This is a genomic window from Kitasatospora sp. NPDC023120, from assembly GCF_055560835.1.
In genome coordinates this window covers 1-55,922 of the sequence record NZ_JBVHHY010000015.1, presented here as the reverse complement: position 1 = coordinate 55,922, position 55,922 = coordinate 1, and the positions used below count along the sequence as shown (strand labels likewise).

51 protein-coding genes and 3 pseudogenes (1 of these 54 running past the window's edge) are annotated in these 55,922 nt (G+C 72.6%); 31 read left to right on the top strand and 23 right to left on the bottom strand.

Annotated elements, in window-relative coordinates; genetic code table 11:
- From ACZ3TI_RS22605 to ACZ3TI_RS22585, 5 genes are all read left to right on the top strand, one after another.
- On the top strand, positions 1–408 hold the final stretch of the coding sequence (locus ACZ3TI_RS22605) for an oxidoreductase (RefSeq protein ID WP_465728870.1). It extends 1,635 nt beyond the left edge of the window; the window shows 408 of its 2,043 coding nt (coding positions 1,636–2,043); its start codon lies off the left edge, out of view; the stop codon is at positions 406–408.
- 180 nt (positions 409–588) lie between these two features.
- The gene (locus ACZ3TI_RS22600) at positions 589–1,146 is read left to right on the top strand and encodes a PadR family transcriptional regulator (RefSeq protein WP_465728868.1); all 558 of its coding nucleotides are present in this window, start codon (positions 589–591) and stop codon (positions 1,144–1,146) included.
- A gap of 251 nt (positions 1,147–1,397) precedes the next feature.
- Entirely contained in the window at positions 1,398–2,126 is a 729-nt protein-coding gene (locus ACZ3TI_RS22595) for a hypothetical protein (protein WP_465728866.1), read from the top strand.
- Between the two features lie 104 nt (positions 2,127–2,230).
- The gene (locus ACZ3TI_RS22590) at positions 2,231–2,713 is read left to right on the top strand and encodes a hypothetical protein (protein WP_465728864.1); all 483 of its coding nucleotides are present in this window, start codon (positions 2,231–2,233) and stop codon (positions 2,711–2,713) included.
- Between the two features lie 104 nt (positions 2,714–2,817).
- Entirely contained in the window at positions 2,818–3,057 is a 240-nt protein-coding gene (locus ACZ3TI_RS22585; RefSeq protein ID WP_465728862.1) for a hypothetical protein, read from the top strand.
- Positions 3,058–3,079: 22 nt separating this feature from the next.
- On the opposite strand, the gene ACZ3TI_RS22580 is transcribed toward ACZ3TI_RS22585, so the two are convergent.
- The gene (locus ACZ3TI_RS22580) at positions 3,080–3,490 is read right to left on the bottom strand and encodes a YybH family protein (RefSeq protein ID WP_465728860.1); all 411 of its coding nucleotides are present in this window, start codon (positions 3,488–3,490) and stop codon (positions 3,080–3,082) included.
- A gap of 84 nt (positions 3,491–3,574) precedes the next feature.
- Between ACZ3TI_RS22580 and ACZ3TI_RS22575 the strand changes: the two genes are divergently transcribed.
- Positions 3,575–3,913, top strand: coding sequence for a winged helix-turn-helix transcriptional regulator (locus tag ACZ3TI_RS22575; RefSeq protein WP_465728858.1), 339 nt, complete (start codon positions 3,575–3,577; stop codon positions 3,911–3,913).
- A gap of 9 nt (positions 3,914–3,922) precedes the next feature.
- On the opposite strand, the gene ACZ3TI_RS22570 is transcribed toward ACZ3TI_RS22575, so the two are convergent.
- Positions 3,923–4,351, bottom strand: a complete 429-nt coding sequence (locus ACZ3TI_RS22570) for an HGxxPAAW family protein (protein ID WP_465728856.1) — start codon at positions 4,349–4,351, stop codon at positions 3,923–3,925.
- A gap of 119 nt (positions 4,352–4,470) precedes the next feature.
- Here ACZ3TI_RS22570 and ACZ3TI_RS22565 point away from each other — a divergent pair, with 119 nt between their 5' ends.
- Positions 4,471–4,956, top strand: a complete 486-nt coding sequence (locus ACZ3TI_RS22565) for a MarR family transcriptional regulator (protein WP_465728854.1) — start codon at positions 4,471–4,473, stop codon at positions 4,954–4,956.
- Positions 4,957–5,046: 90 nt separating this feature from the next.
- On the opposite strand, the gene ACZ3TI_RS22560 is transcribed toward ACZ3TI_RS22565, so the two are convergent.
- Entirely contained in the window at positions 5,047–6,306 is a 1,260-nt protein-coding gene (locus ACZ3TI_RS22560; protein WP_465728852.1) for an alpha/beta hydrolase family protein, read from the bottom strand.
- 246 nt (positions 6,307–6,552) lie between these two features.
- Between ACZ3TI_RS22560 and ACZ3TI_RS22555 the strand changes: the two genes are divergently transcribed.
- The 5 genes from ACZ3TI_RS22555 (at position 6,553) to ACZ3TI_RS22535 (ending at position 12,604) form a co-directional block, all read left to right on the top strand.
- Positions 6,553–7,263, top strand: a complete 711-nt coding sequence (locus tag ACZ3TI_RS22555; protein ID WP_465728850.1) for a hypothetical protein — start codon at positions 6,553–6,555, stop codon at positions 7,261–7,263.
- 152 nt (positions 7,264–7,415) lie between these two features.
- Positions 7,416–9,227 (top strand): CocE/NonD family hydrolase C-terminal non-catalytic domain-containing protein, encoded by a 1,812-nt coding sequence (locus ACZ3TI_RS22550; protein ID WP_465728848.1) that lies wholly within the window; start codon positions 7,416–7,418, stop codon positions 9,225–9,227.
- A gap of 312 nt (positions 9,228–9,539) precedes the next feature.
- Complete coding sequence (locus ACZ3TI_RS22545; protein ID WP_465728846.1) at positions 9,540–10,556, top strand: ScbA/BarX family gamma-butyrolactone biosynthesis protein; 1,017 nt, start codon at positions 9,540–9,542, stop codon at positions 10,554–10,556.
- 63 nt (positions 10,557–10,619) lie between these two features.
- Entirely contained in the window at positions 10,620–11,276 is a 657-nt protein-coding gene (locus ACZ3TI_RS22540; protein WP_465728844.1) for an HAD family hydrolase, read from the top strand.
- 119 nt (positions 11,277–11,395) lie between these two features.
- Positions 11,396–12,604, top strand: coding sequence for a cytochrome P450 (locus tag ACZ3TI_RS22535; protein WP_465728842.1), 1,209 nt, complete (start codon positions 11,396–11,398; stop codon positions 12,602–12,604).
- Positions 12,605–12,730: 126 nt separating this feature from the next.
- Here ACZ3TI_RS22535 and ACZ3TI_RS22530 read toward each other — a convergent pair whose 3' ends face one another.
- A complete protein-coding gene (locus ACZ3TI_RS22530) occupies positions 12,731–14,251 on the bottom strand; it encodes an FAD-dependent monooxygenase (RefSeq protein WP_465728840.1) in 1,521 nt (506 codons plus the stop codon).
- Between the two features lie 213 nt (positions 14,252–14,464).
- A complete protein-coding gene (locus tag ACZ3TI_RS22525; RefSeq protein WP_465728838.1) occupies positions 14,465–16,033 on the bottom strand; it encodes an MFS transporter in 1,569 nt (522 codons plus the stop codon).
- A gap of 130 nt (positions 16,034–16,163) precedes the next feature.
- Here ACZ3TI_RS22525 and ACZ3TI_RS22520 point away from each other — a divergent pair, with 130 nt between their 5' ends.
- The gene (locus ACZ3TI_RS22520) at positions 16,164–16,475 is read left to right on the top strand and encodes an ArsR/SmtB family transcription factor (protein ID WP_465728836.1); all 312 of its coding nucleotides are present in this window, start codon (positions 16,164–16,166) and stop codon (positions 16,473–16,475) included.
- 43 nt (positions 16,476–16,518) lie between these two features.
- On the opposite strand, the gene ACZ3TI_RS22515 is transcribed toward ACZ3TI_RS22520, so the two are convergent.
- Complete coding sequence (locus ACZ3TI_RS22515) at positions 16,519–19,701, bottom strand: putative bifunctional diguanylate cyclase/phosphodiesterase (RefSeq protein WP_465728834.1); 3,183 nt, start codon at positions 19,699–19,701, stop codon at positions 16,519–16,521.
- 186 nt (positions 19,702–19,887) lie between these two features.
- On the opposite strand from ACZ3TI_RS22515, the pseudogene ACZ3TI_RS22510 reads away from it, so the two are divergent.
- From ACZ3TI_RS22510 to ACZ3TI_RS22490, 5 genes and pseudogenes are all read left to right on the top strand, one after another.
- Positions 19,888–20,118, top strand: a pseudogene (locus ACZ3TI_RS22510) (MbtH family NRPS accessory protein); the annotation flags it as partial.
- 150 nt (positions 20,119–20,268) lie between these two features.
- Positions 20,269–23,634: a non-ribosomal peptide synthetase gene (locus tag ACZ3TI_RS22505; RefSeq protein ID WP_465729134.1), complete on the top strand. Its 3,366-nt coding sequence runs from the start codon at positions 20,269–20,271 to the stop codon at positions 23,632–23,634.
- Positions 23,635–23,738: 104 nt separating this feature from the next.
- Entirely contained in the window at positions 23,739–24,569 is an 831-nt protein-coding gene (locus ACZ3TI_RS22500) for a leucyl/phenylalanyl-tRNA--protein transferase (RefSeq protein WP_465728832.1), read from the top strand.
- An 89-nt stretch (positions 24,570–24,658) separates the two neighbouring features.
- Positions 24,659–26,212 (top strand): hypothetical protein, encoded by a 1,554-nt coding sequence (locus ACZ3TI_RS22495; RefSeq protein ID WP_465728830.1) that lies wholly within the window; start codon positions 24,659–24,661, stop codon positions 26,210–26,212.
- A gap of 177 nt (positions 26,213–26,389) precedes the next feature.
- On the top strand, positions 26,390–27,163 hold the full coding sequence (locus ACZ3TI_RS22490; protein ID WP_465728828.1) for an HAD hydrolase family protein: 774 nt from the start codon (positions 26,390–26,392) through the stop codon (positions 27,161–27,163).
- A 271-nt stretch (positions 27,164–27,434) separates the two neighbouring features.
- On the opposite strand, the gene ACZ3TI_RS22485 is transcribed toward ACZ3TI_RS22490, so the two are convergent.
- Positions 27,435–27,935 (bottom strand): SMI1/KNR4 family protein, encoded by a 501-nt coding sequence (locus ACZ3TI_RS22485; RefSeq protein WP_465728826.1) that lies wholly within the window; start codon positions 27,933–27,935, stop codon positions 27,435–27,437.
- 54 nt (positions 27,936–27,989) lie between these two features.
- On the opposite strand from ACZ3TI_RS22485, the gene ACZ3TI_RS22480 reads away from it, so the two are divergent.
- Positions 27,990–28,718, top strand: a complete 729-nt coding sequence (locus tag ACZ3TI_RS22480) for a hypothetical protein (RefSeq protein WP_465728824.1) — start codon at positions 27,990–27,992, stop codon at positions 28,716–28,718.
- 73 nt (positions 28,719–28,791) lie between these two features.
- On the opposite strand, the gene ACZ3TI_RS22475 is transcribed toward ACZ3TI_RS22480, so the two are convergent.
- The gene (locus tag ACZ3TI_RS22475) at positions 28,792–29,277 is read right to left on the bottom strand and encodes a CAP domain-containing protein (protein WP_465728822.1); all 486 of its coding nucleotides are present in this window, start codon (positions 29,275–29,277) and stop codon (positions 28,792–28,794) included.
- A 451-nt stretch (positions 29,278–29,728) separates the two neighbouring features.
- Between ACZ3TI_RS22475 and ACZ3TI_RS22470 the strand changes: the two genes are divergently transcribed.
- Entirely contained in the window at positions 29,729–30,466 is a 738-nt protein-coding gene (locus tag ACZ3TI_RS22470; protein WP_465728820.1) for a VOC family protein, read from the top strand.
- 43 nt (positions 30,467–30,509) lie between these two features.
- Here ACZ3TI_RS22470 and ACZ3TI_RS22465 read toward each other — a convergent pair whose 3' ends face one another.
- From ACZ3TI_RS22465 to ACZ3TI_RS22455, 3 genes are all read right to left on the bottom strand, one after another.
- Complete coding sequence (locus ACZ3TI_RS22465) at positions 30,510–31,358, bottom strand: DUF3626 domain-containing protein (RefSeq protein ID WP_465728818.1); 849 nt, start codon at positions 31,356–31,358, stop codon at positions 30,510–30,512.
- A 63-nt stretch (positions 31,359–31,421) separates the two neighbouring features.
- Complete coding sequence (locus ACZ3TI_RS22460) at positions 31,422–31,931, bottom strand: GNAT family N-acetyltransferase (protein ID WP_465728816.1); 510 nt, start codon at positions 31,929–31,931, stop codon at positions 31,422–31,424.
- A gap of 188 nt (positions 31,932–32,119) precedes the next feature.
- The gene (locus ACZ3TI_RS22455) at positions 32,120–32,581 is read right to left on the bottom strand and encodes an ATP-binding protein (protein WP_465728814.1); all 462 of its coding nucleotides are present in this window, start codon (positions 32,579–32,581) and stop codon (positions 32,120–32,122) included.
- A gap of 69 nt (positions 32,582–32,650) precedes the next feature.
- On the opposite strand from ACZ3TI_RS22455, the gene ACZ3TI_RS22450 reads away from it, so the two are divergent.
- From ACZ3TI_RS22450 to ACZ3TI_RS22440, 3 genes are read left to right on the top strand one after another with little or no spacing between them, the layout of a single operon-like run.
- Positions 32,651–33,259, top strand: a complete 609-nt coding sequence (locus ACZ3TI_RS22450) for a Scr1 family TA system antitoxin-like transcriptional regulator (protein WP_465728812.1) — start codon at positions 32,651–32,653, stop codon at positions 33,257–33,259.
- A complete protein-coding gene (locus tag ACZ3TI_RS22445; RefSeq protein WP_465728810.1) occupies positions 33,201–33,383 on the top strand; it encodes a DUF397 domain-containing protein in 183 nt (60 codons plus the stop codon). The genes ACZ3TI_RS22450 and ACZ3TI_RS22445 overlap by 59 nt, the downstream gene beginning before the upstream one ends.
- A gap of 25 nt (positions 33,384–33,408) precedes the next feature.
- Positions 33,409–34,218: a serine hydrolase gene (locus ACZ3TI_RS22440; RefSeq protein ID WP_465728808.1), complete on the top strand. Its 810-nt coding sequence runs from the start codon at positions 33,409–33,411 to the stop codon at positions 34,216–34,218.
- A 112-nt stretch (positions 34,219–34,330) separates the two neighbouring features.
- Here ACZ3TI_RS22440 and ACZ3TI_RS22435 read toward each other — a convergent pair whose 3' ends face one another.
- The gene (locus tag ACZ3TI_RS22435; protein WP_465728806.1) at positions 34,331–34,843 is read right to left on the bottom strand and encodes an NUDIX hydrolase; all 513 of its coding nucleotides are present in this window, start codon (positions 34,841–34,843) and stop codon (positions 34,331–34,333) included.
- 343 nt (positions 34,844–35,186) lie between these two features.
- On the opposite strand from ACZ3TI_RS22435, the gene ACZ3TI_RS22430 reads away from it, so the two are divergent.
- Together ACZ3TI_RS22430 and ACZ3TI_RS22425 are read left to right on the top strand one after the other, a co-directional pair.
- Positions 35,187–36,374 carry a transferase gene (locus tag ACZ3TI_RS22430; RefSeq protein WP_465728804.1) on the top strand — a complete coding sequence of 396 codons (1,188 nt, stop codon included), beginning with the start codon at positions 35,187–35,189 and terminating at the stop codon, positions 36,372–36,374.
- 172 nt (positions 36,375–36,546) lie between these two features.
- Positions 36,547–37,239, top strand: coding sequence for a DUF4328 domain-containing protein (locus ACZ3TI_RS22425; protein ID WP_465728802.1), 693 nt, complete (start codon positions 36,547–36,549; stop codon positions 37,237–37,239).
- A 28-nt stretch (positions 37,240–37,267) separates the two neighbouring features.
- On the opposite strand, the gene ACZ3TI_RS22420 is transcribed toward ACZ3TI_RS22425, so the two are convergent.
- The 6 genes from ACZ3TI_RS22420 to ACZ3TI_RS22395 all read right to left on the bottom strand — a co-directional run bounded on the left by ACZ3TI_RS22420 (position 37,268) and on the right by ACZ3TI_RS22395 (position 44,117).
- Positions 37,268–38,404, bottom strand: a complete 1,137-nt coding sequence (locus tag ACZ3TI_RS22420; protein ID WP_465729132.1) for an FAD-dependent monooxygenase — start codon at positions 38,402–38,404, stop codon at positions 37,268–37,270.
- A 115-nt stretch (positions 38,405–38,519) separates the two neighbouring features.
- Complete coding sequence (locus ACZ3TI_RS22415) at positions 38,520–39,128, bottom strand: GTP-binding protein (protein ID WP_465728800.1); 609 nt, start codon at positions 39,126–39,128, stop codon at positions 38,520–38,522.
- 2 nt (positions 39,129–39,130) lie between these two features.
- Positions 39,131–39,625, bottom strand: a complete 495-nt coding sequence (locus tag ACZ3TI_RS22410; protein ID WP_465728798.1) for a DUF742 domain-containing protein — start codon at positions 39,623–39,625, stop codon at positions 39,131–39,133.
- A 6-nt stretch (positions 39,626–39,631) separates the two neighbouring features.
- The gene (locus tag ACZ3TI_RS22405) at positions 39,632–40,093 is read right to left on the bottom strand and encodes a roadblock/LC7 domain-containing protein (RefSeq protein ID WP_465728796.1); all 462 of its coding nucleotides are present in this window, start codon (positions 40,091–40,093) and stop codon (positions 39,632–39,634) included.
- The gene (locus ACZ3TI_RS22400; RefSeq protein ID WP_465728794.1) at positions 40,093–42,864 is read right to left on the bottom strand and encodes a sensor histidine kinase; all 2,772 of its coding nucleotides are present in this window, start codon (positions 42,862–42,864) and stop codon (positions 40,093–40,095) included. The genes ACZ3TI_RS22405 and ACZ3TI_RS22400 overlap by 1 nt, the downstream gene beginning before the upstream one ends.
- Before the next feature lie 569 nt (positions 42,865–43,433).
- The gene (locus ACZ3TI_RS22395) at positions 43,434–44,117 is read right to left on the bottom strand and encodes a FadR/GntR family transcriptional regulator (protein WP_465728793.1); all 684 of its coding nucleotides are present in this window, start codon (positions 44,115–44,117) and stop codon (positions 43,434–43,436) included.
- A 180-nt stretch (positions 44,118–44,297) separates the two neighbouring features.
- On the opposite strand from ACZ3TI_RS22395, the gene ACZ3TI_RS22390 reads away from it, so the two are divergent.
- From ACZ3TI_RS22390 to ACZ3TI_RS22380, 3 genes are all read left to right on the top strand, one after another.
- Positions 44,298–46,061 carry a 2-isopropylmalate synthase gene (locus ACZ3TI_RS22390; RefSeq protein WP_465728791.1) on the top strand — a complete coding sequence of 588 codons (1,764 nt, stop codon included), beginning with the start codon at positions 44,298–44,300 and terminating at the stop codon, positions 46,059–46,061.
- A 246-nt stretch (positions 46,062–46,307) separates the two neighbouring features.
- Positions 46,308–46,826: a YbaK/EbsC family protein gene (locus ACZ3TI_RS22385; protein ID WP_465728789.1), complete on the top strand. Its 519-nt coding sequence runs from the start codon at positions 46,308–46,310 to the stop codon at positions 46,824–46,826.
- 129 nt (positions 46,827–46,955) lie between these two features.
- Positions 46,956–48,935 carry a serine/threonine-protein kinase gene (locus tag ACZ3TI_RS22380; RefSeq protein WP_465728787.1) on the top strand — a complete coding sequence of 660 codons (1,980 nt, stop codon included), beginning with the start codon at positions 46,956–46,958 and terminating at the stop codon, positions 48,933–48,935.
- Positions 48,936–48,965: 30 nt separating this feature from the next.
- On the opposite strand, the gene ACZ3TI_RS22375 is transcribed toward ACZ3TI_RS22380, so the two are convergent.
- Positions 48,966–49,940: a hypothetical protein gene (locus ACZ3TI_RS22375; protein ID WP_465728785.1), complete on the bottom strand. Its 975-nt coding sequence runs from the start codon at positions 49,938–49,940 to the stop codon at positions 48,966–48,968.
- Positions 49,941–50,208: 268 nt separating this feature from the next.
- Between ACZ3TI_RS22375 and ACZ3TI_RS22370 the strand changes: the two genes are divergently transcribed.
- Complete coding sequence (locus ACZ3TI_RS22370; RefSeq protein WP_465728783.1) at positions 50,209–50,676, top strand: hypothetical protein; 468 nt, start codon at positions 50,209–50,211, stop codon at positions 50,674–50,676.
- A gap of 14 nt (positions 50,677–50,690) precedes the next feature.
- Here ACZ3TI_RS22370 and ACZ3TI_RS22365 read toward each other — a convergent pair whose 3' ends face one another.
- Positions 50,691–51,527: a hypothetical protein gene (locus tag ACZ3TI_RS22365; RefSeq protein ID WP_465728781.1), complete on the bottom strand. Its 837-nt coding sequence runs from the start codon at positions 51,525–51,527 to the stop codon at positions 50,691–50,693.
- Between the two features lie 321 nt (positions 51,528–51,848).
- On the opposite strand from ACZ3TI_RS22365, the gene ACZ3TI_RS22360 reads away from it, so the two are divergent.
- Positions 51,849–52,307: a MarR family winged helix-turn-helix transcriptional regulator gene (locus tag ACZ3TI_RS22360; RefSeq protein ID WP_465728779.1), complete on the top strand. Its 459-nt coding sequence runs from the start codon at positions 51,849–51,851 to the stop codon at positions 52,305–52,307.
- 19 nt (positions 52,308–52,326) lie between these two features.
- Here the strand turns inward: ACZ3TI_RS22360 and ACZ3TI_RS22355 are convergent.
- The 3 genes and pseudogenes from ACZ3TI_RS22355 to ACZ3TI_RS22345 all read right to left on the bottom strand — a co-directional run bounded on the left by ACZ3TI_RS22355 (position 52,327) and on the right by ACZ3TI_RS22345 (position 54,943).
- A pseudogene (locus ACZ3TI_RS22355) lies at positions 52,327–52,971 on the bottom strand (response regulator).
- A complete protein-coding gene (locus ACZ3TI_RS22350; RefSeq protein WP_465728777.1) occupies positions 52,860–54,125 on the bottom strand; it encodes a sensor histidine kinase in 1,266 nt (421 codons plus the stop codon). The pseudogene ACZ3TI_RS22355 and the gene ACZ3TI_RS22350 overlap by 112 nt, the downstream one beginning before the upstream one ends.
- Positions 54,126–54,229: 104 nt before the next feature.
- Positions 54,230–54,943, bottom strand: coding sequence for a DedA family protein (locus ACZ3TI_RS22345; protein WP_465728775.1), 714 nt, complete (start codon positions 54,941–54,943; stop codon positions 54,230–54,232).
- Between the two features lie 313 nt (positions 54,944–55,256).
- Here ACZ3TI_RS22345 and ACZ3TI_RS22340 point away from each other — a divergent pair.
- Positions 55,257–55,724, top strand: a pseudogene (locus ACZ3TI_RS22340) (acyl-CoA dehydrogenase family protein); the annotation flags it as partial.
- Between the last annotated feature and the right edge of the window lie 198 nt (positions 55,725–55,922).

Here is a 55,922-nt window from a genome sequence, read left to right as displayed (position 1 = left end):
CCGGAATACCGCGAGCGCGGCGGCCTGCGCGCCCCGGAGCGCCCCAAGCCCCCGCGCAGCGTCCACCTGCTGCAGCGCAAGACCGGCAAGGTCGGTGCCGGGCTCGGCAAGACCACCGGCTGGATCCACCGCACCGAGCTCAAGCACCGCGGCGTGGTGATGGTCCCCGGCGTGACGTACGACCTGATCGACGACGCCGGCCTGCACATCACCGTGGACGGCGAGCGCCGGCTGCTGCCCGTCGACACCGTGGTGCTCTGCACCGGCCAGGAGCCGCGCCGCGACCTGTACGAGGCGCTGCGCGAGCGCGGTCTGGCGGTGCACCTGATCGGCGGCGCCGACGTGGCCGCCGAACTGGACGCCAAGCGGGCCATCAAGCAGGGCACCGAGCTGGCCGCGTCCATGTGACCCGCTCATGGGCGCGGGCATGAGACCTTCTCATGAGCGCGCCCATGAGAGTTGCTCATACGTGGGGACATGAGACCTGTTCATGGTCGGGGGCATGAGACCGGCTCATGAGCTTGTCGCATGCGACCTGCTCATGGCCGTGTCCATGAGACCCGTGCGTGCGCCCGTAGGATCGTCGGCATGTCGCTGCCGCACGCCATCCTCACCGCCCTGCTGGAGAAGCCGTCCTCCGGGCTGGAGCTGACCAGGCGGTTCGACAAGTCGATCGGCTTCTTCTGGCCCGCCACCCACCAGCAGATCTACCGCGAGCTGAGCCGGCTGGAGGCCTCCGGACACATCCGGGCCCTCCAGCCGGACGGGCCGGTGCGCGGGCAGAAGAAGCAGTACGAGGTCCTGCCGGACGGCCGTGCCGAACTGGCCCGCTGGACGGCCGAGGGCGCGGCACCGCGCGCCGTCCGGGAACCGCTGCTGCTGCGGCTGCGAGCTGCGGCGGTGGTCGGTGCGGAGGGCCTGGCGGACGAGCTGGAGCGCCACCTGGCGACGCACCGCGCGCAGCTGGCCGACTACCTGGAGATCGAACGGCGGGACTTCCCGGCCGAGAAGGCGGACGGCGAGAACCGGCTCCAGCACGCGGTACTGCGGGCCGGGATCGGGCTGGAGACCTTCTGGGTGGAGTGGCTCGCCGAGACCCTCGAGACGCTGCAGCCCGATGAGCCCCGCTCATCGGGCTCCGTATGAGACCTGCTCATGACGTTGCCCATGAGACCTGCTCATGGCGTCCCGCTTCATGAGCCCCGCTCATGGCGTCCCCCTTCATGAGCCCCGCTCATCGGGCTCCGCATGAGACCTGCTCATACGGTCCCCATGAGTCCCGCTCATGTGCGTCACCCAGGCTGTGACCTGCGGAGATACCTGCCCCCGCGCCTCGTCCGGCCGCCGGTGGGAGACTGGTCTTCTGTCCCTGCCCGAACTCTCGACCGGGGGCCGGCATGTCTCTTTCAAGGCCTCTCCACGCCGTCACCGCCGCAGCCGTCGTCGTGGCCGTCGCCCTGGGCCCGGCACACCTGGCGTCGGCCGCGCCCGCCCAGGAGCTACCCTCCGCCGACCAGCTGAGATCGGCCTTGCTCACTGCGGCCGACCTCGGTCCAGGCTTCACCGAGGTGCCCGCCGGTCAGAGCCCCGGCCCTGAGGAGAACCCGAGCCCGGTGAGCGGCTGTGACGCGCTCAGCGCCCTGATCAACATGCGCGCCACCCAGCCCAGCCCCACGAACCCGCGCGCCGAGGTCGAGTTCGACGGCCCGGACGACAACCCGATGGTGACCGAGGCCCTCGCCGCCGAGCCGCTCGACCGGCTCGCCGCCGACTTCAACACCGTCACCGACGCCTTCCGGACCTGTCACACCATCACCTTCAACGCCGGCACCGTGGACACCGTGACCTTCACCGTCACCCCGGTCACCCTCGGCGACCGCCCGGACGCGCCCGCCGTCCGCCTGGACGGTTCGGTGGCCGGCGTCCAACTCAACGCTTTCATCGGCATCGAGCGCTTCGGCACCGTCGCCATGGCCTTCGGCTACTTCCAGCGCGAGAGCGCCTCCTCGCAGACCGCCTCGATGCAGTACCGCACCGCCGTCGCCAAGGTCGAGCACACCCTGGGCACCACGGCCGGCAGCACCACCCCGCCCACCGCGGTCGCCACCCAGGGCATGCAGGTCTGAGCCGAGCCCGCCGCCGAACGACCGGGGAAGGCGGCGGTTCCGGCCGCCTGCCTGACTGCCGTCCCGCAGCCGGTGGGATGATCGGCTTCATGGATCGCCTCCGGTTGAAGAAGCGCCCAAACCCCCGTCCCTCGTGGCCTGTTCCGGCGCTCGCCGTGGTCGCCGTCCTGTCGGCCCTGACCTCCTGCACGGTGGGGAAGGCCGAGGCGCCCGTGGTCGGGGTGTGGCGGGCGGAGCAGGCCGGCTCGATCGAGTTCCTGGAGGGCGGCAAGCTCGGCGAGGTGACCCTGGTGCCTGCCGCGTGCCGGGGGGACGACAAGTCGACGGCGGGCGTGACGTTCACCGGTACCTGGCGCCGCGGCGAGGCCTCCGACGCCGGGTACGGCGCGTTCGTCCGACTCACCTCCACGGACGGATCGCTGACGTGCGAAGACTGCTTCCAGTACGGCCAGGCCGACGGTGTGGAGACGCTGTCGCTGAACGATCTGGGGACCAACGGCACCCGCTTCCTCAGGGCCGGGGAAGGCAGCCCGACGGCGCTCGCGGCGCCGAGCCGGGAGGTCCGTACGGATGTCGATCCGCTGTAGCGCCGTTTCCCGGAACTGGGCACGTTGTCGTCGGCGCGGTGGGTCCGCGCCATCCTGGGGAGCCCGGACCCCGTCCGGCGGTTCCGGGGCCGACCGATGTGACGGTGGACGGCTTCGCCGGGATCGATCCGGCGAGGCTGGCGGCGATCACGTCGACCGGTGCCTGGAAGAAGGACCGCATCTCCTGCCCCGTCCCGGCGGAGCCCGGGGACTGGCTCCACAGCGAGTCGTTCGACCGGTCGATCACCCGGGGTCGGTACACGGGCAGTTTCTACTTCTACTTCGACCGGCAGACCAGCCAGGTCTACTTCTGCACAGTCGACCCGAAGGAGCGGACCGGGTGATCTCCGGACGCCCTCCGGCCGCTCAGGGGTGGGCGGTGCCGAAGGGATTGTCGATCACGTAGTGCCAGTGGCCGGTCGGGTCGCGGCGGGCGACGTCGGTGGCGGTGCCGGTGAGGTGGACGGGGGTGCCGTCCGGGGCGTCGCCGGTGATCTCCCAGTCCACGATGAGCAAGGCGATGTCGTCGGCGACGTAGGTGTGCCGGGGGTGGACGGTGATGGGCAGGCCGAGGGAGAGGAACTCGGCGTTGGCGCGGTGGAGTTCGGGTCCGGTGGCGGTGCTGCCGGGTGAGGGGACGAAGACGGCGCCGGGTTCGTAGACCCGGGCGAGACGGTGGGGGTCGCCGGAGTTGAACGCGGCGGCGAAGACGGCGGCGACCGCGTCCGGGTGTTGTGCCGGGTCGGTGTCCGCGGGGAGGCTGGTGGGGTGAGTCATGCGAGCAGTGAAGACGGGCGCGCCGTAGGTCACCAAACGGAAAGCGACGCGCACGCCGAAGGCCGCTGCTGGGACGCGGAGTTGGTGCCCGACGACCGCGGCCGTACGGCGCGACCGGAGGCGGACTGCCCGGTGGAGGTGGCGCTGGCGGCGGTGGCGGGTCGGTGGACGACGCTGGTGCTGCGCGAGCTGATGCATGGCCCCGCCTCGTACGGGGAGTTGCGTGAGCGCCTGCCGGAGATCAGCTCCAAGGTGCTCGCCGAGCGTCTGCAGGCGCTGGGGGAGCGGGAGTTGGTGGTGCGCGAGCGGCTGACCGGCTTCCCGGTGCGGACGCGCTACTGGCTGACGCCGACTGGGGAGGCGCTCCGCCCGCTGCTGGTGGAGCTCTACCGGACGGGTGTGGAGCTGTCCTCGATGTCGTGATCCCAGGCGTCAGGCGTCGCCGCCGACGCGCCGCCCGGCAGGTACCCACGCTGCTGCCGCCGCCCCCGCTCCTACCGCTACCTCCGCCCCTACCGCCGCCCCCGCCGCCCCCGCTGCCTCCGCCGCCGCCCCTGCCGCCGCGCCCGCCCCAAGGACCACCGGTCGGCGCCCGGCCAGGCGGCAGCCGAGGCAGTCGGGGTGGCCCCGGCGTCCGGCAGGGTCGGGGGTGCGCCAGTGGCGGAGGTGGGGCGGGCGCGGGCCGGTGGGTTTGCCCAGGCCGGCGAGGTGGAGCAGCCAGGCGGCCACGGCGCCGAGGGCGGTGAGGGCCGCGCCGGCCCAGAGCCCGGCGGTCGAGCCGAGGACGAGGGCGGCGCCCGCGAGGGTGAAGCCGAGGATGGCGATGGTGGAGCCGGTCCAGCCGGCGATGGTGTGTCCCATGTCGTGATCACCGTGTGCGCGCATGTCTCCTCCGGTGGTGTGAGATGGGTGGGTGCCGGTGGGCGACCCAGGTCGTTTATCTCACGAGCTAAGTAACTTAGATGCTAAGGAGAATGTGCGTGAAGGGCAAGCCGCGCCCCCAGGCGACGCCCGAGCAGGCGCAGTACTCGATGGACCGGATGATCGCGCTGGCCCAGTTCGGCCAGCAGGACATCGCCGCCCGGCTCGGGCTCAACGTCACCGACCTCACCTGCCTCGGCTTCGTCATCGAGGCCGCGATGGCCGGCGAGTCGCTGGCCGCCGGCGACCTCGCCGAGCGGGCGCAGCTGACCACCGGGGCGGTGACCGGGGTGCTCAACCGGCTGGAGAAGGCCGGGTACGCCCGCCGCGAGGCCGATCCGGGCGACCGTCGGCGGGTGCGCGTGGTCATGGCGGAGAGCGCCCAGGAGCGCATCCTCCAGGTCTACGGGCCCTTCTACCAGCGGATCGGCGCGCTGTTCGCCGACTACACGCCGGACGAGATCGCGGTGATCGCCGACTGGTTCACCCGGGCCAGGGAGGTGCTGGCGGAGTCGCTGGAGGAGGTCCGGGCCGAGACACCGTAGGGCCACGAGGCGGCAAAGGTCCGGTAAGAAACACGTCGGCGCCCGGCGACCCCCCCCGCGAGGGTCCGCCGGGCGCCGGCGCGCGTGCGCCTACGGGTGGAACACGACCTCCGGGAAGGCGCGCGACGGCCCGTCGAGCAGACGCTCGCCGCGGTGGCGCAGGTGGAGGTCGAAGAAGGCGAGCGGGTAGGCCTGCTGGACGCGGATCCCGCGGTCGGGGTCGAGCGTGCCGACCTGGGAGCGGATCTGCTGCTCGGTCATGCCGAGCAGCTTCCCCGCCTGCGGGATCAGGGTCATGGTGTCGCCGTACGAGGCGTGGACGGCGCCGGTGGCCTGGACGTCGAGCCGCCAGCCGCGCAGGTGGGACCAGAAGGTCTCGGCGGCGGGGTTGACGGCCCGAGCCCAGTCGGCGGTCATCATCATGAACGGCCGGTCGAGGTCGGTGGTGGGGGCGGGGTTGGCCATCATCGGGCCGTCGACGGCGAGCCCGGCGCGGATGCGCTTGTCGGCGGCCATGGCGAGGGCGGTGGCGGTGCCGCCCTTGGACCAGCCGAAGGCGCCGACGGTGTCCGGGTCGAGGCCGCCGAGCAGACCGACCGGGAGGGTGCGACCGTCGACGTCGGGGTTGCGGCCGGCGGCCAGGTCGTCGACGCGGTCGAGCAGGAAGCGCAGGTCGGCGGCGTAGTCCCTCGGGTACATCGCGACGCGGTCGTCCGGGGTGAGGACGGTGCCGTCGGGGAACTCGGTGAAGGCGTCGTGGGTGTGGTCGACGGTGACGACGGCATACCCGTGGCCGGCGAGCTCCTGGCAGATGACGGTGTGGTCGCCGCGGTGGCTGCCCGAGCCGTGCGAGAAGACGACGACGGGAAGCCGGTGACCGGTCCGGTGGACCGGCGCGCCCCGGTGGCCGGAGGTGAGCGGGGCGAGGGAGACGTCCAGCGCGAAGCCGGTGTCGGCGAGGAAGGCGCGCAGGGCGCCGTCGGTCATCCAGGGGGCGAGCGGGTAGGTGTCGGCGTCGGCGCTGCGGGCCGGGTACCAGACGGTGGCCATCAGCTCCCGGTAGCGGCCGGGCCCGGCGACCGGGTCCGGACGGGAGGTGTCGCGCAGGTGGAGGGGCACCATGCCCACGGGGTGCGGACCGGTGGGCGCGGGGAGGGTGAGCCGGGCGGGTGCAGCGGAGGAGCCCGCGGAAGGAGCCGGACCGGTCGGGGCGCCCCAGGCGGTGTCGGCGAGTCCGAGCGGCACGGCGGCTCCCATCGCCAGTGCGGCGCCCAGGATGCGGCGGCGGCTCGGATCCGGACGGGCTCCCGAGCGGCTTCCGGTACGGCTTGCGATCGGCGTGGTGTCCATGCGCGGAACGCTGTCACGCGGGGCGAACAGGGGTCATCGGCCCGCCGATTGATCCTCCGTCACCGGGCATTGGCCCAGGGGCGTACATCCCCGGGCCAATGCGGTGCCGAGGGTTGCAGCCCGACTGCGGCGGGAGGGAAGTGGCCCTCGTGGCCGACCCTCGGAGCCGGGGTCGATCGTCCACAGCACCGGGCACTGGGCCGGCGACTTGTCGGTTTGTCGCTGGAGGCGTGCAGAATGCGGCCCATGAGTCACGACTTCCGACCCGGTGATGTGCTGAGGCTGGAGTGCCCGTTCGCCGAGACCACCGTCACCGAGGTGTCGCGCTCCTACGTCACCGTGCCGTGGCCGTGGCTGGCGGCGGACCCGGAGGCGGTGGCGATGAACATCCGGTGGAACGGTGAGCATGCGCTGCCGCTGCCCGCCGCGCGCGAGTGGGAGGTCTTCCGCACGGAGCCGCCGGAGACGGAGCTCAAGCCGGGTGACGCCTGCCGGGTGGGGATCCCCCCGACCGTGGTGCACGTCCACTCGGTCGAGCACTACGATCCGCCGCTGGTCACCGGCCTGCTGCCGCGGCCCGCGTGCTACGTCGAGGTCCTGCCGCAGGGGGAGACGTACGATCCCGCGCTGGAGGAGCAGGGCTACGCGCTCGATCCGGCCGGCGGTGAGCCGATCGGTGTCGAACTGCTCTTCCGTCCGTACGCCTTCCTCGAACCGGGCGACGAGGTGGCCGACCGGGACGGGCGCGCCTGGCGGTTCGACGCGGCCTGGGACTGGCACCCCTTCGACGGCGAGCGGGCTGGTGCGCCGGTCTGGCCGCTGGCGCTGCTGGCCCGCGAGGGCGAGCCGACACCGGAGGATGCCGCAGCGGTCGCCGCGGCGACGGCGCTCGGCAGTCACGCGGAGGAGCTGGAGCGCTGGACCGGGCTCACCCGCGCGCAGCCCGCCCCCCGGTAGCGGCGAAGGGCGAGAGGCGCGGGGAATCCGCGCCCTTCACTCGTTCGGGTGGCATATGACACGGTGCCAGTTTATTCGTGCGCACCCAGAACATGATGCGCCTGGACGCGCCCTCCCGGGCGCCGTCGGCTGTCAGGGAAAGGGTGGTTCGAATGACTACTGCTGGTGGAGAGCCGATCCCCTCGATCACAGACGCGACACTGGACGACATCGCGACCAACGGCATCTGGGCCGGTGGCGGCCTCGCGCCCAGCCCGGCGGTGCTCGCTGTCGCCAGGGCGCTGCTCGCCGCCCTGCAGGGCACGGAGACCGTCGCGCTGCCCGCCGAACTGGCCGAGCTGGTGGCCGACATCCGCGGGCGGGCCTCGTTCGACCTGCCGAGCATCCGCGCGGAGGACGGCACCCGGCTCTCGGCGCTCTCGATCAAGCTCGAAAGCTCCGAGCCGCGCCCGGTCGTGATCGTGCCCGCCGGGTGGAACCCGTACGGCTGGCTGCCGTTCATGTACTGCTACCTGTCCCTCGCCCGGCGCGGCTACCACGTGCTGGCGTACACCCCGCGCGGTATCGGCATCGACGGGTGGGTGTCCACGTCCGAGGGCTTCATCAACGTCGCCGGCCCCGACGACTGGTCCGACGGCTCCCGGATGATCGACCACGCGTACGAGACGTTCGCCCCGAGCGCGGTCGGCTTCCTCGGCGAGTCCTACGGCTCCGGGATCAGCCAGCTGGTCGCCGCGCACGACCCGTTGAAGCGGGTCTCCGCCGTCGTCGCGCTGAGCACCTGGGGCAATCTGGCCACCAGCCTGTACGACAACGGCACCCGGCACACGGAGGCCGTGCAGAAGCTGATCGAGTTCACCGGCGGTGAGCTGGAGGACAAGTTCGACCCGGAGACGCAGCAGCTCCTCAAGGACTTCCTGGGCGGCGTGAACCTGGACGCCGTGGTGGAGTGGGGTGAGGAGCGCTCGCCGGAGACCTACGTGCGCCTCACCAACGAGCGCGGCGTCCCGACCTTCGTCTCCAACACCTGGCACGAGACGCTCTTCCCGATCACCTCGGTGCTCGACACCTTCACCGCGCTCACCGTGCCGAAGCACCTGAACACCTGGATCGGGGACCACGGTGCCCCCGAGGGCCCCGGTCTGGCCGGGCTGGTCGGCGGGGTGCCGTTCCCCGGGCTGCGGGAGCCGATGCAGGAGGCGTACGCCTGGCTGGACCACCACCTGCTCGGTGCGTCGAACGACGTGCCGAACTGGCCCGAGGTGAACAACCAGATCATGTTCACCTACCAGACGGCCCCGGTCGTCGGCGGTGGCAGGCGGATCACCGTCCCGGCCCGCCGCGAGTCGTTCCCGAACTGGTCCGGCGAGCCCACCGACACGGAGACCTGGTACCCCACCGGCACGGGCGGCACCGGTGACGGCGCGCTGGCCGACAAGCCGACAAGCGGCTGGGACCGGGACTTCACCGCCGGCGGCCTGACCGCCGCCACCGCGGTGGACGCGGTGATGGCGACCGGTCAGAAGGAGTGGTTCGGCAACCCCAAGGCCTATGACGCGACCGGGTTCGAGCGGCCGGAGCTGCTGGTCTGGTCCACCGACCCGCTGTCCGGCCAGGAGGGCGTGGCCCGTCGCATCCGCGGCGCCGCGACGGTGCGGCTGACCGTTCGCAACACGGCCGACGCCGCGACCCTGGTGGCGTACCTGTTCGACGTCGCCCGGGACGGCACGGCGCAGATCATCACGCACGAGCCGTACACGGTTCCCGACCTGCCCGCCGGGACGGACCGCACCGTCAGCTGGAAGCTCCAGCCCGCGGCCTACGACCTGCCGGACGGGCACCGCCTCGCGCTGGTGGTCAACAGCCGTGACCAGCTGTACGCCTTCACCGGCACGGAGGACAGCACCACCACCGTCAGTTCCCCGATCGGGAGCGAGGCCCGCCTGGAGCTGCCGCTCGGCTGATCCCGCGTTCCACCGACGGCCCGTCGCGGCGATACGGCGGGCCGCCGGCATGCCCGCCGCCCCGGGGCGCCGTCCCGGGGCGCTGCGCCGGGGCGCTGCGCCGGAGTGTCGCGTCGCACACGGCCTCGAGGCACATCCCTGGGGCGCTGACCTGGGGCTCCGCAACAAAGTCCACACGGGCTTTTAACACACATGTTCGCTTCCACGTGGCCTACGCCACAGTAACCTCACTCCAAACATAGGTACGATCCATCTCGCACCTCCGATCGGAGGGGTACCTACATGCAGGAGCCCAGAGGGGGAAGCTCAGTCATGTCCGCAATCGTCGACAGTACTCTGACCTACTCGAACACCGTCCCGCGTGCCGCCGTCCACCGGGCCGCCATCTGTGAGGTCTTCCTCACCGACTCCGCCCGGGTCTCCGAGGACGAGTACCTCATCGCGGCGCAGCTGCCGCGGGTGCACAGCTACTACAGCGACAACGTCACCGCGCCCGCCGCCTACGACCCGCTGCTGCTGGTCGAGGTCTTCCGCCAGGCGTCCATCTACGCCGCGCACACCTTCCTCGACGCGCCGCTGGACAACAAGTTCATCTTCGTCAGCGGGGAACTGAACATCACCGACCCGGAGGCGCTGCGGATCGGGGCCCGCCCCGGCCAGGCCGAGATCCGGGCCCACCAGGTCGCCCTCAAGCACCGGGACGGCGTCGTCACCGGCAGCACGCTCGACCTGGTCCTCTCGGTGGACGGCGACGAGGCCGCCACCATGCGCACCGTCTGCCAGTGGATGCCGGGCGCCGCCTGGGACCGGATGCGCGACAAGGGCCGCGCCGCGCTCACCCTGGCCCCGGCCCGGCCGCACCACACCGGCCGCCGGGTGCCCGCGATCTCCGTCGGCCGCGCCTCGGGGCAGAACGTCGTGCTGGCCGGGGTCGAGACGGGGGGCCACGAGCTGCGCACCCAGGTCGTCGTGGACCAGGGCAACCCGGCGCTGTTCGACCACCCGCTGGACCACATCCCGGGCGCGCTGATCTTCGAGGGCTTCCGGCAGTCCGCGATGTACGCGGCGCAGGAGCTGTTCGGGCTCTCGCCGCGCAGCCTGCTGCTCGCGCGGGTGGAGACCGACTTCACCCGCTTCGGCGAGTTCGAGCTGCCGACCGACTGCGTCGTGCAGGTCGTGGATTCGCCGGCGGCGGACACCGTCGCGTTCGAGATCACCATGGTGCAGGAGGACGAGCGGATCGCCCGCGCCCGGGTGCACCTGACCCGCACCAGCCCGATCACGGGTGCGCTCGAGAACCGTTTCTCCTACGCGGCGGCCAGTGCCTGAGCAGCCCGAAGCGTACGAACCGGCCGAACAGCCCGAACTGCGGCACCGCAAGGAGACACCGCCATGTCCAAGCCCATGATCTGGTTCGACTTCGGCGGTGTGCTCTCGCCGCCGCTGGACGACCTCTTCGACTCGTACCACGCCCGCACCGGCATCACCCCCCGCCAGCTGAAGACCGCCCTCGGGACGGTCGGCGGCGAGCTCGGCGTCGAGCCGCTCGCGCCCATCGAGCTCGCCATGCTCACCGAGGCGGAGTGGGGCCAGGCGATGGTCCGCGCCCTGCGGGACGAGAACCCCGGCATCGACCTGTCCCGCGCCCGCTTCGAGCGCTTCGGCGAGCAGTGGTTCGAGGGCGTGCGCGTCAACCCGGTGATGGCCGCGACCGTGCGGCACGCCAAGGAGCACGGCTTCCGGGTCGGCATCCTCAGCAACAACGTCGTGGAGTGGGAGCCGTACTGGCAGACCATCGTGGCGCCGGCCGGCGAGGTCGACCACGTCGTCGACTCCTGCAAGGTCGGGTTCCGCAAGCCGGACCCGGAGATCTTCCGGCTCGCCGAGCAGCAGGCGGGGGTGACGGCCGAGGAGTGCGTGCTGATCGACGACCTCCCCGAGAACTGCGTCGCCGCCCGGCGCTGCGGCTGGCGCGCGGTGCACTTCCGCAACAGCGCGCAGGCGGTACGGGAGCTGACCGGCCTGATCGGGCTGCCCGCGCTCACCTGACCGCACCCGGCGGCTTCCTGACCGCTCCCGGCCGCACCTGATCGCTCCCGGCGGTTCCCGACCGCTCCCGGCCGTTCCGGCCGTGCTCGCCCGCCCCCACGCGTCCAACCGGAGAACGCATGACCACCGTTGTCCCGTCCGCGACCGCCAGCGTCACGGACATCCCGCACCTGGACCCCGTCCCGGCCTTCACCCCGCTGGCCGAGCCCGGCCCCAACGGCGTGCCGCTGATCGGGCTGCCCAGCGGGCACAGTGCCGTCCACCTCACCCGCTACGCCGACGTCCACAAGCTGCTCACCGACCCGGCCTCCGGCCGCACCGAGACCAACGTCGAGGGCGGACCGAGCTTCCTGCCCACGGTGATGCCGAAGGAGCTGCTGCTCAACCTGGACGGCCCGCACCACGCCCGGGTGCGCGGCTTCGTCGCCGCCGACTACAGCGCGAACGGCGTGGAGCGGCTGCGCCCGGTGCTCGACCGGGTGGTCGAGGAGGGGATCGCCCGGCTGCGCGCCGCCGAATCCCCGGACCTGTTCGGCGACCTGATCGACCGGGTGCCGATCACCGTCAACTGCCACTTCCTCGGTGTGCCGCTGGAGGACGTCGACTACTTCCGGCCGTCCTCGCGCATCGTGCAGATCGCCTCGCACGAGAACGTGCCCGACCTGGTGCAGCACTTCTACCGGGTCTACGGCTACGTCCAGGAGCTGGTCACCGGTGTCCGTCCGGTCGTGCCCGGCGGGCTGATCGAGCAGTTCCGGGCCGACCGCGCCAAGGCCGAACCCGCTCTGGACGACGCCGAGTTGACCGGCATCTTCTTCGGCTCGCTGCTGGGCGCGGACCAGAACATCGTGTCCGTGCTGACCAAGTCGCTCTACGCCCTGCTGGCCGCCCCCGCGCTGTGGCGCCGGCTCGCCGAGGAGCCGGAGATCGCGCCGCAGCTGGCCGAGGAGCTGATCCGGCTCATCCCGCTCGGCACCATCTCCGCCTTCCCGCGGATCGCCGGACGGGACCTGGAGACCAGCGTCGGCCTGGTGCCCGAGGGCAGCGTCGTCTACCCGGACGCCTTCGCCGCCAACCGCGACCCGGAGGTCTTCCCGGACCCGCTGGTGATCGACCCCGACCGCAAGCCCGCCAAGCGGCACCTGCAGTTCGGGTACGGCATGCACCACTGCATGGGCGCGGCGCTGGCGCGGATGGAGATCGTGACCGTGCTGACCCGCCTGGCGCAGGAGTTCCCGACGCTGGAGCTGGCCGTCGAGCCGGCACAGGTGCCGTGGGACATCGGCACGGTGCTGCGGCGGCCGACCTCGCTGCCGGTGCGGTGGTAGCGACCGGGTAGGACGGAACGCGAAGGGCGGGTACGGGAAGCCGTACCCGCCCTTCGCGTTGCGGGACTCCGTCGACGGGGTCTGCGCCGACGGGGTCTGTGTCGGAGAGGTCTGCGCCGACGAGGTCTACGGCTCGCCGAACCACTCGCGCAGCGTGCCGGCCAGCGGACCGCCGTCGGAGGCCCAGGCGACATAGCCGTCCGGGCGGATCAGGACGGCCTCCCACGGGAGCTTGCGGTCGCCCTCGGCCCGGACCACGCGCACCAGGTGCGACCAGCCCTCGGCCTGCTTGCGGTGCGCCTCCTCGTCGGCGCCCAGCAGGAGCAGCACCGGGCGGCCGTCCAGCAGCAGGCGGATGACGTCGGTTGGGCCGTCCTCGGTGGTGAGGGGGAGGTTGGGCAGGAAGTGCCCCTCCCACGGGGAGCCGTCCGAGGTGCGCGCGGGGTAGACGGTGTCCTGGGCGCTGATCATGTTGCCGAGGTGGGTGTTGGCGCCCTCGACGCCGAGCAGTTCGGAGACCAGGTCGCGCAGCGGGTCCAGGCCTGGATCGGGACGCATCAGGGCGAGTTGGGCGCGGGTGTTGTCGACCACCCGGCGGGCGACCGGGCGGCGCTCGGCGCTGTAGGTGTCCAGCAGGTCCTTGCCCGCGGTGCCGGCCAGGGTGTGGGCGAGCTTCCAGGAGAGGTTGAGCGCGTCCTGCAGGCCGAGGTTGAGGCCCTGGCCGCCGACCGGGAAGTGCACGTGGGCGGCGTCGCCGGCCAGGAAGACCCGGCCCTTGCGGTAGTCGCACACCACGCGGGAGAAGTCGTTGAACTTGGAGAAGAAGACCGGGTCGGTCATCGGCACCGGGTGGCCGAGGATGCGCTCGGCCTCGGCGCGCAACTCGCCCAGGGTGAGCGGGGCGTGGCGGTCGCGGTGCGGGCCACGGAAGTCGATGGTGAAGAAGCGGCTGTGCCCGTACGGGTTCACGCCCGCGATGGTCCAGCCGTGCGGGGTGCGGTTCCAGCCGGAGGGCACCCGGTAGGGGTCGGTGAGGCGGACCAGGCCGAGCAGGGCGGAGACGGTCGCCGGGTGGGTCTCGGAGGCGAAGCCGAGCAGCTCGCGCACGGTGCTGCGGGCGCCGTCCGCCCCGACGACGTACTCGGCGGTGAACTGCCGTACGCCGTCCGGGCCTTCGGCGGTGACCTCGACGGCGTCCGGGCCCTGGACGAGGTCGGTGACGGTGTGGCCGCGCAGGACCGTGACGCCGCGGGCGCGGGCCCGTGCCTCGAAGTCCCGTTCCAGGTCGGCCTGGGAGCGTCCGTAGATGGGCGCGGGCTCGGTACCGGGGGCGGTGATCACCAGGCCGGGCAGGCCCGCGAAATGGAAGGCGTCGGCGTTCGGCCGGGCGAGGCCGTTGCCGGTGGCCTGGTGGGCGCGCAGGTGGCCGCGGCGGGCCAGGCCCTGGACGGTACGGGCGTGCAGGGTGCCGGCCTTGGGCTGGTCGACGGTCTGCGGGTTGCTCTCCAGGACGACGGTGGCGATGCCGTGGTGGCCCAGCTCGGCGGCGAGGAGCATGCCCACGGGGCCGCCCCCGACGACGACGACTCGGGCGCGGGCGGTGGTGGCGCGGTCCTTCGGTGCGGGGTCCATTGGTGCGGGGTCCATTGGTGCGGGGTCCTTTCCGGGTGGGAAGCGCTGGGCATGGGTGAGGGCCCGGCGCCGTTCGGGGGTTGCGGCGTCGGGCCCGGTCTCTGGGAGGGTGTGGTGCGTGCGGAGGGAGGTGATGCGGGAGGGCGGCCCGGGGGAAGCCGCCCTCCCGCGTCTCGGAACGGCCTCGCGGCCGTGGTCACGGGGGGCCGGTCAGGCCCTCGGGCTCCCTCAGGCCTCGGCCTTCTGCCCGCCGCCGAGCAGCAGCGCCGCGATCACGACGAACAGCACCACGCCGACGGCCGCGAGGCCCCACAGGACGGAGTGGAAGGCGGAGTCGTAGGCGTCGGCCAGGAAGTCCACGAAGCCCTTGTGGTCGGTGGCACCCGACAGGTCGGCCGCGCCGGAGAGGTCTCCGCCGGCCGCCTGGTCGGCGACCTTGTCGGCCTGCGAGGCGCCCTCGTGCGCGCCGATGCCGTCGTTGATCCGGGTGCCGAGCACGGTGGCGAGCGCGGAGCCGTACACCGCGACGGCGACGGCCTCGCTGCCCAGGCGCAGCGTGTTGAGGAAGCCGGCCGCCATGCCCGCCTTGGCCGGGTCGACCAGTTCCAGCGCCTGGCCGTCGACCAGGCCGGCCGACAGGCCCATGCCGGCGCCGGTGATCAGCATCGGTGCGGCGAGCAGCAGGACGGTGACGGAGGGCGAGAGCAGGGTGAGCGCGATGTCGCCGGCGACCAGGCAGACCAGGCTGATGTAGATCAGGGTGAGCGCCGGGACGCCGCGGGTGACCAGCTTGGCGGCGAGCATCGGGAAGACCAGCACCGGGGCGGTGAGCAGCAGCATCAGCAGGCCTGCGGCGCCGGTGTCGCGGCCGGTGACGGCGGTCAGGTAGCTCGGCAGGTAGGTGAGCATGGTGACGAAGCCGAAGGAGGCGGCGACCGGGACGAGGCACAGGCCGACGAAGCGGCGGTTGCGCAGCACGCTGAGGTCCAGCATGGGGTGGGCGCTGCGGTTCTCGACGGCGGCGAACACGGCCAGCACGACGACCGCGCCGACGAACAGGCCGATCACCCCGATGCTGCCCCAACCCCACTGCGAGCCCTGCACGATGGCGGTGGTGAGCAGCACCATGGCGACCACGAACAGCGCGCTGCCGGGGACGTCGATCCGCCCGCCGCTGCCGGAGTCGGAGGGCATGGCGCGGGAGATCGCGGGCACCGCGAGCAGCACGACCGCGAGGGCGACGGCGTGCACCGCGAACACCCAGCGCCAGCCGAGGCCCTGCACCAGCACGCCGGCCAGCGACGGGCCGATGGCGACGCCGATGCCGGCGATGGTGCCGAACATCGCGAAGGCCTTGGCGCGGGCCGGGCCGTCGAAGACGGTGGAGACGATCGCCGCGCCGCAGGAGAAGATCGCGGCGCCGCCGATGCCGGTGAGGGCGCGGGCGGCGTCGAGCCAGACCACGTCGGTCGCGACGGCGCTGGCGAGCGAGGCGACGGCGTAGACGGCGACACCGGCCGCGAAGGCCTTGACCCGGCCGATGACGTCGGCGATCGAGCCCCAGACCAGAGTGAAGCAGGCGAACGCGACGTTGAAGGCGTTCACCACCCACTGGAGCGGGGCCAGGTCGGCGTGGGTGCTGGTGCCGATGTCGGGGAGGGCGACCGCCGTGCCGGAGATGGACATGGGCACGACGAACACCGCGAGGAGAACCGCGGCCAGCGTCAGGTTGCGACCGGGCTGCTGCCCGTCCGTCGCCACCGGCGGCGTGGCAGACGACGTGGTCTGCGTACTCATGGGGCACAACTCCAGGCAGGCTCGGCCCGACCGCGGAACGGCCAGGTAAGGAATTTTTCGAACCTTACGGTGCCATGCGGTCGAGGTACGATGCAACCCATACCTGAGGATGCCGAGGATGGAGGATCCGATGCCCGACCCGGAAGGCCACCCGTCGACCGAGGAGATGGACCTTCGGACGGTCCTGAACGCACTCGCCGACCCGCTGCGCTACGGAGTGGTCTCCGCGCTGCTGCGGGAAGCCGAGGGGGCGGCGCGCACCTGCGCCTCCTTCAACCTCCCGGTCTCCAAATCCACGATCACGCACCACTTCCGGGTCCTGCGCGAGGCCGGACTGGTCCGCCAGGTCGACCGCGGCAACAGCCGCGCGGCCACGTTGCGCCACGAGGACCTCGAGAAGCGCTTCCCGGGCCTGCTCGACCTGATCCGCGCGAACCCCTGACGCGGGCCCGGCCTCAGCGAACCCCTGACGCGGGCCCCCGGGATCAGCGGCTCCCGCCCTTCGCCGGTTCGTGGCTGGTGCTGCGGACGAGGGTGCGGGCGTGCGGGGAGTCCATCGGGTGGGCGAAGAGGTAGCCCTGGCCGAGCGGGCAGCCCATGGCGGCGAGGAGGTCGCGCTGCTCGGGGTACTCGATGCCCTCGGCGATGACCTGGACGCCGAGGGTGTCGGCGATCCGGGCGATGCCCTCGACCAGCGCGTACTGCTGCGGGGAGTGCCCGAGGCCGTCGATGAAGGACTTGTCGATCTTGAGGAGCGAGATCGGGAACTCCCGCAGGTAGGAGAGCGAGGAGTAGCCGGTGCCGAAGTCGTCGATGGCGATGCCGACGCCGAGGGCGGAGAGGGTGGCCATGTCGGCGTTGATGCGGTCGTCGCGGCGCATCAGGACGGATTCGGTGAGTTCCAGGACGAGGGTGCGCGGGTCGATGCCGGAGTTGGCGATCGCGTGGCGGACGACGTCGACGAAGCCCGCGTCGCGGAACTGGCGGGCCGAGACGTTGACGTTGACCCGCAGCGGGGGCCGTCCGGCGCCGGCGCGGACGGTGGAGCTGGCGGCGTGCCAGGCGGCGGCCTCCTGGGTGGCGCGTTCCAGGACCCAGGCACCGAGCGGGACGATCTGGCCGCTCTCCTCGGCGAGGGCGATGAACTCGTCGGGCAGGACCATGCCGCGCCGGTCGTGCGGCCAGCGGACCAGCGCCTCGAAGGCGACCAGGTCGCCATTGCGCAGGTCGACGATCGGTTGGTAGTACAGCTGGAACGCCGATTCCGCTATCGCGGAGTCGAGGTGCTCGTTCAGCTCGTGCCGTTCCACCAGGCCCGCCTGTAGCGCCGGCCGGTAGTGGCACCACTGGCGGCGGCCGGACGCCTTCGCGGAGTAGAGCGCGAGGTCGGCGTGGGTGAGCAGCTCGGCGGCGTCGATGCTGTCCTCGGTGGTCGCCACGCCGATGCTGGCACTCACCCGGACCGCGCCCGCCTTGAGCTTGAACGGCTCGTTGAAAACCTCGAGCACGCCGGCCGCGATGTTGTCCACGTCCGTGGGCGTCGTCGCGTCCTCCACCAGCACCGCGAACTCGTCGCCGCCGAGCCGGGCGGCGGTGTCGGAGACGCGCAGCGCGGTGGAGATCCGCAGTGAGACGGCGACCAGCAGCTCGTCGCCGACCGCGTGCCCCTGGGTGTCGTTGACCACCTTGAAGTCGTCCAGGTCGATGAACAGCACCCCGGTGAGGGACCCGCTGCGCTCGCCGCGCGACAGCGCGTGCCCGACGCGGTCCTGGAACAGCACCCGGTTGGCGAGGCCGGTGAGTGAGTCGTGGAAGGCCCGGTGGGTCAGCTCGCGCTCCATCTGCCGCTGCTCGGTGACGTCGCGCAGGGTGAGCACCACGGCACGGACGGTCGGGTCGGCGCGCAGGTCGTTGAAGCGCACCTCGGCCTCGATCGGGGTGCGGTCCGGGCGCAGTAACCGCCAGTGCTCGCGCGGCTGCTCGCGGGCCTGCTCGCCGTGGGTCGGGACGGTCTTGCCGCGCATCCGGGCCAGTGCCCGGCCGACCTCCCGGCTGTCCTCGGGCGGGACGAGGTCGGTGAGCAGGGTGCCCTCCAGCGCCGGGTTGCCGAGCACGGACTCGGCGGACGGGGAGGCGTAGCGCACGCCGTCGTCGGCATCGAGGATCAGGATGACGTCGCTGGCGTTCTGGACGAGCGTGCGGAAGTACAGCTCGCTGTTGCGGCGGTTGACCTCCTGGCTCAGCACGACCCGCTCGACGGCGAGGGCTGCCTGCCCGGCGAGGATCTCCAGCGAGCTCCACAGGCTGGCCAGCTCCTGCTCGGTGCCCGTGACGATGAGGGCGCCGATCAGCGGGTCGCCGGAGGGGCGTTCGGCGAGGGTGAGCGGGCAGATCAGGGCGTACGGCATGCCGTCGAGGTTCCCGGCCAGCTCGCCGGTGGGCAGGTCGACGGACTCGACGGGCAGCAGTCGGCTCTCCCGGTACGCGGCGAGGGCGAACACCTGGTCGGAGTCCGAGGCGCTGCCCAACCGGTGCTTCGCCGAGCCGTGCTCGGCGTGCCGGACGTGCAGCACGCCCGCCTCGGCGACGGCGAGCAGGGCGACGTGCCCGGGCTCGGCGGGCATCAGGGTGGAGGCGGCGGATTGGACGGCGTCCGCGACCTCCTCCACGGTGACGGCCGCGGTCAGCCGGGCGCCCGCCTCGCGCAGCGCCCGTTCGCGGGCGATGGCCTGTCTGCGGGCGGAGACGACCACGGCGAGACGGGCGAGCACGAGCAGGTAGAGGAGCGCGGAGAAGGCGCCGATCACGCCCGCGTTGTTGGTGTTCCCGGCCAGGGACTCGATGATCAGGATCGCCGGGGCGATCAGCGAGGCGAGGGTGAGCAGGACGAGCCGGGCGGTGCTGAGGTCCGGCTGCTGGGTGGGGACGGGCTTGGTCAGCTCGACCATCGACGGGTGCAGCGCGGCCGCACCCCAGGCGGTGTAGAAGGCGGCCCAGCCGAGTTCGACCGGTGTGCCGATGTGCCAGGTGCCGTGCAGCTGGATCAGCCCGTACAGCACGTCGGAGACGAGCAGGCCGACGGTGCCGATGGTGAGCAGCTGCAGGGAGCGGGACTTGCCGCCGCGCGGGGTCAGCAGCCGCAGCAGCAGGGCGAGGACGACGACGTCGCCGAGCGGGTACGCGATCGAGACGACCCGCTGGAACCAGGTGAGGTCGGGGCTGCGGGTGTACGGGAGGATCAGGTAGATCCAGGAGAGCAGGGCCAGGCCGATGGTGAGGATCAGCGCGTCGAGCAGCCCGGCGCGGTCCTGACGCGCCGTGCGCCAGCGGATGAAGCCGAGCACGCCGGCCGCGTACAGCACGAATTCGGCGAGGTAGAAGAAGTCCGCGATGGAGGGGAAGGGGTTGTTCAGGTGCAGGATGTCCAGTTGGACGGCCTGCACCACCTCGCCGATGGTGAAACTCAGGTTGGCGAGCGCCAGCAGGTACCAGAAGCGCGCGTGCGCCGGGCGGTTGAGGCGGACGCCGATCACCATGGCGGCGACGCCGCCGAGGCCGATACCCGTCCACCAGATGATGCGCTGGCTGGGGTTGGCGTAGTAGATGCCGGTGAACAGCACCATCCAGATCAGGTAACAGGCCATCAGGCGTTGTCGCCGGCGTGTCAACGAGGCTACCTCCTCCGCGACATCACCCCGTCGGTCGGGCGGGGGAGTTCGGGCGAGGGCGGGGCCCGGGTGCCGATGCGGAGACTGATGCGTTCCGCGACCTCGGGCGGTGGGACGGGGGCGCTTCTTCGCGCGCGCTCGCGGCGTCCGGGCGGTGGGCGACCGGACGTTACCAATGTGTCGTGAGTGCGTATAGTCGGAAATGTCGCACTCCCAAGCATTCTGCCGCCACAGCACGAGGTCAAGCCGGTGGACGACGCAGCAGACAGCGCACGGGGCGTACGCGAGGATGCGAGATCCCGTGGTCACGCCGTGGTTCGCAATGACAACGGTCAGTATGCGGTCTGGCCGGAGGACTTGACGGTTCCGGGCGGGTGGCACCAGGTGTACGGGCCGGCGGGGCGGGCCGACTGCAGGGCTTGGGTGGAACGGGAGTGGCGCCCGCCGGGGTTGGGGTTTCCCGGTTCGGCTGGCTCCGTTCCTGGTTCGACGGGCTCCGTTCCCGGTTCGGCGCGTTCGGCAGGCGTCGGGCGGGCCGCGGCCGGGTTCGCCGACACGGTGCACGGGTTGTTCCGCACGCGGGCGGCGCACGACCCGGAGGCCGTCGCCGTCGTCGCCGACGACGCCACGCTGAGTTACCGCGAACTCGACCTGCGCAGCGACCGGTTGGCCGCCGAGCTGCGGGCGCACGGCACCGGCCCGGAGCAGGTGGTGCCGGTCTGCCTGGAGCGCGGGGCCGGACTGGTCACGGCCTGGCTGGGGGTGCTCAAGGCGGGCGGGGCGTTCCTGCCGCTCGACCCGGCGCACCCGGAGCGGCGGCTGATGCGGCTGGTGGAGGACTGCGGGGCACGGGTGGTGGTCACCGAAGGTCACGGATTTCGCGGGGTTTCCATGCCCGGCGGGGCTTCCACGCCGAGTGGGGTCGCCGTACCCGGCGGGGTTTCCGTGCTCCGCGGGGTCTCCGTGCTCGGCGTAGACGGCGGCGAGGTGGCGGGCGACCCCTCTGTCGGCGGTGCCGCGGGCGACCCGTCCGACCGCGTCGCCGGGCCCGGAGAGTTCCGGCTGACCGACGGCGCCGCCCCCGACGACCTCGCCTACCTGATCTACACCTCCGGCACCACCGGTCGCCCCAAGGGCGTCCCGGTCACCCACCGTGCGCTGGTGTTCACCCTCGACCGGATCGTCCACGCCTACCGGCTCGCGCCCGGCGACCGCGTGCTGCAGTTGGCCGCGCTGGGCTCCGACACCGCCCTGGAGCAGGTGCTCGGCGCGCTGCTCGCGGGCGCGACGGTCGTCCTGGGCGGCGGGAGCGCGGGCGGCACCTGGGCGCCCACCGAACTGGTGCGCCGGCTGCCCGGGCTCGGCCTGACCGTCGCCGACTTCACCCCCGACTACTGGCACCACGTGCTCGACCTGCTCCCCCATGGCGGGCGTGGACCGGAGGGGCTTCGGCTGGTGGTGGTCGGCGGGGACGTCGTGGACGCCGGCGACTGCCGCAACTGCCTGGAACGGCTGCCGGGCACGCGGCTGCTCAACGCGTACGGGGTCACCGAGGCGGCCGTCACCTCCACGCTCTGCGAGGTCACCGCGGACCACCTCGGCGGTGGCGGCGCGGCGGCACCGGTGCCGATCGGACGGCCGCTGCCGGGGGTGCGGGTGCATGTGCTGGACGCCCGGCTGCGCCCGGTCCGGCCCGGCGAGCGGGGGCAGATCCACCTCGGCGGGCCCGGCCTCGCCCGGGGCTACTGGCGCCAGGCCGGGCTCACCGCCGAGTCCTTCCTGCCCGACCCGTACGCTCCGCTTCCCGGCGAGCGGATGTACCGCACCGGCGACGCCGGGCGCTGGCGCGCGGACGGGCAGCTGGAGATCCTCGGGCGCCTCGACGACCAGGTGAAGGTGCGCGGCCACCGGGTGGACCCGGCGGAGATCGAGGCGGTGCTGGCCGCCCACCCGGACGTCCGGCAGGCGCGGGTCGCGGCCGACGGGTCGGCGGCGGACGGCAGCCGGGTGCTCACCGCGTACTACACGCTCGCGGCCGAGGCGGTCGGTGTGGTCGGCGGCGCCGAGGGGATCCGGGCGTTCCTGGCCGAGCGCCTGCCGGAGTACCTGGTGCCCGCCGAGTTCGTGCCGCTGGAGGCGATGCCGCTCACGGCGGCCGGGAAGATCGACCGGCGCCGGCTGCCGCACGCCCCGGTGCGGACGGCGCCGCAGGTGGTGGTCGCGGGTGGTGCCGAGGGGCATCCGGTCGAAGGGGCCGGGGGCGCGGCGGACGGGGCCGCGGGGGATCTGGTCGAGGACGCGGTCGGGCAGCTGTGGGCGGAGCTGCTCGGGGCCGAGACCGTCGGCCCGGACGACGACTTCTTCGCGCTCGGAGGCACCTCGCTGCTGGCGATGGAGATGCTGGCACGGGCCCGGATCATGTTCGGCATCGACGTCGGCCGGGTGCGGACGCTGACCCGCGCACTGCTGCGCGAGCCCGCACTGCGGGCCTTCGCCGGGGCGCTGCAGGAGGCCCGCACAGGCGCAGGCGCCCGTGCCGAATCCGTCTCCGGCTCCGTCTCCGGCTCCGGCTCCGAAATCGGCTCGGACTCGGGCTCGGGCTCGGGGGCGGGCTCCGAAACCGGCTCGGACTCGGGCTCGGGGGCGGGCTCCGAAACCGGCTCGGCGTCCGACTCCGGCTCCGGGGTGGGGTCGGGCTCGGGCGGCAGGCGTCCCTCCGCCGAGGCGTCCGTCGACTGGTTCGCGGAGGCGCGGCTCACCGACCCGATCGGCCAGTCCTGGAGCCCCGCGCCCTCCCGGGCGGAACCGGCCGAGATCCTGCTCACGGGCGCGACCGGATTCTGCGGCGCGCACCTGCTGAACGCGCTGCTCGCCACCACCCGGGCCCGGATCCACTGCCTGGTCCGGGCACCCGACGAGGAGCACGCGCTGGAACGGCTGCGGGCCACCCAGCAGCGCTTCCTGCGGCACGACCTCGCCGACCGCCGGGTGGTGCCGCTGGTCGGCGACCTCACCCAGCCCGGAATCGGCCTGACGGATCGTCAGTTCGCCTGGATGGCAGGCAACCTGGACGCGGTCTACCACCTCGGCGGGCAGGTCAACTTCCTCTACCCGTACCACCAGCTGCGCGACTCCAACGTCGGCGGCACCCGGGAGATCGTCCGGCTCGCCGGACACAGCCGGGGCGTACCCGTCCACTACCTCTCCACCCTCGCCGTGCTGGCCGGCTTCGGGGCGGTGGGCATCGACAAGGTCACCGAACGGACCCCGCTCGCCCACCCCGAACGGATCGGCGTCGGCTACGTCGAGAGCAAGTGGGTGGCCGAGCAGCTGCTGCACAACGCCGCCTCGGCCGGACTGCCGGTCACGGTGCTGCGCACCAACGACGTCACGGGGGACCTGGCGAGCGGTGTGATGAACACCGGTACCGAGCTGTGCGCGCTGATCAAGTACCTGGCGGACAGCGGCACCTGCCCGGACGTCCACCTGCTCCTCGACTTCGTCCCGGCCGACCGCTTCACCCGCGCCATCGCCCACATCGCCGCCCACGCGCCCGCCGACGGCGAGGTCTACCACCTCACCTCGCCGCAGCCGGGCGACCTCACCGACCTGGCCGACCGGCTGCGGGCGCGCGGCCACCGGATCGCCCGCCTGCCGTACGGGGAGTGGGTGCAGGGCCTGCTCCGGTTCGCGGCAGGGAAGCCGACGCACCCGATCGCGCCGTTCGTCCCGCTGTTCGTGGACCGCGCGCCGGGGTCGGAGCTGTCCATCAGCGAGATGTACTTCCGCCCGACCTTCCCGCTGTTCGACCGGACGAACACGGACGCGGCGCTCACCGGGAGCGGCATCGAACTTCCGCCGGTGAACGCGGAGTTGATCGACCACTACCTGACCGAGCTGGAGCGGGAGGGGTTCCTGGGGGCGGCGCGATGAGCGGTGACGGCCCGGATGGGTGGTGACGGCCCGATGGACGGTGGTGGCCCGACGGGCGGTGGTGGCCCAATGGGTGGTGGTGGCCCGATGGGTGGTGACGGCCGATGAGCGGTGGCGGCGGCGAGGCGGCCGACGTCTTCGACGCGCTCGACGTCCGACTCGCCCCCCGTGACGGCCCGGTGGCGTTCGGCGGCGTCCTCGGCCCGCGGGAGCTGCTGGCGGCGTACCGGCACGGGCTGTTCCCGCTGCCCGCCGCGGACTTCTACGCGAGCGCGTACAACGAGGCGGTGTACGGGGACGCCGTCGACGCGGGGGAGGTGGCGCTGCTGCCGGGCGGTGAGGACCCGTACGCGCTGGCGTGGTGGTCGCCCGACCCCCGGCCGGTGGTCGCGGCCGACGGCGTACGGCTGGGGCGCCGGCTGGCCCGGCGGCTGCGCAACCGCTCGGTGCATCGGGCGGGGGATCGGTCCGCCGATCGACCCGGGGATCGGTCGGCGTGGTGGACGAGTGCGGACCGGGCCTTCGGGGAAGTGCTGGCGGGGTGTACGGAGGGGCGTCAACCGGTCTGGCTCACCGCCGAGTTGGCGGACGCGCTGAGGGAGCTGCACGCACTCGGAGCCGCCCACAGCGGGGAGGTGTGGGAGGGGGAGGAACTGGTCGGCGGGGTGTTCGGGATCGGGGTCGGGTCGGTGCTGAGCCTCGACTCGATGTTCCACCGCCGCCCGGACGCCGCCCGGGTCGCCGTCGCCGACCTCGGCGCGCGGTTCGGCGCGGCGGGCGGGCGGCTGCTCGACGCGCAGTGGGACGGTCCGCACGTGCGCAGCCTGGGGGCCGGGCCGATGGCACGCTCCCGGTACCTGGCGGAGCTGTCCGCGGGCGGCGCCCCGACGGGCCCGCTGCCCGGCGAGCCACTTCCGGCGGCACGGCTCGGATGACCTGTTGTTAAACCTTCATTCAGTCTCCGTTCGGCTACCATTCGGACTCTCTTCGACAAACTTATTCCTCGTCAGTAACATGACGTGGCGTGTTCAAGAGTTCGATAGGCAGGGCCGCGGGCCCCGCCGTCCTCACCCTCATCCTCGCCGGGGCCGCCGCGTGCGGGCCGACCAGCCCCGGCCCCTCCCAGACCGGCGCCGCCCCCGCGGCCGCCACCGTCGCCGACGCGACCGCGACCGCCGCCGGGGGCAGCCCGGCCGCGGCCGCACCCGCCGCAGGCACCCCGCGCGCCAAGGCGGCCTCGCCCGCCGCCGGCCGTCCGACCGCGGGCGCGGTGCCCGTCACCGCCGCACCCGCCGGGGACAAGCAGGCCGCGATCGGCAGCCCCGGCAAGGACGGCGCGGCGGTCACGGCGGCGACGAAGAACCTGCAGCTGACCGCCTACGACCCGGCGGGCGGCACGGCCGTCCTGACGGCGGCCGGCGGTCCGGCTCCGACGGGCCCGGCGTCGGGCCCGGCCTCGGCTTCGGCTTCGGCTTCGCCGAGCGCCGCTCCGTCGGCTGCCGCGTCGGCTGCCGCCGCCACTGCCGCCGTCCAGCCCGGTCAGCTGATCGCCAGTCCGCCCACCGCCGCCGCCCCGCAGGGCGCGCTGGTCGCCGTCACCGCCGTCCACCCCGGCGCCGGCAACACCCTCAACCTGGCGACCCGCCCGGCCACCCTCGCCGAGCTCCTCGGCGGCACCGAGGCCGACGGCAGCGTGCCCGTCGACCCGCACGGCATCACGGTCACCCCGCTGGTCAAGGACCTCAAGGCGAGCGTCGGCGCGGACCTCAACGGTGTGAAGGCCGACGCCTCCGGCACCCTGGAGGTCAACCTCAAGGCCCCCGTGCCGCTGCCCGAGGGCGCCAGCCTGGACGCCTCCGGCTCCCTGCAGCTCCACCCGGCCATCCACTTCGCGTACCACGGCGCCGCCGCCGGCAGCCCGCGCACCGCGTCGATCGGCTTCGACCTGGGCGCCCACGCCCAGTGGAAGGTCACCGGCGACGTCGTCCGCAACACCGGCGCGGCGCCGATCCGGGTCCCCTTCGCCAAGCTGCAGGCCAGCCCCGTGCTGACCGTCGCCGGACTGCCCGTCGTCGTCAACCTCGGCCTGACCTGCTACCTGGAGGTCAGCGCCGACGGCCAGGTCCACCTGGAGGCTGAGCAGGACGCCACCGGCACCTGGGCCGTGCGCGCCGACTACACCGGCGGCAAGGGCTGGACCCCGGTCACCAGCGCCGACACCAAGGTCACCCCGGTCCACGTGCGGCTCAACGGCAAGGCCGGCGTGCGGGCCGCGCTCGGCGCCGAGATCAGCGTCGGCCTGTACGACACCGTCGGCGTGGAGACCACCGTCGCCCCCTACCTGAAGGCCCAGGCCGAAGGTTCCCTGATCGCCGACTCCTCCGGCAACCCGCCGCAGGTGCAGGGCAGTTGGTCGCTGCTCGGCGGCGTCGACCTCAACGGGTCGCTGACCGCGCACCTGAAGGTCTTCGGCACCCCGATCATCGAGGGCAAGCTCCCGCTGCCGCCCTTCCACAAGGAGTGGCCGCTGATCGGCGGCTCGGCGGCACTGCCGTCGCCTAAGCCCAGCAAGAGCTGACGGACAGTCATCGCAAGGGTCTCCCGGTCGAGCTGTCTCGACCGGGAGACCCTTGTCGTCGGCAGGCTCGGCCCTGGTGTCTCGGATGCGCCACGGGGCTCTCGTGCGGAGGACGCGGGCACAAGGAGGACCGCGGCCAGGCGGAGCGTGTGCTCACCGCCGGCTGGATATCATCACATGATGATCACCTCTAGCGCCCGCACCACGGTTTTCGACATCGACGGCACGCTCTGCTTCGACGGGCGGGTCATCGACGGCAGGATCATCGATGCCCTCACGGCCTGCGAACGCGCGGGCCACCAGCTGGTGTTCGCCTCCGCCCGGCCGGTCCGGGACCTCCTGCCCGTCCTCGACGGGGCCTTCCCGGGCGCCACGCTGATCGGCGGGAACGGCAGCCTCGTCTCCGTCGACGGGCAGGTCCGGGCGCGGGCGGCCTTCGGGAACGCTGAACTCGACGGGCTGCTGGCGGAGGTCGAGCGCTACCGGGCGGGCTACCTCGCCGACGGCCCCTGGGACTACGCCTACACCGGTCCGGCCGATCACCCGATCCGCAGCCGAGTGGACCAGGGGAAGCTGGCCCGTGGGGTCGAACTCGCGGACCTTCCGGCCGTGGTGAAGTTCCTCGTCGTCCACGCGACCGACATGCCGGCCCTCGCCGAGGCCGGCCGCGCGCTCGGGATGACCGTCAACCACCACCTGGACGAGGCGATCATCGACTTCGCCCCGGGCACCACCAACAAGTGGGAGGCCCTCACCTCACTGGGGATCGAGGACTACAACGCATTCGGCAACGACATCAACGACTTCGACCTGCTGCGCAACGCACGGCACTCCGTGCGCGTCGGCACCCACGCGGGCCTGGACGGCGTCGCCCGCGTCACCGTCGCCCCCGACCCGGCCGCCGTCGCCGCCGAGATCTCCCGCCTGGCGGCAGCCACGCCCGCAGCCTGAGGGCGGGCGACCGTGCCGCCGGCCCCACCCCCAGCGGTGTCGTTCATGACGCGCCGGTGCGTATGAGTTCGGCTCATGTCAGGGCCTCATGAGTTCGGCTCATGAAAAGTCTCATGAGTCCGGCTCATGTCGGGCCCCATGAGTCCGGCTCATGACGGGCGCAGGTGGTGGCTCACGTCGCCGACCAGGGTGATCCGGACGCGGCGCTCCGTGAAGCGCCACTGCCCGGACGGCACCGGGCGGCCCCCACGTGTTCACGCCCCGGAGGCACTCACTCGAAGTGGCGGGCGGCGGTGAGGCCTTCGAGGAAGGACCGGAAGTCCGGGGCGAGGGCCAGCTCCGTGCCGAGGTCCGCCTCGAACCAGGTGACGGAGGGTTCCCCGTGTCGGCCGCAGGCCCGGTAGTCGAGCCCGATCCAGCACATGCCGTCACCCGAGACCAGGACCACCTCGGCCGGGAGACCCCATTCCCCGACCAGGTACGGGCTGTCGAGCAGGGAGACCGTTCCCTCGCGACGGCCGATGCCCATCACGGTGTCGAACGGGACGTGGTCGCCGCTCCAGAAGCCGGACTGACTGATGGGAAAGGCGTTCCGGTCCTCCGCGACCTCGCCGCCGTTCCGGTGGCGCAGCAGGTCGAGCAGGGAGCCGGGGAGCGTGACGCCCAGCAGCTGCTGGGCCTCCGCGACCGCCTCGTCGCTCAGGGCCGACTGTGTCGATTGCGCGCTTGCGGTGTCCCACAGGGAGTGTCGGAGATCCTCGAAACGGGCCATGACCGGCATCGTACGAGAGGGCCACCCGGAGCAGGGCAGGGCATGATGACCTCCGTGAAGAACAGCCTGGTGCAGTCCCATCCCGTCCGGATCCCCGGCTTCGACGGCGGGCCCTTCGAGTACCTGCCCGAGCTCCTGGACGACCACGTGTTCTGGCTGGGGCATCTGCACAGCTACTGCTCCGAGAGCGGGGAAGCCGAGGAACTGGTCGACGAGGCGGACTCGTACGCGGCCGGAGACTTCCAGGCCCGGCTGCTCCGGCGCGACTCCTGGCCCGTCTTCACGGTGCCGCTCGCCGGTGGCCACCGCCTGTACGTGGTGTACCGCGCCTTCGAGGAGGACGAGGGCATCGACTACCTGCTGCACCACCCCGACTGGGAGGCGGCGGAACGGCTCGCGCAGGACGACGGGCATTTCACGGGTCCCGGGCTGTCCTGGGCCGAGTTGACCGCCGCAGCGGACAACGGCCTGCCCGGCGGCAGCACCACCGATCCCCAGGCCCGGCTGCTGCTCCTGCTGCCCGCGTTCGGCGACGACGCCCTGCCGGAGGACGCCGTCGAGCGCCTGACGGCGGCGCTGCGGACCCGCACTCGCGTGGAGGAGCCCGAGCGGCTTGCCGCGGCGCTGCTGGAGGAGCAGGGTCCGTGTGGTCCCGCGCACTGGACCACGGCTGAGGGCGGCTACCGGATCAACGACGGCGGCTACTCCTTCCGCAACCCCGCGAACAGCTTCGCCTGGCCGCCATCCCGGCTGGCCCGGGTAGCCGAGGTGCTGGCGCCCTGACCACCCTCGGAGGCCGACAGGGGAGTGGGAAGTCGGTGGGGCCGACTTCCCACTCCCACGCTCTGACGAGGGGCTACTGCGCGGACGGGAAGGTGGGTGGTCCGAAGCGGACGGGGTCGTGCCAGGCTTGCGTGCCGACGACCCACGCCACGTTGAGGTAGCCGTCCTTGTCCACGGCGAGGGCGATGAGGAGGTCGGGCGCCTGGTTCGCCATCGCCACGCCGACCCCTGCCGGGAAGGGCGGTTTGGGCGTGACCACGCCTCCGCCTCCGGCTGAACCGGGCGGGATGGCTCGCTGCCCGTCGATGCTGCCGCCGGCGAGGTACCGGCAGACCAGGATCCCGGTACTGCCGGCCACGGGCACACCCTGCTTCACACCACAGCCGATCTTCGTCGTGGCCGAGGCCTGGGACATCCACACCATCTGGGAGTAGTGACCCCAGGCGTGGACGTTGGTCCCGGCAGCCGCGTTGCCGTTGACCGCGGCGTTGTTGTCGGCGTCGAACTGGGGCTTCTCGGCGATCCAGCTGTAGCTCACCCCGGGGTCCAGTGTGATCACGGGACGCAGCGGACCGGTGGAGTTGAGCAGGTTCTCGCCCTCGTTGCCGTTGCTGCCGCGATCGCTGTGGTGGAGTCCGCATCGGCGTGGACGGTGGGCGCCGTGGCTGCGCGACCCTGGGTGGAGGCCGCCGGTGCCGGGCCCTGTACGAGCAGGCCGCAGACAACGGCGGCCGTGGTTGCCAAGCGTCTCGATGTCATCGGATACCCCTGGAATGTGAGTGGAGATCTCCGTTCGCCGACGCCGAGCGCGGGTCCTCGTTCGTCGGGCGATGAGATCACCGTCAGCCATTCGGGGTAAGGCGGCGCGCCCGAGGAGCGCCGCCTTGATCTGTTTGGATGAATAATCCGGCTGCAGTTGCGGGCCAACGGCACGTACTCAGGCGGCTCCGGGTCTGGCGGCTGTCCGGACGCCAGGCATCCGGTCGGATGCACGTTCTAGGATCTGTGGCGTGGCAACGCGACTCGTGCAGATCAATATGAAGGCTCAGGACGACTCCGCGCTGGGCCGGTTCTGGGCGGCGGCCCTCGGCTGGGGCATCGACAGCGAGGGGCCGGGCGTGACCAACCTCGAACCCCTGGGCTTCGCCTACCCCGACCCGGTGGCCGTCTGCATCGACATCGTCGCGTGCCCGGAACCCAAGACGGTGAAGAACCGGGTGCACGTCGATCTGGCCACCAACTCGACAGCCCATCAGACGGAGTTGATCGCGCGCTTGAAGGACCTCGGCGCGACGCCCGCCGATGTGGGCCAGGGCGACGTGCCGTGGACGGTCATGGCCGACCCGGAGGGCAACGAGTTCTGCGTCCTGGACCCCCGCCCGGCCTACCAGAACACCGGGCCGATCGCCGCGGTGGTGGTCGACTGCGCCGACCCGCGAGAGATGGCCCGGTTCTGGGGCGAGGCGATGGACTGGACGGTGCACGAGGTCACCGATGACTACGCGTCCATGCGCTCCGCCAGGGGCGTCGGCCCCTACCTGGAGTTCCTCCGCACCCCCGACGCCAAGAGCGTGTGGAACCGCGTCCACCTCGACGTCGCTCCCTACCGCGGCGACGACCCGGAAGCAGAAGAAGCCCGACTGCGGGCCTTGGGCGCCACCGACCCCGGTATCGACCAGTCCGCGATCTCCTGGACGATTCTGTCCGACCCGGAAGGCAACGAGTTCTGCCTCCTCAGTCCTCGCTGACCTCGAGCAGCGGACCCGGCCGGTGCGAGTGGCCGGGGGGCGCTCAGCGAAGGCCGTAGCGCGCGAGGTAGTGCCACACCTTCTTGACCGCCTGCGGGTCGTGGCGACCGGTGCCGGCGGCAGCTCCGACGATGCGCGGGTCGAGCGTTCCGTCGATCGCGATCTCGGCGCCCAGGTCGACGAACTCCTGGCCCCGGTAGGCGGGGTGCAGGCGGAGCTCCTCGACCGTGAGACGGAATCCGGAGTGCCATTCCACCGGGCACGGCAGGCGACCGGCGGCGTCCTCGACGGCCGTGCCCCGGTAGCAGGGGTCCAGGACAAGCGCCTCGACATCGCGGTCCAGCCGGACCGGTCCGTGCACCTGCGCCTCGATGTAGTCGTCGAGGGCGTCCTGGCGGTCGGCCAGGGCGAGTTCGATGAGCCCCATGCGGTCCGCGGTGCCGAAGTCCGCGGGCTCCAGGAAGCTGTCGGGATAACAGAACGTGGTCCGCGTCAGCGTCTCGGGGGTGAGCCGCAGGTGCGCGGAGCCGAACCGCGGCGCCGCACCGACCGGCTTGCGGCGGAAGTTCAGCGCCCCGTAGACGGGCCGCTCGCCGACCGCCGCGTCGTCGTAGGCGCCGTCGAAGATCCGGCTCTCCCACCGCCACCGGTCGCCGCCGGGGTGGGCGGTGAGGCCGCCGTTGCTCGTCCCTGTGACGAACTGGGACAGGTAGACGCCACCCTCCGCCAGCGCCTCGAGGAGGGGCTTGCCGTGTGCCACCCGGTCCGGATGGAAGTTGAGGGTCACGCGCAGTGCCGGATCGACCGGCGGACCGGACGACAGCCCGGCCACATGCCCGAGGGCCCGTTCCTGTGGTGTCTGGACGGCGGTCTGGATGGCGTCGGAGATCATCCGCGTAGTGTCCCCCGAACCGATCAACCGGTGCACGGGGGTTTCCCCTCCACCAGCCGTCCCCTACGTCAGGTCCTTGCCCATGATCGTGCACATGGTCTCGTACCTGCGGATCGAGCCGTCGGGCGCCTCCTCGTCCCAGGCGTCGGGCCGCCGGTCGAAGGCCGTGTACCCGAGCCGCTCGTACAGTGCACGGGCCCGCGGGTTGTCGTCCTCCACCCCGAGTTCGGCCCGTCGGAGACCGCGCGCCCGGATGCGGTCCTCGGCCGCCCGGATGAGCAGCGAGCCGAGTCCGTGGGACTGGAGGGCCGGGAGCACCGCGAGCTGCCACAGCACGCCCGCGCCGGGGGTGACCTGGTAGTCGACGCCGCCGATCGCCACGGGGAGGTCGGCCCCGGTGCAGACGGCGAGGTAGTCCACCTCGCCGACCTTCGCCCGTACCAACTCCCGGGCGACCTGGCGCAGGTGGGTCGCGGATCCCGACCAGGTGCACGCCGGCAGGTCGGCGGGCGTCAGATCGCGGATGTGAACGGGTAAGACGATCTCGGTCGCGTCGACATGAGAGAAACTCATACCTCCATTCCACCAACCTTGCGGGCACTACCGCGACGGGATTTCCGCGCTGGGTCTTTTGATGGACCGCCCGAGGAGTGGGAAGTCGGGTTCGCCGACTTCCCACTCCTGTCCTTTACGGGGTGGCTGTTGGGGGTGCGAGGGGGAGAAGGGTGCAGAGGGTGGCGTGGCCCTCGCTATGGCGGGGTTCAGACGGCATCGGGGGAGTCGGCCAGGTCGAGTTCGGCCCAGACCGTCTTGGAGTCGGGGTGCCGGGGGAGGGTTCCCCAGCGGTCGCAGAGGGCGTCGATGAGGGTGAGACCGCGCCCGGACTGGGCATTGGGGATGTGGGTGGTGGGGAGGACGGGGAGCCGGTCGCCCCTGGGGTCGCTGATGGCGATGCGAAGGGTGGTGCCCCGGCGCACGGAGGTGGTGAGCGCGAGGTGCAGCTCGAACCCGCGCCCCGGAACGCGTCCGTGCGTGATCGCGTTCGCGGCCAGCTCCGCGACGATCAGGAGGGCGGAGTAGAACGGCTCGGTGTGCGTCGAGTTCAGTTCCCAGGCGGTGAGTTGACGTCTGGCGATCCGCCGGCAGGTCGCGGCGCCCTTGGGTGTGGCGTCGAGGGTGGTGGTGTGGGATCGGGGGTTGGCGAGAGGGATCTCGGTCGTCATGGGTAGAAGCGTGACGGCGCGGACGTACGCTGACCATGCATCCGGCGAGTACGGAGAGTGCTTGTATTGATGCGGACAGCTTTTTGTCTCGTGGCTCAATCACAGGCGGGGTGGTCGCGATGGGTGCGGCGCGTAACAGCGAGCCGGGCGACGACGTGCGACGGAACTGCCGGAGGGCCTGACGGAGGTCTCGGACTTCTTCCGGGCGATCGGCAAGCAGATCAAGCTCCTGCGGGAGCAGGCCGGACTGACGCGGAAGGAGCTGGGGGAGCGCGTCGGCTACGGGGAGCCCTGATCAGTGCGGTGGAACGCGGGGTGCGGACCCCGCAGCCGGAGCTGCTGGTAGCGGTGGACAGGAACCTCAACGCCGGTGGGCTGTTGGCGGTCGCGAAGAACGATGTGGTGAGCGCGCGGGCCAAGGCCCGGATGCGACACCCGGCTTGGTTCCGGGGCTACGTGAGCCTGGAGGACATCGCCATTGAACACCACGACTACACGACTCTCCTGATCCCCGGGCTCCTTCAGACGGAGGCTTATGCGCGAGCGATCTATGAGATGCGACAGCCTGCACTCTCGCACGACGCGATTATGGCGGGCCGTTGGCGTACCGTCAGGAGGCGTGGAACTGGCCTGGTTCAAGAGCAGTCACAGCAGCAACGAAGGCGGCGCGTGCGTTGAGGTTGCCGAGGCGACGACCGCTGTACTCGTCCGTGACTCCAAGGACGCGAGCGGTCCCCGCCTCACCTTTGACCCCGCCGCCTGGCGGGCGTTCGTGTCGTTCGCCGCAACGGCCGAGGTCTGACCGCTTCCTCCCCTACTCTTCCTCCATGCTCTCTGTAGTGGTTGCCCCCTGGGCGGGCGAGGCGGAGCCGGTCTTCCTGCGTGCGCCGGACGAACTGCACGATGCCGCGAGCACGATGAAGATCGCCGTGCTGGCCGCACTGACCCGCAGTGGGGCGAATCTCGACGCCGAGGTGCCGGTGGTGAACCGGTTCGAGTCCGTCGTGGGTGGGGAGTTCGGCAACGACCCGGACTGGGACAGCGATCCGCTGCCCTGGGAACTCCTCGGCACCCACGTCCCCCTCCGCCTCCTCGCCGAGCGGATGATCACGCACTCCTCCAACCTCGCCACCAACCTCTGCCTGGCCCGCACGACCCCGCAGTCCGTCGCCGACGTCTGGCGCGAGGCGGGTGCCACCCGCAGCTCCAGCCCGCGCGGGATCGAGGACTACGCGGCGCGCGCCGAGGGCGTGCACAACCGGGTCAGCGCCCGCGACCTCGTGCGTCTCCTGCGTTCCCTCGCCGACGAGCCGGAGCTGCTGGCCCTCCTGGAGCGCAACGAGTTCCGGGTGGACCTCGCCGCCGGCCTCCCCTCGAACATCCGGATCGCCTTCAAGAACGGCTGGTTTCCCGGCGTCCGGCACAGCGTCGGGCTCGTTCACCCCTACGACTGCCCGCCGTACCTGATCGCCGTGTGCTACACCGGCCCGCTCGCCTCCGGTACGGATCACACCGACCCGGCGGCCCGGCTGGTTGCCCGGATCTCTGCCGCCGTCTGGAGGCGGCGCCACGAGATCGCGGATGCTGCCGCTACCGCGTCGCGCGCAGCTGGAGCCCCTGCAGCGCGGGCTCGTTGAGCAGTTTGATCGCGCCCGTCGCAGACCGTGTGGTGGTACGTGCGGACCGGGTCGCCCGGCGGGCGGAGCGGTCCAAGACCAGCCGTGCCCGACCCGTGCGGCCCGTCTCGCGTCACGACCGGATCTCGGGCAGGCCGTGGCGACGCGTGAGGTAGCGATCGAACGCCTCCTGCCCGTCCGGAATGAAGCGCCACTGCCGCACGGCCTCCTGCAGCTCCGTCTCCGTCAGCCAACCGTGCCAGGCAACCTCTCCCGGGTCAGGTGTCACCTCGCCCGTGATCACGGCCTCGTGCATGCCGAGCCAGTACGGGCTGATCGCCCCCCGGCACAGGAACTTGAACAAGAAGCGCACCGGCACGTGAATGCCCAGTTCCTCGGCCAACTCCCTGGCCGCCGCCTGCTCGTAGGACTCGCCTACGTCTACAGCCCCACCGAACATCACCTCATGGTGGCCGGGGAACCGGGACAGGTGTTCGGGCCGCCGATAGACCAACACCCGCCCCTGCTGATCGCGGCAGACCGTCGTCGCTATGCGGTGCAGCCAGCCTCGACGGATGGCCTCACCGCGGTCCACCACCGCCAGCACCCGATCCTGATCATCTACGCGCTCCACCGGTTCGTTCACGGCACCCACGATCGCACGACCCCGTCAGTGCTGTTGCTCCTGCCGAGACCCACGGTCTGGCCAAACCTCTACAAGTTCCCGAAAGCGGCGGCCCCGCTGTCGCGGACCGAGTCGCCAGCGGACTTGTCGTAGACGGGCGGCGGAACAGGCGCGGCCTCGTACCTCCCGGACGTCGGTCGGTCGACCGGGGAGGCCGTCAGCCTGCCGCGTGGTCCCGAGTGGACACAAGACCGTCTCCATGCGCATGACGATCAATCAACTGTGGTACGGGCAGTAGACGTTCCGCTCATTGATGTCGGAGGAGAAGGCTCGGGGGTGAGCTGAAGTGTCGTCGCGTTTGCGGATGTTCGCGAGACTGGTCACGGGGCTCGCCGTCCTGTCGGCCTACGTCGCGCTGCAGCTGCTGATCAGCGTGGGCCTGGGTCAGGATTCCGGCCGGAACGCGGTCGTGGCGCTCTGGTTCGGGGTGTCCGCCCTGGTACTGCTCGGCCCCGCCCTGTGGCTGCGGCACCGCCGCAGGTCGGGAGCCGCCGAACTCGTGCGGATCGTCAGCGAGTACGTCCCGCCCCGGCGGCCGTGGCAGCGGGTCCTCCGACTGATCAACAGCCTCGGTCTGGTGCTGTTCGGAGTCGGGACCTACGCCATCGAGGTGTCGGAGCGGGACGGCCACAAGATGCCGTTGGAGGCGCAGTTCCTGCTGCTCGTCGGTGGCGTGGCAGCCATGCTGTCGGGCTTCCTGATCCTTCGCCGCACCCGCCCGTACGCGGCGCGGCCGGCGGCCCGGGCACTGCTGCTGAGCGGTCGCCGACCGGTGCTCTACCTGCGCAGTTTCGGCGACGACGAGAGCGCCGCCCAGGTGGACGACGGGGCGGACATCAACCTCCACACCCGGGAGGAACAACTCGCCAGTGCCTTGGGCGCCATCGGCCCCGTGATCGCGGTGGGGCGACCGGGGGAGCGACTGCCGCACCTCGGAGCGGCGCGGTTCTACCTGCCGCAGGACGACTGGAAACCCACCGTGCTGCGGCTGATGGATCTGTCCCAGCTCATCGTCCTGCGCCTGGGGCAGGGGGACGGGCTGTGGTGGGAGGTCGAGCAGGTGCGCACCACCCAGCCGGCCGGGAAGCTGGTCCTGCTGGTTCCGGGCGGCGAGTCCGACGTGGTGGACCGGCTGAACGAGCACCTGCCGAGCCCGGTGCCGCCGGACGGGCTGGGCACCGGCGGGCACTGGATCTCCGCCGTCGTCGTCTTCGACGGCTCCTGGACTCCCCGGGTGTTCCCGGTGGGGCTCCCGCGCAAGGGGCTGCGGGGCTGGGTGTTGCGCGTCCTGTCGGCGGAGACCTCCACGTCCCACGTGGCGTTCGCCCTGAAGAACGCGTTCGCGTCCGTCGGGCGTCGGCAGCGGATGATGATCTGGCGGTCCCGGAACGCGACGCACACGGCCATGTTCGCGGGCGCCGGGCTGGCGCTCGCGCTGGCCCTGATGGGCTGGCTCGGCTACCGGGCACTGCAGTTGACCGGACTCTGGTGAACACGAACCGCCCGACACGAACCGCTGAACACGAACCGCCGACACGAACCGCTGGACACGAACCGCTGAACACGAACCGCCGACACGAACCGCTGGACACGAACCGCTGGACACGAACCGCTGGACACGAACCGCTGGACATGAACCGCTCGACATGAACTCTGGGGGAGACATGGACCATTCACAGCACGGCACCTCCGTCGGCGCGGGCGGGCAGGCAGGAGTGCCGCAGTACCGGGCCCTCTCCGGCCTGGGCGTCGCCGCCTCGCTCCTGATAGCGCTGGTGCTGGTGTACGACGTGCTGCACACGGTGTCCGACTGGTGGGCCTACCTCGTGGTCGAGGACACCCTCGCGGGGAAGGCGACGCTGTCGGACATCCAGTCGGTCGCCGACTTCGCGGGCTACTTCGACGGGTTTCAGGTCCTGACGTTCATGATTCCGGCCGGTGTGGTGTTCCTGGTGTGGCTGTGGCGGGCGCGGCTCAACGCCGAGTCGCTGGGCGGTCCGGACAGCCAGCGCCGGGCCCGGGGCTGGGTGGTCGTCTCCTGGATCACCCCGGTGGCGAACCTCTGGATCCCGTACCAGGTCGTGGCGGACATCAGGCTGGCCAGCGCGCCCCGGCGGCGGCCGCTCGGCCCGGTGCTCGGCATCTGGTGGGGGGCAATGCTCATCGGAGGCTACGTGGGGCGGGGGTACACCTACGAGGTCATGAAGGAGGCGCTCTCGGAGGACGACCTGCGTCAGGCCGTGTACCTGGGGAGCGTCGCCGCGGCACTGAACGTGCTGGCTGGTGTGCTGATCATCATCGTCATCCGTCAGATCGGCGTCTGGCAGACCCAGCGGAGCGCCGAAGCGCTCCGCTGAGCCCGCCGACCGCCGACCGCCGTAGCCGTCAGTACGGCTGGACGAGGACGTGCGCCGCGCCCGGGATGCCGACCTTGAGCAGCTCGTCCTCCTCCGGGGTGGTCGGCGTGCCGGTCTCCTGCTTGAGGACCGCGCGGGACAGCGCCTGGACCCACATGGCGCGCGGGCGGCGTCTGGCCTCCCAGGCGGCGAGGGCGGTCGGGACGTCGCCCGCCGCGTCCAGGCTCCGGGCGAGGACGAGCGCGTCCTCGACGGCCATCGCGGCGCCCTGGGCGAGGTGCGGGGTGGAGGCGTGGGCGGCGTCGCCCGCGAGGACGATCCGGCCGACGTGCCAGGGCTGCTCGACGGTGACCTGGGAGATCCGCGAGTAGACCACGGCGGCCGGGTCGGTGACCTGCGCGAGTGCGGCGGCGATCGGGTCGCCGAAGCCTGCCAGGCGTTCGCGGAGCTGCTCGTGGGCGCGCTCGGGGTCCGGGCGGAAGTCCTCGGCTTCGGCGAACACCGCGCCCAGGTACATGAGTTCCTCGCTGATCGGGGTGAGCAGCGCCTTCGCCTCGAGGTTGCCGGAGGACATCACCACGCCCTGCACCTCGGGCGAACGCGGCATCGTCACCCGCCAGTTGGCGAAGCCGGTGTACTCGGGGGCGTACGTCTCGCCGTACAGGTGCCGGCGCAGCGGCGAGCCGATGCCGTCGAAGCCGACGACCAGGTCGTAGCGGGCGGCGTGCCCGTCGGTGAGGGTGACGTCGACGCCCGCGCCGTCGTCCGCGACCGAGGCGATGGTGGTGCCGAACCGCACCGTCGCACCGGCCTTGGCGGCGGCGTCGGCGAGGACCCGGGCGAGGGCGGGGCGCGGTATGCCGTTGTTGGCGGGGGCGTCGCCCATCCGGGGCTGCGGGATCCTGGCGAGGGTGGCGCCGGCCGGGTCGCAGATGGTCAGCACCTCCCACTCGTAGCCGACGGCCAGGCATTCGTCCAGGACGCCGATCTCGCGCATCACGTGCAGGGCGTTGGAGGGCTGGATGATGCCGACGCCGAGCGCCTCCGGCTGCTCGCGAAGCTCGGCGACGTCGACGTGGTGGCCCTGCCGGGCGAGCGCGGTGGCGAGGGTGAGGCCGCCGACGCCGCCGCCGTGGACGAGGACGCGCAGGGGTGGTGTGGTGATGGTGGTGCTTCCAGAGAAGTGCGGTTCAGCCGGGGACGGGATCGGCGGGGGACGGGTTTGTCGGGCGACGGGATCGGCTCGGGAGAGGGGGCCGCCAGCCGACGGGCGAGGGGGTTCAGCCGACGGGGGAGACGGCGGCGAGTTCCATCAGGTGGTCGACCAGGGCGAGCAGCAGGTCCCGCCCGAAGGCGCGCTCGCGCACGTCGCCGAGCAGCATCGGGACCTGGGGGTCGAGGTCCAGCGCGGCCCGGATCTCCTCGGGGGTGCGGGTGTTGGTGTTGTGGAAGCAGTTGATCGCGACCACGAACGGGATGTCCCGGCTCTCGAAGAAGTCGATGGAGGCGAAGCTGGTCTCCAGCCGGCGGGTGTCGGCGATGACGATCCCGCCGAGGGCGCCGTTGACCAGGTCGTTCCACATGAACCAGAAGCGCTCCTGCCCGGGCGTGCCGAACAGGTAGAGAACCAGGTCGGGGCTGACGGTGATCCGGCCGAAGTCCAGGGCGACGGTGGTGGTGCCCTTCTGGTCGACGCCGGACAGGTCGTCCACGCCGATGCTGGCGCGGGTCAGGTACTCCTCGGTGCGCAGCGGGGTGACCTCGCTGACCGAGCCGACCAGGGTGGTCTTGCCGACGCCGAAGCCGCCGGCGATCAGGATCTTGACGGCGGCCGGGGCGGTGGTGGGGTCGCCGATGGCGGTGCCGGTGGCGGAGTGGGGGGTTGCCATGTTCAGAGTCTCCGGAGTCCTTCGCGTACGGCCGTGAGCAGGGCGAGGTCGGCGCCCCCGGCGGCCCGGGCCACCGAGAGCGGCGCCTGGGCCTTCAGCAGGCCCTGGGCGACCAGGTCGCCCAGCAGGATCTTGGTGACCGAGACCGGGAGGTCCAGGCCGGCCGACACCTCGGCGACGGCTGCCGGGCGACGGCAGCGTTCGAGGATCGCTCGGTGCTCGGGCTGGAGGCCCCGGGCACCGGCGCGGCTGCCCCGCGCCAGGGCCGCGGCGGCCTCCTCCTCGACCGTGGTGAGCACGGTGATGAGGGTGAGGTCGTCCCGCTCGGGGGCGGTCCGGCCGCGGGTGATCGTGTACGGGCGGACCATGCTGCCCGCCTCGTCCTCCGCGCCCTCGTCCTCCAGCTCGCTCCAGTGCGGCGCCACGCGGCGGGGACGACTCTCGTCATGGGTGCCGTCCCGGCCGTCCCCCCAGCCGTCGTTCCCGTACGGGCCCACCTGGCGTCAGCCCCGGTTCCGGGCAGCGAAGGCGTCGAACGGGGCGGGGGCGGCGGGTGCGGGTGCGCCGTCGCTGCGGGCGGGGGTGGCGAGCTTCTGTCCGACCTGCTGCACCAGGGTGTGCATCGCGACGGACATCACCTCGGCGTCCACCTCCTGGGAGGCGATCACGGCCAGGTGGGTGCCCTGTGCGGCGGCGATGATGAACAGCCAGCACTCGGCGAGCTCGACGATCACCTGGTGCACGTCCCCGCCGTCGAAGAGCTGACCGACCCCGCGGGCCAGGCTCTGCTGGCCGGTGGCGACGGCGGCCAAGCGCTCGGCGTCGGCGCGCTCGATGCTCCGGGAGTGGCTGACCACGAGGCCGTCGTCGGAGAGCAGAACGGCGTTCCTGGTGCCGGGCACCGAGTCGACGAGTCCGTCCAGCAACCAGTCCAGGTCCTGGTGGGTGGCGATCGTGCGGTTCATCACTGCTCATCCGTTCGTGTGGTTCGGGGGTCAGCGGCAGGCAGGGCCCAAGGGGAGGGGACCGTCGGCGTGGAGGGATCCGGCGGGGTGGGGACCGCGGGCAGCCGGTGCTCGCCGCTGTCCTGGGCCCGGGCGGCCCGGGACTGGCGCTGGAAGGCGCCGATCGCCGCGCCGGAGCGCCGCACCGGGCTCTCGGAGCGCTGGTCGGAGCGCTGGAACGGGCCTGCGGCCGGCGCGGGGCTCTCGGAGGGGCTTTCGGTGCGGCGCTCGACCCACTGAGGGCGGGCCGGTGGGGGCACCCGCAGCTCGGCGGCCAGGCTGCGCTGCCGCACGCGCTGCGGCAGCGGCGGCTGCCCGCCCTCCGCCGGGCTGTACGGCACCGACGTGGGGTACTCGCGGTTGCCGCGCCGCTCGGCGAGCCGGTAGTGGTCGGCCGGGCGGTACTGCTCGTCGGCGTACGGGGCCTCGGCCTCGGTGACCCTCGCGTAGGCGATGTCCGGGTAGACCGGTGTGGTCGGGGAGACCGGGGCATCCTGCGCGGGCGCCGGATCGTCGGGGGAGCTGTGCTCGATCGGCTGCTCGGGCGGTAGGGGCTGCGGGAGGGGCTGCTGCTGGAAGGGCTCCGGGTGGTGGGGCGCCGGTTGGAGAGGCTCCGGCTGGTAGGGCTGCTGGACGGGCGCAGGCAGGTACGGCGGCTTGTGCACCGGTGCCGGCGGGAAGGACTCCACCGGTGCGACCGCCGGACCGGGCGGTGCCGCGGCGGGCACCTCGTCGGAGGCGGAGCGCACCGCCCGGCGCGAGCGCCGTACCAGCGGGATCGGTTCGGCGGTGGTGCCGGCGGAGGTGCCGGTGACGCCGTCCGGGAGCCCGGTGTCGCCCTCGATGACCAGCTCGTCGGGGACGAGCACGACCACCCGGGTGCCGCCGAAGGCCGACGGGCGGAACTCGATCTTCAGTCCGTGCAGCGAGGCGAGGCGGGCCACCACGTGGAAGCCGAGGCGGATGTCGTCGGCGCGGGCCAGCACGTCGGTGCGCGGCGGACGGCGCATCAGCTCGTTGGCCGCGTCGTACTGGTCCGGATCCATGCCGAGGCCGCGGTCCTCGATCTCGATCGCGAGCCCGCGGCCGACCATGGCGGCGCGGACGTCGACCGGCGTGGGCGGCTTGGAGAAGGTGGTGGCGTTCTCCATCAGCTCGGCGAGCACGTGCGCGACCGGGCCGACGGCCCGCTCGGAGAGCCACGGGTGGCCCTCGACATCGAGCATGATCCGGCGGTAGTCCTGCACCTCGCCCTGCGCGGCGCGCAGCACGTCCAGGAGCGGGACGGGCTTGCGCCAGCGCCGCTGCGGCTGTCCGCCGGCCATGATCACGAGGTTCTCCTCGTAGCGGCGCAGCCGGGCGGTGAGGTGGTCGAGGTCGAACAGGCCCTCCAGGACCTCCGGGTCCTCGTGCTTGCGCTCCAGCTCGTCCAGCTTGCGCAGCTGGCGGCCGATCAGCAGCTGGGTGCGGCGGGCGATGCGCTGCAGCAGCCGCTCGAAGCCGCGGTGCTGCTCGGCCTGCGCGACGGCGGCCTCCAGCGCGGCGGAGCGGGCCAGGTTGAGCGCCTGCCCGAGGCGGGCCAGCTCGTCGGTGCCGGTGCCGGTGCCGGTGCTGTTGCCGGTGTGGGTGCCGTTGGCGGTGGGAGCGCCGGTGCCGTCGCCGTGCGGACCGGCGGTGATGGCGCGGGTCTCGGCCTCGACGTCCACCCGCTCGCCGCGGCCGAGGCGCTCGACCACCTCGGGCAGGGTGCGCTGCATCTCCTCGGCCTGGGCGTGCAGTTCCTTGATGCGGCGGCGCAGCGAGCGGCTGAGACGCCAGGAGGCGATGAACACCGCGACCACCGTGACCACGCCGACGATGGTGGTCAGCACGACCCGGATCAGCAGGCCCGTGACGTTGGTCTTGCCGACCTCGAGGATGCCGCTGTTGCGGGTCTCGATCACCTTGACCAGTTGCGGGTTGAGCTGGTCGAGGGCCTGGCGCCACTGGTCCTGGGCGGCCGGCAGCCTGACGTTGCCGCTGGATTCGGCGGCGGTGGGCCTGGTCAGCTGCTGCTCGACGGCGGTCTTCGCCTGCCAGGCGGGACTGTTCATCAGGTCGCGCCAGGCGGGCGCCTCCCCGTCCGGGAGGTACGGGAGGACCTGGACGGTGAGCAGGTGGTCCTGGGCGCCGATGGTCTGCTGGACGGCCTGGTAGTCGGCGGTGCCGAGCCGGCCGGCGGGCCAGCCGCGGGCCAGGATCGCGTCCTCGCGGGCGAGCATCTCCTTCACCCAGAACGCGTTGACCAGGGTCTTGGAGATCCAGGCGACCTCACCGGCGTCCACGTGGCTGAGCGCGGTGAACAGCCGCAGGTCCACCGTGATGAGGTCGGTGTAGTAGGCGTAGACGGTCTGCTGGTCGACGGCGCCGCGGTCGACGGCGGCGCGCTGCTCGGCCAGCTTCCCCATGGCCTGGCGGGCCTCGGCGACGGCGCTGCGCACCTCCTCGGGCGCGCTGTCGGCGGTCTCGCCGGACAGGGCCTGGAACTGGCGCACCGCGTCGTCGGTCGACTGCCGCTGGCGGCGCAGCTGCTCCGTGGCGGTGCCGGGCCGGGCGAGCGCCTCGGCGCTGAGCCGGCGCTCCTCCTGGAGGTTGTAGTAGACGATGTTCGACGGCTGGCCGGCCTTCTGGGCCAGGAGGCCCTGGGCAGCCTGCTGCCGGTAGTCGAGGACGATCCCGCCGCTGGTGGCCACCCAGAGGAGGACGAGGGCGAGGCTGGGGACGATGGCCAGGACGAGAAGCGCCGCCCGCAGGGACAGGCGTGGACGCCTGCGGGGGCCCTTCGGCGTCGGTGGCCGCCGATTCGCACGCGCGCGCAGAGCAGTCTCCTTGGGGCTGGCGGCCGACCGGTGAGGGACGGGCCGTCCGGGCACGGGATTTTGACGAAGCGATACTAGTCATACCGTGTTATTGGAGTGAAAGCCCGTTCGCTGCTTGGGTGATGCTTGCGCACGAATCGGACACGCGGTGCGAGACCGTTGGTCATTCGTGCGCGGAGCAGGCCGTCACGGACTTGCCTGACACAGCGTCAGCGGCATTCGCGACCGGTGGGTGGCCGTGGTGTGAAAACTGTGTGACGTCGCATCAGGAGACTGCTGTGCCGGGGGTGGCGGGTTCTCCATCGGGGTCGACGCGGTCGGGGGTGGCTTGGGTTCACGGCTCCCGGTTCGCGGTGCCAGGTCCGGACGGGGTGCTCGGCTCGGGCGGGGTGCGCGGTCCGGACGGGGTGTCCGGCTCGGGCGGGGTGCTCGGCCCGCTCTGCTCAGTCCGTCAGCAGGCGGGAGCGGGTGGACTCCAGCTCGCTGGCGAGGACCTGGCCGGCGGCGTCCGGGTTGCCCTGGTGGATGGCGCGGACGAGGGCGGCGTGCGCGTCGTAGCCCTGGTTCGGGTCCTCGGCGCGGATGTCGAACAGGCCGACGAGGGTGACCAGTCGGTCGCGCAGAACCGGGGCGAACTGGGCGAAGAGGTCGTTCAGGACGGGGTTGTGGGCGGCGGCCACGACGGCGGTGTGCAGGGCGATGTCCGCGTCCACGAAGGCGGTGTCGTCGGCCTCGCCCGCCGCGCGGCGGGCGGCGAGGGCTGCGTCGAGCGCGGCGAGGTCCGCCTCCGTGCGGCGGGTGGCGGCGAGGCGGGCGGCCTGCACCTCGACCATCGTCCGCACCTCGTAGACGTGCGCCAGCTCGGCGCGGTGCAGCCGGGCGGACCAGTCCCCGGTGGGGCGGTCGGCGGTGACGAACACCCCGGAGCCCTGGCGGCTCTGCACCATTCCGGCCGCGGCGAGCGTGCGCAACGCCTCCCGGACGGTCGAGCGGCCGACGCCCAGCTCCTTGGCCAGCGCCACCTCTCCCGGCAGCTTCCCGCCCACCGGCCACTGGCCCGTCCGGATCTGCTCCTCGATCCGCGCGGCGGCCTGTTCGGCGAGAGGGGAGGGGCGGAGCGGGGTCATCGGGTCCACCTGTCAGGTTGTCTGAGGACTTCTGTCGTGGTTACTCTACCCGGCATGCAGCCGTGGACCCTCCGCGTGGGAGGCCTTCTTCTTGGTGGCCGCAGCGGGGCATGACCGGACCGGCACCCCGCTGCGGGGCGCCGTCCTGCCGGTCACCGGTACGCGTCATGAGGAACTCGCATGATCTTCCCGACCCTGCACACCCCCGCCGGACCCGTCCCGACCGGCGCCCCCGCCTGGAACCCCCAGCGCGGCGGCGCGATGCCCTCCCACCGCTACCGTCCCGCCCACGAACGGGTCCACGTCCCCGCGCTGATGCGGCGCTGGCCCGGCCGGCGCATCGAGCGGACGCCGCTGTGGGTGCCCGTCGACCTGCGGGACGGCAACCAGGCGCTCGCCGAGCCGATGGACCCGGCACGGAAGCAGCGGATGTTCGACCTCTTCCTGGCCATGGGCTTCAAGGAGATCGAGGTCGGCTACCCCTCCGCCAGCCGGACGGACTTCGACTTCGTCCGCCGACTGGCCACCACTCCCGGAGCCGTCCCCGAGGACGTCACCGTCGTCGTCTTCACCGCCGCCCGCGCCGACCTGATCGAGCGCACCTTCGAAGCCGTCGCCGGACTGCCGCGCGTGGTCGTCCACCTCTACACCGCGACCGCGCCGCTGTGGCGGGAGGTCGTCCTCGGCAAGGACCGGGCGCAGCTGCGGGCGCTGATCACCGAGGCCGCGACGCACATGGCCCGGCTGGGGGAGGGGCGGGACGGCCTGCGGTTCCAGTTCTCGCCCGAGGTGTTCAACCTGACCGAGCCCGACTACGCCCTGGAGGTGTGCAACGGGCTCACCCGGCTCTGGGACGCGAGCCCCGACCGGCCGGTGGTCCACAACCTGCCCGCGACGGTCGAGATCGCCACACCCAACGTCTACGCCGACCAGATCGAGTACCTCGACCGGCACCTGGAGCGGCGCGACGCGGTCATCCTCTCCGTCCACCCGCACAACGACCGTGGCACGGGTGTCGCCTGCGCCGAACTCGCGGTCCTGGCCGGAGCGCAGCGGGTCGAGGGCTGCCTGTTCGGCAACGGCGAGCGCACCGGGAACGTCGACCTGGTGACCCTGGCGCTCAACCTGCACACCCAGGGCGTCGACCCGATGCTCGACCTCTCCGACATCGACGAGATCCGGCGCACCGTCGAGCACTGCAACCGGCTGCCCGTCCACGAGCGGCACCCGTACGTCGGCGACCTGGTGCACACCGCCTTCTCGGGCACCCACCAGGACGCCATCAAGAAGGGGTTCGCGCGGCACGCCGAGGCCGCCGCCGAACTGGGCGTCCCCGAGCGGGAGGCGCCCTGGTCGGTGCCGTACCTGCCGATCGACCCGGCCGACCTCGGACGCGACTACGAGGCGGTGATCCGGGTCAACAGCCAGTCCGGCAAGGGCGGGATCGCCTACCTGCTGCAGAGCGCAGAAGGACTGGAGCTGCCGAGGCGGCTGCAGATCGAGTTCGCGCGGATCGTGCAGGAGGCGACCGACGACAGCGGCAAGGAGGTGACGGGCGAGGAACTGTACGGGCTGTTCCGGGCGGAGTACCTCGATGAGAGTTCCTCATGGGCCTGGCGGGTGGGCGACGACTGGGCCGAGGTCGACGGGAAGCGGGGCACCGGCGCAGGCCCGCTGGACGCGGTCGCCGACGCGGTCGGGGTGGAGATCCTCTCCTTCAGTGAGCACGCGGTGGGCTCCGGCCCGGACGCGGTCGCGTACGTCGAGGCCCGGGCCGGGGGACCCGGCGGCCGGGTGGTGTGGGGCGCGGGGAGGGACGCGTCCGTGCTGACGGCGGGCGTACGGGCGGTGCTGAGCGCGGCGGGCCGGGCCGGTGTCGGTGCCGGTGTCGATGCCGGTGCGCGGGTGTCGGTGCGCAGGGGGAGGGGGCGGGGGGAGGCATGAGCCGGGCTCATGGACGTCGGTCATGCGTGGGGCTCATGGGCGGCGTCGGACATGAGAGGAACTCATGAGCCCGGGGCATGAGCCGCACTCATGGGGTTGGGGGTCATGAGAGAGGCTCATGAGGCTCCGTCATGAGCGGGACTCATGGGGCCGTGTCATGAGCCCGGCTCATGGGCCGCGGTCATGAGTGAACCTCAGGGCGAAATGGCATGAGCGGGACTCATGAGCGAACGGCATGATGGCCCGATGACCTCCTCTTCTCTCCCCATCCGAAGCCTCGCGGTCGCCGAGGCGTTGGCGGCGGCCGACGTCTCCGGTGAGATCGTCGTCCTGCCCGACTCCGCCCGTACGGCGGCGGAGGCTGCGGCGGCCCTCGGCTGCGAGGTCGGGGCCATCGCCAACAGCCTGGTGTTCCTGTGCGACGGTGAGCCCCTGCTGGTGATGACCAGCGGTGCCCACCGGGTCGACACCGCCTACCTGGCCGAGCAGTTGGGCACCGGTCCGATCACCCGGGCCGGTGCCGCCCAGGTCCGCGAGGCCACCGGGCAGGCCATCGGTGGCGTCGCCCCGACCGGGCACCCGGCCCCACTGCGCACGGTGGTCGACACCGCGCTGCAGCAGTACGAGGTGCTGTGGGCGGCTGCCGGGCACCCGCACACCGTCGTGCCCATGACCTACGGGGAACTGGTGCGCGTCACGGCGGGAACCCCGTCCGCCGTCGAAGCGGACGGCCCGGACGGCGGATCCGCCCCGACAGGTCCCTGACACCCCTTCCGTGCAGGGGAGTTGAAATGGTCCGCACTCTTTCCGATCCGTGATCTTCTTCGCCCCCCGTCGGCCCCCGGGGACCGGTAGCGTCAGCTGCGACCTACCGATCCCCGAGGGAGTGCGGCCATGCAGCCACTGGGTCCTGACGACCCGAGACGTTTGGGCGAGTACCGGCTGCTGCGGCAGCTCGGGGCGGGCGGAATGGGGCAGGTCTACCTGGGCCGGACCCCCGGCGGGCGGACCGTGGCGGTGAAGACCGTCCACCCCGAGCTGGCCAGGGACGAGGAGTTCCGGGCCAGGTTCCGCCAGGAGGTCGCCGCGGCCCGGCGGGTCGGCGGGGCGTGGACGGCGCCGGTCCTGGACGCCGACATCGAGGGCACCCAGCCCTGGGTCGCCACCGGTTACGTGGCCGGCCCCTCCCTCTCGACCGCCGTCCACGAGCACGGTCCGCTGCCCGAGGACACCGTGCGCCTGCTCGGCGTCGGTCTCGCCGAGGCGCTCGCCCACGTGCACGGACTCGGCCTGGTCCACCGCGACGTCAAACCGTCGAACGTGCTGCTCACCCTCGACGGCCCCCGGCTGATCGACTTCGGCATCGCCCGGGCCCTCGACTCCACTACCGGCCTCACCCAGACCGGTCATGTGATCGGCTCGCCCGGCTACATGTCCCCCGAGCAGGCCCAGGGCCGGTCCGCCGGGTCCGCCGGCGACGTGTTCTCGCTCGGCGCCGTCCTCGCGCTGGCCGCCACCGGGCGTCAGCCGTTCGGCGAGGGCGTCGGCAGTGCCGTCCTGCTCTACCGGGTGCTGCACGAGGAGCCCGACCTCCCGGGGCTCGACCAGCCGCTGCGCTCCGTCATCCTCGGCTGCCTGGCCAAGGACCCGGGCCGCCGGCCCACGCCGCAGCAACTGCGCTCGCAGCTCGACCCGGACGGCACCGCGGGCGAGCGGCTCGGGCGCAGCAGCTGGCTGCCCGCGGAGCTGTCGGCGGCGGTCGGGCGGGCGGCGGTCCAACTGCTCGACCTGGAGTCGGACACCTCGTCCGTCGTCATGACCCCTTCGGTCGCGCCACCCACCCCGACGGCACCGCCCACCCTCACGGCGCCGCCCACCCCGACGGCACCGCCCACCCCGACGGCACCACCCTCGCCGACAGCACCACCCACGCCGGTCGGGCCGCCGACCCCGACTGCACCGCCGACCCCGAGGCCGGCGCCCGCCCCGATACCGAGGCCCGCCCCGACACCGGCGCCGACACCGGCCCCGGCCCCGGCCCCGGCCCCCGTTCCGAGCGGGCACTACCGGGCGACCGTCACGCCCCCGGTCGCGCCTGGGCCCGCGCCCTCGCAGCGCGTGCCGTACGTGCACCCCGTGCCGTACACCCCCACCGGTCCCACCGGTCCGATCGCCCGCACCGGCCCGATGGCCCCCGTCACCCCCACCGCCCCGACCCGCCGGCGCGGGCGAGGCGTCCGGACGTCGGCGCTGGTGACTGCCGGGGCCGTGGTGGTGGCGCTCGCCGGCTACGGGATGGTCAAGCTGGGCGGCGGCGACAGCTCGGCCTCGACGAGCGGCGGCCGTTCGACGGCCAACTCGCCCGCCGCAGCGGCCCCGGCCGCCGGCACGACACCCCCGGCGGCCGCGCCCGGTACCGGCCGGCCCTCGCCGAAGCCTGGCGCCGACTCGCCCACCGACTCCCCCTCGGACTCCCCGTCGGGCGCCCCCTCCGACTCCCCCGAGCCGGACCAGACCGACAGATCGATGCCGCCCAGCGTCGTGCCGCAGCCCTTCCTCGGTACCTGGGAGGCTCAGCACGTGGGCAGCGACGGCAACGTGAAGCTCTCCGTACTGGTGGGCGAGAGCTGGATCGGCTACACCTTCGCCGCCATGACCAGGCTGCAGGGCACCGGTGGGTACTGCTCCGGGGCCTGGACCCTCAACGTCGCCACCAAGACCCAACTGCGCTACTCCGCCAGGCTGACCGGCAGCAGCAACATGCAGTGCGGCACCAACGGCGAGCGGGTCCTCGACCTCCAGCAGGACGGGACCCTCCGCCTGACGACCCCCGGCGGCAACGCGACGCCGATGGTGCTGCACAAGGTGAGCTGAGCCCGGGCTGCGCTCCGACGCGGGTCGAGGTCAGCGCGCGACCTCGGCCTGCGACCGGAACTTGCGCAGGTCCTCGGCGGTCTTGGCGATCTTCATGCCGGAGAGGGACTCGCTCTCGGAGTACTCGATCAGCGTGTTGACACCGATCACCACGCACTGGATCGCGCTGGACCAGTAGCTCCCGAGGACGTCGGGCTGGTCGCGCTTCGAGTACGCCGTCGCGCACTGCATGGTGCCGCCCAGCGGTCCGGGGTCGACGTCCTGGGCCGGGCCGTAGGTGGTCTGCACTCCGCTCGCCGGCTCCGAGCGCCACATCCCGGCCAGCGCCTCCCGGCGCTCGGCCTCGCTGAACGGGTGGTCCGTGCTTGCGCCGAGGGCGGTGGCGAAGTTCTCCCCGAACTGGCCGCCCACGTAGACCGTGCCGTCGATGACCGCGGACGGGTCGTCGACCTTCGCCGCTGCCCTGATCTCCGCCAGGGCGGGGAAGTCGTTGCTCCCCTTCATGCCGAGGAAGGAGGCCGGCAGCCGGATGCTCCGCAAGCCCTGCGCCGCGCCGCCGCCTCCGCCGCTGCCTCCACCGCCGTTCCCGCCTCCGCCGCTCGATCCTCCGGCCGCGTTGCCGTTCCCGCCTCCGCTGCTGCCTCCGCTCCCGCCGCTGCTTCCGCCGGACGATCCCCCACCCGTGGTGCCGCTCTCGTCGAGCGAACCCCCGCCCGCCGGTGCGGCGTTGACTCCAGAGCCGCCGTTGCCGCCGTTGGCCGTGGAGCCGGAGTCCGAGCCGGTCAGCGCGTAGGCGCCGCCGCCCACCAGCAGCGCGCCGACCACGCCGAGCGCCACCCACAGGCCGGTGCGGGAGGCTCTGGCGGGGGTGGGTGGCGGGCCGTACCCGGGCGGCATCGAGGGGTAGCCCGGCGGGGGCGGGGGAGGGGGAGGGGGAGGAAAGCCGGGCGGCGGGGGAACGTTGCGCTGCGGGTCGGCGGGCAGGCCGCCGGGCTGCTCGTGCATCGGAGAACTCCTGGACGAGTGGTGAGGCAGTGGTGGACCGTTCGTGCTGCCGTTGTGAAGAATGCCGATCCGATGCCGCGCCTGCCTAGGCCCTTCCGAGCCTGTTGCCGTTCTGTAGCACGTTGGTGGTCTTGTCAGCTCTCCGAGCCGTCCGAGCCGTCCGCGCCGTCCGAGCCGTCCGCGCCGTCCGAGCCGTCCGCGCCGTCCGAGCCCCCCGAGCGCCCCGAGCCGTCCGCGCTGTCCGAGCCGTCCGGGGGATACTGGCGCGATGCTGTTGACGTACATCGCCGAACTCGCCGACGAACCGCTGGTACTGGAGCCTGACGACCGCCCGGCGGAATGGGAGACCAACACCTGGTGGCTGAGTGCCGAGGTCGAGGACCGGCGGTCGCTGACGGTCGGTGAGGTGGTCGCCGCCTTCGCGCGGACCGCCGCGCTGCTGCGGGCGCGGGTCGACGGCCTGGGCCATGCCGGCCCGGCGACCTTCTACGTCTGGCACGACGAGCAGGCGGGTCAACTGCGCTGCTCCACCGGCTCGGTGGGTCCGGAGGAGCTGCCGTTCGGCGGCGCGTACGTGCCGGTCGACGACCTCGCGCCGATCGTCGCCGCCTTCCTCGCGGACGACGAGCCCGGCGTGATCAGGCTGACGGATGCCGCCGAGGAGGAAACCGGGGAAGAGCCGGAGATCCCGCCCTTCCCCGTCTGGGTCCGTCCGCTGGGAACCGCCGCCCCGTAGGCAGGGGGCAGGGCTCAGGACGGGTAGACGATCGAGCCCAGCGGCGGGCAGGGGATGACCAGCGTGGAGACGCCCGGACGCTCGACGAACGCCCGTGCCGCAGAGGCCTGGTGGCGGTGGGACTCCAGCTCCTCGGCACGCCAGGCGTCGCGACGGGCGCCGGCGTAGTCCCAGCTGTCGTCGATGAGGCTGAGGCTGACATTGCCGGAGCTGCGGCTCATCTCCGCCTTCATGGCGGCCCGTTGGAGGGCGGTCTGCACGGCGGCGAGTTCGACGCGGGCGATCAGAAGGCCCGGGGTGTTGGGCACCCGGGTCGGCATGGGGGCTTGGGGGAGGAGGGATACCCCGGTGTCGCGGCGGCCGATGTTGTCGACGCTCGCCTGGGTGGCGTCCCGATTCATGATCAGCATCTCCCGGTGCAGCCACTGGAGTTCGTCCATGTCCGCCAGGGTGATGCGCATGCGCTGGTACGCCGCGCGGAACCGGGGGTCCCCGTGGAGCGGTCGCAGGGGCGGCGAGTGCAGCCCCACGCAGTCGTTGTAGCCGGAGGTCACCGCGGCGTCGAGGTGGTGGAGCGCCTGGTCGACCTGTTGGTTCTTGAAGGCCAGTCCGGCCAGGCCGCTGTGGGCCGCGGCGACCAGCCAGGCGGCGTCGGGGCCGAGCGCCACGGCCCGTCCGATGACGTCGTGGAAGCCCGCGGCGATGTCGACGCCCTGCGGGGCACCCATGAAGGCCCGGGCCAGGGAGGCGAAGGCGCCCTGCCCGGGGACGGTCGGCACGGCCGGACTGCTCAGGTTCGCCACCAACAGGTCGTGGACACGGGAGGCGAGCGAGCTGACGGTGTCGACCATGGAACTCCTCGGAGCTCGGGGGAGAATGGGAAAACATCGGTGGGGTACGGGAGAGCGGGGCACGCCGAACCGGCAGCCACCACCCGGACGAGTGAGACGGCACGGTCGTGATGACGCTAGCGCCTGCGGGCCACCGGGCGGTAGCCACTTGCTCCTCGTACGACCTCTCGTGCCCCTGCCGGCTCGGCCAGCGGTCCGTTCGGTCCGCTCGGTCCGCTCGGTCCGCTTGACCTGAAGCTGACTTGAACTTCTAGGGTCGGTCCCGTCGAAGCGAACGAGCAGCCGATCTGAGAGATCGACAGGAATCCGAGGGGCCCGGCGATGGAGTACTCGCACAGTGACACCGAACTGATCAAGCAGCCCATCGGCTACTGGACGTGGGCGGCCTACAAGGCCGTCGTCAGCCGCACCCGCGGTGCTCTCGCCGAGCTCGGCACCACGCAGCCGCAGTGGTGGGTGCTCGCCCAGCTCGCCCGGGCCGAGGAGGCGCGGACCCGCGACGAGGTCTCCGGCGTCCTGCGTGACTACCTCGACACCGGGCAGGACGCCCTGGACGCCGAGATCGACGCGACCGTCGAGCGCGGCTGGGTCGCCGAGTCCGCCGGGGGCCGGCTCGGTCTCACTCCCGAGGGGCGGGAGTTCTTCGACAAGGCGGCCGCCCTCCAGGACGACCTGTGGGCCGAGCGCCACGCGGGCATCTCCGACGCGGAGTACCTGACCGCGCTCAAGGTCCTCCAGCGGTTCATCCACAACACGGGAGGGCAGGCCTGGCACCACTGAGCGCCCGAAACCGGCCGGTTCACGCCCCGAGGTGGCGCAGGACGGCCAGGATGCGGCGGTTGTGGTCGGTGGTGCGGGGCAGCTCCAGCTTGTCGAACACCGCGTTGAGGTTCTTCTCCACCGCGCTCTGCGAGATGTGCAGCCGCTAGGCGATCGCCGCGTTGGTCCAGCCCTGCGCGAGCGCCTCCAGCACGCTGCGCTCGCGCGGGGTGAGCAGGGCCGACGGGTCCGTGCGGGCGGTGCGCACCACCAGCTGCCGCACCACCTCCGGGTCGATCACCGCGCCGCCCGACGCGACCCGGACCAGCGCGTCCAGGAACTCGTCGACCTCGGCCACCCGGTCCTTGAGCAGGTACCCGACCCGCTCCGCGCCCGCGGCCAACAGCTGCGCCGCGTACCCGCGTTCGACGTGCTGGGAGAGCACCAGCACCCCCACCTCCGGCCACCGCCCGCGGATCTCCACCGCCGCCCGCAGTCCCTCGTCGGTGTGCGTCGGCGGCATCCGGATGTCCACCACCACGATGTCCGGCCGCTGCTGCGCGACCGCCTCGGTCAGGGCGGTCGCGTCGCCGACCGCCGCCAGGACCTCGTGGCCCTCCTCGGCGAGCAGCCGGACCAGACCCTCCCGCAGCAGGGTCGAGTCCTCGGCGAGGGCCACGCGCACGGCAGCTCCGCGGTGATGACGGTCGGGCCCCCGGCGGGGCTGTCGACGTGGAGGGTTCCGTCGAGGGCGGCGAGGCGGCCGCGCAGACCGGTCAGGCCGCTGCCCGCCGGGTCCGCGCCGCCGCCGCCGTCGTCCTCGACGCGGACGGTGAGCAGGGAGCCGGCGCGCCCGAGCCGGACTTCGACGGCCGAGGCGGCGGAGTGCTTGGCCGCGTTGGTGACGCACTCGGAGACCACGAAGTAGGCGGCGGTCCGGACGGGTTCGGGCAGCGGGCCCGCCAGCTCGTACCGGATCCGCAGCGGGATGGCGCAGCGCCCGGCCACCCCGTCCAGCGCCTCCTCCAGCCCGAGCGTGTCCAGCGCCGACGGGTACGCCCGCCAGGCCACCTCGCGCAGCTCGGTCAGCACCTCCTGGGCCTCCCGGTGCGCCTGGCGCAGCAGGGCGTCCGTCCGCTCCGGGTCCCGGTCGCGGTCCCGGCCGCGGCGCGCCCGGCCCAGCAGCATCGCCAGCGCCACCAGGCGCTGCTGGACGCCGTCGTGCAGGTCGCGCTCGATCCGCCGCCGCTCCGCGTCCACGGCCCGGACCACCGCGGCCCGGCTGTCGGCGAGTTCGGCGATCCGGCGGCGCAGCAGCTCGGCCTCGGAGGGGCCGAAGCACCCGCGGGCGAGCCGGGCGTCCAGCGCCGCCAGCGAGACCAGGCCCTGGACGGCCAGGAACAGCAGCACCCCGCCCAGCAGGGCCTGCGTCAGCAGCTCCTCCCAGCCGAGCGAGCCGCGCAGGATCCCCCGGACCAGCAGCCCCGCCAGGACGGCCCCGAAGCCGAGCAGCGCCAGCACCACCCCGGCGACCAGCCCGCCGCCACTGCGCACCGCGAGGTAGCGCAGCACCCTGCGGTCGTCCGCGCGGTAGTGGCGGGGGAAGCGGTCGCCGAAGAACGCGCCGCGCCGGGCCCGTTCGAGCCCGGCGAGGCGGTGCACCCCGGCCAGCAGGCTCCGGTACGCGTACGGGCGGGCGCGTGGCCAGAGCAGGAACGGACCGAGGGCGGCGCCGGTGAGGAGGAGGTGGAGCGCGGCGAGCGCGGCGGTCGCGACTCCGAGCAGGACTCCCGTGGCACGGCGCGGCCATGACGCCGTGTCCGCTGCCTGCCCGCTCATGGGCCCCGAGCTTACGGGGTGGGCGGCGAAGCCCACCGGGGCGCCCGCCGGGACGCCCGCCGGGGTGCTCACCGAGGTGCCCGCCGGGGCGTCGGCCGGGGTGCTCACCGGGTGCGGCGGTGCTGAGCGGTCCCGGCCCCGGTCCCGGCCCCGGTCCCGGCGCCGGTGCCGTTGCGCCCGCGACCACGACCGCGCCAGCGCACCGCGACGTAGACGGCGACGGCCACCACGACCAGCACCAGGACCACCTCGGACAGCAGGCCGACGTACGTCTCCACCGCGTCCCACCGGTCCCCGAGCAGGAAGCCGGCCATGACCAGCACGCCGTTCCACACCAGGCTGCCCAGTGTGGTCAGCATGACGAACGCGGGCAGCGGCATCCGCTCCACCCCCGCCGGGACGGAGATCAGACTGCGGAAGATCGGCACCATCCGGCCGAGCAGCACCGCCTTCGTCCCGTGCCGGGCGAACCACGCCTCGGTGCGCTCCAGGTCGGAGGCCTTGACCAGGGGCAGCCGGGCCCAGATCGCGTGCATCCGCTCCCGGCCGAACAGCGCGCCGAACCAGTAGAGGACGACGGCGCCGACGACCGAGCCGAGGGTCGTCCAGGTGAGCGCGGAGGCGAGGCTGATCGCGCCCTGCCCGGCGGCGAAGCCCGTCAGCGGCAGGATCACCTCACTGGGCAGCGGCGGGAACAGGTTCTCCAGCGCGATCGCCAGACCGGCGCCGGGGCCGCCCAGGGTGTCCACCAGGTCGGCCGCCCACGCGGCGAAGCCGTCGGCGGGCTGCTGGGCGATGGCAAGGACGGCGTGCGGCATGGGCGGGCTCCCGGGAGAGGTCGAGGTTGATGGCTCCCACGCTAGGAACCGCAGGTCAGTGGCGGTATGAGGGTTTCCGGCGAGCCGGTTGCGGTTTTCCGCACCCCGCCACCCTGCGGAAGGCCGCTGGCGCCCAGCCGCTTCGTCGCCGCTGCCTCCGGCGAGCCGGCACACGCCCCGGTGATCTTGGCCGCAAGGCCGTTACCTCTGCCCGGTCCGGCCCCTTGGTCGTTTACATGACACCGATAAGCGCATAGCTGTCCCGCCTCCTCTTCGGCCCCGACCGCCACCGCGTCCACGGACCCTGGCGGGCCTCCGGATGGACCGGATCGGCACCTTCCTGGGCACCGAACTCGGTCGCGGCAACGACGCCGTCGCCCTGGAGACCGTGGCCGACTACGACCGCACCGACCGCAGCTCCACCCTGCACACGCCCGGGCCGTCCGCTCGGAAGTTCATGCCGAACACCGGCCCGGCGGGCGGTCCCAAGTCCGCGGTGGTGGCCGCACGGTTGCGCGTCGACGGGCGCGACCACGGGATCTTCCTCTTCCTCGCCCCGCTCACCGACGAGGACAGCCGCCCGCTGCCCGGGATCGCCGTCCAGCCGCTGCCGCAGCGCCCCGGCAGCCCGGTCGACCACTGCCTGACCTCCTTCGACCGGGTCCGCCTGCCGTACGAGGCCCTGCTCGCCGGCGCCCACGGCCGGCTCGCCGACGACGGCACGCTCACCAGAGCCCTCGGCAGCAAGCGGAAACGATTCCTTGCCGCGAGTGGACGCCTTCGACCTGCCGGACGCCTTCTACGACCTCCGGCCCATCACCGGACCGGCGTACCAGGAGGCCTTCCTCCGGTCCGCCTGATACCGATCCACCTGACACCGGTCTCGCCTAATGGGACTCGTCGGGCCGTGAGGGAGACTACGGTCCGTAGCCGCCAGCAGGTGAGCACTGCTATCGCCCGAGCCGTATGAGCTCTGGTG

Bases quoted from the DNA above. Each gene is read 5' to 3' on its own strand.
- ACZ3TI_RS22460 (WP_465728816.1), bottom strand. From the start codon at position 31,931: ATGAGTTTCTCTCATGTCGACGCGACCGAGATCGTCTTACCCGTTCAC.
- ACZ3TI_RS22390 (WP_465728791.1), top strand. From the start codon at position 44,298: ATGATCTTCCCGACCCTGCACACCCCCGCCGGACCCGTCCCGACCGGC.
- ACZ3TI_RS22360 (WP_465728779.1), top strand. From the start codon at position 51,849: ATGGAGTACTCGCACAGTGACACCGAACTGATCAAGCAGCCCATCGGC.
- ACZ3TI_RS22375 (WP_465728785.1), bottom strand. From the start codon at position 49,940: ATGCACGAGCAGCCCGGCGGCCTGCCCGCCGACCCGCAGCGCAACGTT.
- ACZ3TI_RS22385 (WP_465728789.1), top strand. From the start codon at position 46,308: ATGACCTCCTCTTCTCTCCCCATCCGAAGCCTCGCGGTCGCCGAGGCG.
- ACZ3TI_RS22430 (WP_465728804.1), top strand. From the start codon at position 35,187: ATGTTCGCGAGACTGGTCACGGGGCTCGCCGTCCTGTCGGCCTACGTC.
- ACZ3TI_RS22500 (WP_465728832.1), top strand. From the start codon at position 23,739: ATGAGCGGTGGCGGCGGCGAGGCGGCCGACGTCTTCGACGCGCTCGAC.
- ACZ3TI_RS22405 (WP_465728796.1), bottom strand. From the start codon at position 40,093: ATGAACCGCACGATCGCCACCCACCAGGACCTGGACTGGTTGCTGGAC.
- ACZ3TI_RS22440 (WP_465728808.1), top strand. From the start codon at position 33,409: ATGCTCTCTGTAGTGGTTGCCCCCTGGGCGGGCGAGGCGGAGCCGGTC.
- ACZ3TI_RS22415 (WP_465728800.1), bottom strand. From the start codon at position 39,128: ATGGCAACCCCCCACTCCGCCACCGGCACCGCCATCGGCGACCCCACC.
- ACZ3TI_RS22380 (WP_465728787.1), top strand. From the start codon at position 46,956: ATGCAGCCACTGGGTCCTGACGACCCGAGACGTTTGGGCGAGTACCGG.
- ACZ3TI_RS22595 (WP_465728866.1), top strand. From the start codon at position 1,398: ATGTCTCTTTCAAGGCCTCTCCACGCCGTCACCGCCGCAGCCGTCGTC.
- ACZ3TI_RS22425 (WP_465728802.1), top strand. From the start codon at position 36,547: ATGGACCATTCACAGCACGGCACCTCCGTCGGCGCGGGCGGGCAGGCA.
- ACZ3TI_RS22580 (WP_465728860.1), bottom strand. From the start codon at position 3,490: ATGACTCACCCCACCAGCCTCCCCGCGGACACCGACCCGGCACAACAC.
- ACZ3TI_RS22365 (WP_465728781.1), bottom strand. From the start codon at position 51,527: ATGGTCGACACCGTCAGCTCGCTCGCCTCCCGTGTCCACGACCTGTTG.
- ACZ3TI_RS22350 (WP_465728777.1), bottom strand. From the start codon at position 54,125: ATGAGCGGGCAGGCAGCGGACACGGCGTCATGGCCGCGCCGTGCCACG.
- ACZ3TI_RS22530 (WP_465728840.1), bottom strand. From the start codon at position 14,251: ATGGACCCCGCACCAATGGACCCCGCACCGAAGGACCGCGCCACCACC.
- ACZ3TI_RS22560 (WP_465728852.1), bottom strand. From the start codon at position 6,306: ATGGACACCACGCCGATCGCAAGCCGTACCGGAAGCCGCTCGGGAGCC.
- ACZ3TI_RS22485 (WP_465728826.1), bottom strand. From the start codon at position 27,935: ATGGCCCGTTTCGAGGATCTCCGACACTCCCTGTGGGACACCGCAAGC.
- ACZ3TI_RS22465 (WP_465728818.1), bottom strand. From the start codon at position 31,358: ATGATCTCCGACGCCATCCAGACCGCCGTCCAGACACCACAGGAACGG.
- ACZ3TI_RS22450 (WP_465728812.1), top strand. From the start codon at position 32,651: ATGCGGACAGCTTTTTGTCTCGTGGCTCAATCACAGGCGGGGTGGTCG.
- ACZ3TI_RS22600 (WP_465728868.1), top strand. From the start codon at position 589: ATGTCGCTGCCGCACGCCATCCTCACCGCCCTGCTGGAGAAGCCGTCC.
- ACZ3TI_RS22540 (WP_465728844.1), top strand. From the start codon at position 10,620: ATGTCCAAGCCCATGATCTGGTTCGACTTCGGCGGTGTGCTCTCGCCG.
- ACZ3TI_RS22555 (WP_465728850.1), top strand. From the start codon at position 6,553: ATGAGTCACGACTTCCGACCCGGTGATGTGCTGAGGCTGGAGTGCCCG.
- ACZ3TI_RS22345 (WP_465728775.1), bottom strand. From the start codon at position 54,943: ATGCCGCACGCCGTCCTTGCCATCGCCCAGCAGCCCGCCGACGGCTTC.
- ACZ3TI_RS22520 (WP_465728836.1), top strand. From the start codon at position 16,164: ATGCCCGACCCGGAAGGCCACCCGTCGACCGAGGAGATGGACCTTCGG.
- ACZ3TI_RS22535 (WP_465728842.1), top strand. From the start codon at position 11,396: ATGACCACCGTTGTCCCGTCCGCGACCGCCAGCGTCACGGACATCCCG.
- ACZ3TI_RS22550 (WP_465728848.1), top strand. From the start codon at position 7,416: ATGACTACTGCTGGTGGAGAGCCGATCCCCTCGATCACAGACGCGACA.
- ACZ3TI_RS22545 (WP_465728846.1), top strand. From the start codon at position 9,540: ATGTCCGCAATCGTCGACAGTACTCTGACCTACTCGAACACCGTCCCG.
- ACZ3TI_RS22525 (WP_465728838.1), bottom strand. From the start codon at position 16,033: ATGAGTACGCAGACCACGTCGTCTGCCACGCCGCCGGTGGCGACGGAC.
- ACZ3TI_RS22455 (WP_465728814.1), bottom strand. From the start codon at position 32,581: ATGACGACCGAGATCCCTCTCGCCAACCCCCGATCCCACACCACCACC.
- ACZ3TI_RS22490 (WP_465728828.1), top strand. From the start codon at position 26,390: ATGATGATCACCTCTAGCGCCCGCACCACGGTTTTCGACATCGACGGC.
- ACZ3TI_RS22570 (WP_465728856.1), bottom strand. From the start codon at position 4,351: ATGGGACACACCATCGCCGGCTGGACCGGCTCCACCATCGCCATCCTC.
- ACZ3TI_RS22395 (WP_465728793.1), bottom strand. From the start codon at position 44,117: ATGACCCCGCTCCGCCCCTCCCCTCTCGCCGAACAGGCCGCCGCGCGG.
- ACZ3TI_RS22370 (WP_465728783.1), top strand. From the start codon at position 50,209: ATGCTGTTGACGTACATCGCCGAACTCGCCGACGAACCGCTGGTACTG.